Here is a 56,484-nt window from a genome sequence, read left to right as displayed (position 1 = left end):
CTGTCCGCTGCTGATGTCGCGCACTTCTCCTTGCGAAAAGCCGTCCAGTCCATGCCGTTCAGAGTGCCGCCCTCCTTGGCTGTTCGATAGGTCTCGCCGCATTCCTTCATCGTCAGTGCGCTTGCGGGGGCGACGCTCCAAGCGACAAACGCGGTCGCAGCCAATACCGCCAATTTCAAACTGTGCATAAGACCCTCCTGGTTGATAATAAGTTTGACGTCTTTTTGTATATGGTTTGTTCTTTATATGTTCAACAGAATCTTTATGGACTACCGATGAGGTTGGCGGTGGGCAGTGTAGGCGAATTGATGATGCCGGCAGCCCGGCGACATGCAGATGCGAGCAAGGCAGTGTACGTCTTCGCGCAACAAAAAAGGCCCGCGCATCTTGCGATGCGCGGGCCTTTGTTCGGAGACTATGGCTAAGCGATCAGCTCTTCAGCTTGGCGTTGCACAGGCTGTAGAAGCCGCCGCCCTTCTGGATCCACTTCAGGCCGCCAAGCGCATTGGCGTCCTTGAGGGCATAGTACTGGTCGAGGCAAGTGTGCATGCGGCCTTTTCCGGGGGTCTCGCTGGCATATTTCGCCGAGATCGCGGACGGGAAAGTGACGCCCTTGGGTGCGGCCGTGGTCGGCTTTGCCGGCTCCTTGGTGTAGCTCGCCTCGTCGGCGGCCGGCACCGTGTCGTCATCCGAGGCGCCGGTACCGCATTCGGCCTTGCGGAAGTCGTTCCACTTCATGCCTTTCAGCGTGTTGGCCGTCTTGGCAGCCTGATACTTGGTGCTGCATTCGGCCATGCTCAGGCCCTTGCCGTCGGCGGGAGCCGCGGCTGCCTTGGTGGCTGCCGGCTTGGCGGCGGCAGCGGCGGATGCACCGGCGGCGCATTCGGACTTGCGGAAGTCGTTCCACTTCATGCCGTTCAGCGTGCCGGCAGCTTTCGCCGCCTGGTATTTGGTGCTGCATTCCTTCGCCGTCAGGCCCTTGGCTGTGCTGTCGTCCGTCGCGGCGGCAGCCTTGGCAGCCTTGGCCGGCTTCGTTTCCGCGGCCTTCTTGGTGTCGGCTGGCTTGGCGTCGGTGGTTGCCGCGGCATCGGTGCCGCATTGAGCCTTGCGGAACTGATTCCAGGTCGCTCCGGCAAGTGTCCCCGCATCCTTGGCGGCGTTATACTTCGTGCTGCACTCGGCCATCGTCAGTGCGTTGGCTGGCGCGGCCAGGAACAAGGTCGCGACGGCGAGGCCGGTCAAAGTGGCAAGTCGGTGGATGAGCATAGCGTTTCTCCGTTGCAGCAGCCCATGATACGTCCCTGCAAATCAATAACGCTCAACGGCCGGTTGCGCCAGATGCTAAGTGGCGTATATATCGCCGAAAACCGGCTTCTCCCGATAAGGTGATGAAATCGTTGTCCGTTGCCTGGTTGAGAGCAAGATTTTCCTGATGCATCCGCGCTGAAAGGCTCGAATGACTTGTATATTGCAGCATGGCAGTCTGGGCATGTCAGGTTGCGGCCACGTGTGTGCAGTGCACAACAATGGTTTTCTAAGGATTGGTAACGTATAATCACACAATGTGATCATAGCGCCCTGGCCAATTGTGGCATGACGTGCCGGGGAAAAAACGTCGAGGAAGCTGACTGGCATGGCAGGGAATTATTTCGGCACGGACGGCATTCGCGGGCGCGCCAACAAGTTTCCGATGACCGCGGAAATCGCGATGCGGGTCGGCATGGCCGCCGGCCTTTCCTTCCAGCGCGGCAGCCATCGTCATCGTGTCGTGCTCGGCAAGGACACCAGGCTTTCCGGCTATATGATCGAGAATGCCATGGTCGCCGGTCTTTGTGCCGCCGGCATGGACGTGTTCCTGCTCGGCCCGATCCCGACTCCGGCTGTCGCCATGCTGGTGCGTTCGCTGCGCGCCGATATCGGCGTCATGATCTCGGCCTCGCACAACCCCTATTACGACAACGGCATCAAGCTGTTCGGACCCGACGGCTACAAGCTCTCCGACGAAATCGAGGAGCGCATCGAGAGCATGCTCGACAAGGATATCGAACTGGCGCTCGCCGATTCCGACGGGCTTGGCCGCGCCAAGCGCGTCGACGGCGTGCATGACCGCTACATCGAATTCGCCAAGCGCACCTTGCCGCGCTCGATGTCGCTCGCGGGCTTGAGGATCGTCGTCGATTGCGCCAATGGCGCGGCCTACAAGGTGGCGCCCGAGGCGCTTTGGGAACTGGGCGCCGAAGTCGTCGCCATCAATGTCGAGCCCAACGGCTTCAACATCAACAAGGAATGCGGCTCGACCCATCCGGCCGGCCTGCAAAAGAAGGTGCACGAAGTGCGCGCCGACATCGGCATCGCGCTCGACGGCGACGCCGATCGCGTCGTCATCGTCGATGAAAACGGCGCGATCGTCGATGGCGACCAGATCATGGCGCTGATCGCCGAATCCTGGCACCAGAGCGGGCGGCTTGCGGGCGGCGGCGTCGTTTCGACGGTAATGTCCAATCTCGGCCTCGAGCGCTTCCTCGGCGGCATGAAGCTGCAATTGCACCGCACCAAGGTTGGCGACCGTTATGTCGTCGAGCATATGCGCGCGCATGGCTTGAATGTCGGCGGCGAACAGTCGGGCCATATCGTGCTGTCGGATTTCTCGACCACCGGCGACGGCCTGGTTTCGGCGCTGCAGGTGCTGGCCTGCATCAAGCGGCAGGGGCGGCCGGTCAGCGAACTGTCGAAGAAATTCGAACCCGTGCCGCAACTCCTGAAGAACGTCCACATTTCCGGCGGCAAGCCGCTTGAGGAGGCGCCGGTCAAGGCCGCCATCGAAGACGCCCGTAACCGCCTCGGCAAGACCGGACGGCTGGTTATCCGGCCATCAGGGACAGAACCGCTGATCCGCGTGATGGCCGAAGGCGACGACCCGCAACTTGTCGAATCCGTGGTCAATGGCATCGTGGAAGTCATCTCGGAAACGCGCAGCGCCGCCTGACCCCAGCGCCCGGCACGCACACCTTCGCCAGTTCAGAGCCCGCCTTTCCGGCGGGCTTTTTCGTTGGCCGGGCGGTCGATTCCGACCTCCGGAAATCGCGCCCGGTTCCTCGAAGTTTCGAGATTCGTGGTTAAGCAACAGGGTTAAACGCCTTTTAACCTTTGCAATTCATTATCCACGACTGAAAGCCAATCGCATTTCGGGCGGGTTCGCCGTTCCGAGCTTCTCAGGGGTGACAAGCATGTTCAAGACAGCAAGAAAGGTCCTGCTCGCCTTATTGTTCGCAGGGCTGGCAGGACCGTTGTTCGCAGCCGACCTGGTGGAACCGATGGTCGAAGAGGCTCCGCCTCAGGCTGTCTACGAGCAGCCGGTCGAGGTCGGCGGCTGGTACATCCGCGGCGACATCGACTATCACAAGTCGACCGTGCGCGGCATCGACTATATGACCTACACCGTCGATCCCTGTAACTGTACGGTTACGCCCGGCACCAGAAGTTTCGATTTCGGCAAGCTCAAGGGCGGTTTCTCGCTCGGTGCCGGCGTTGGTTACAAGATCAACGACCACTTCCGGACCGACCTGACCGCCGACTACTGGTTCAAGTCGAACTTCAACGGCGGCACCTCGGATATCAACGGAACATCGACCGAAGTGTCGAAGATGAGCGCCCTGTTGCTGCTTGCCAACGCCTATGTCGATCTCGGCACCTACCATGGCATCACGCCTTACGTTGGCGCCGGCATCGGCGGCGCCCGCGTCAAGTGGGATGATGTCTACGACCCGAACACCACCGAGTTCAATCCCGGCAGATCAAGCTGGCGTTTCGCCTACGGTCTGATGGCCGGCGCTTCGTACTGCCTGACCGACAAGATCATTCTCGATGCCGGCTACCGCTTCTCCCATATTCAGGGCGGCCGCATGTTCGACTGGAACATCACCAGCTCCGGTCCCGGCTTCGACCGTGGCATCAACACACACGAAGTGCGCGGTGGCCTGCGTTACCAGTTCGGTGGCAACAATGGTTGCGCCGCTCCGGTCGTTGCCTACCAGCCCGAACCCGAGCCGATCTACACCAAGTAACACCAGCATTACTTGAAATTTCGCGAACCGCCCGGCATCGACCGGGCGGTTTTCGTTTGAGCTGCCCGGAATGAAAATTCTGCCGGAATGAATTCGCTAACGTTCTGTTAGCCTTAACCGGCACTTAACCACTATGGTTAACAATGCTCCTTGAAACGATGGCTGCCGTTGCGATTGCTGGCGGCGCCAAATTCGGGAGTTGGGGACCATGACACTCACATCGCGTATGGCGCTGGCGCTTGGCGCATTAGCCCTCTTGCCGCTGACGCCCGTGCACGCGGCCGACTACGATCCGCCGATCTATGTCGACCAGGCGCCCGACTATGTGCCGGTTGAGGTCGGTTCCGGCTGGTATCTGCGCGGCGACCTCGGCTATGCCTTCAACAAGCCCTATGAGTTTTCGGAAACTCCGGCTGGTTTGGTAACGGACACCAGCCCGCTGTCTGGGTCGATAGGTATGGGCTATCATTTCAACGATTATTTCCGCGGTGAATTAAACTTCGGTCTGCTGCCGACAAGCAAATTCGCCAGCAAATTCGACAGTACTTGCGATGGAACGCAGACGGTGAGTGTCACCAGCGGCGGTAGTACAAGCGTATTCGCCGGCCCAAGCACCCGCGGGTGCGAAGGCTCCAACGACGGCAACAACAAGGCCTACGATGTAATGGCCAGCGCGTTTGTCGATCTGGGCACTTATGTCGGCTTCACGCCCTATGTCGGAGGCGGTGTCGGCATAGCGTACAGCACCTACAAGTACGCTGAAGGCGCTCGCAACTGTCAGAATTCATCGACAACATCAGGCACAACCACGACCATCTTTGAATGCGACGATCCAAACGGCTATGACGGGACGACGCAGTCGGAGAAGCAGTTCAGCTTCGCCTACACGCTCGGCGCTGGCTTTGCTTATCAGGTCAGCAAGAATGTTGCAGTCGATGTCGGCTATCAATACACGGCTCTGCCTTCCGCGAAATACGTGACAGCAGACGATGTCGGCAATCCTGTATTCAAAAACGGCATCGATTATCATCAGGTCAAGGTCGGGCTGCGCTACGATCTCTGGTAGCAGGTTTGGGCTGACCGAAAACACAGACGGCGGATCTTCGGGGTCCGCCGTTTGCGTTTGAAGTCACGACATCCTGATCAAAGATCGCCGGTATCCCGCCAGCGACAAAAACTTTCCTCTTGACGCCCGAAGCCTGAACGCATATCGCCGTCCGTGGGCCACCCCTCCCCAACGAGGGGCCACTATCTGGAAGGATAGACCACGATGACGACGCATACGAAGCCCGGACTCCGTCCGGCAAACCCCAATTTTTCCTCAGGTCCCTGCGCAAAACGCCCCGGCTGGTCGGTCGAGGCGCTAAGTAATGCTGCGCTCGGCCGTTCCCACCGCGCCAAGATCGGCAAGGCCAAGCTCGAACAAGCGATCGAGCTGACGCGGGAAATTCTCCAGGTTCCGGCGGACTACCGCATCGGCATCGTGCCGGCGTCGGACACCGGCGCCGTCGAGATGGCGCTGTGGTCGCTGCTCGGCGAGCGCGGCGTCGACATGGTCGCCTGGGAGAGCTTTGGCTCCGGCTGGGTCACCGACGTGATCAAGCAGTTGAAGCTCGCCGATGTGCGCAAGATCGAAGCCGGCTACGGCGAACTGCCTGATCTTACCAGGATCGATTTCGACCGCGATGTGGTCTTCACCTGGAACGGCACCACGTCGGGCGTGCGCGTGCGGAACGGCGATTTCATTCCCGCGGACCGCAAGGGCCTGACCGTCTGCGATGCGACTTCCGCCGCATTCGCGCAGAGGCTCGACTTCGAAAAGCTCGATGTCGTCACGTTCTCCTGGCAGAAGGTGCTGGGCGGCGAGGGCGCTCACGGCATGCTGATCCTGTCGCCTCGCGCCGTCGAGCGGCTGGAGACCTACAAGCCTTCATGGCCGCTGCCGAAAATCTTCCGCCTGACCTCGGGCGGCAAGCTGATCGAAGGCATCTTCAAGGGCGAGACCATCAACACCCCCTCGATGCTGTGCGTCGAGGATTACCTCGATGCGCTCAACTGGGCGAAGTCGACCGGCGGCCTCGACGCGCTGATCGCCAGGGCGGATGCCAATGCGGCGGTCCTCGATCGCTTTGTCGGCAAATCCTCCTGGCTCGGCCATCTCGCCGTCCAGCCGGCGACACGGTCGAACACGTCCGTCTGCCTGTCCTTCACCGACCCGGACGTGTCCGCGCTCGACGCCGACGGGCAGGCGGCTTTCGCCAAGGGGCTGGTGTCGGTGCTCGACAAGGAAGGCGTCGCCTACGATATCGGCGCCTATCGCGACGCACCGCCCGGCCTGCGCATCTGGTGCGGCGCGACGGTCGAGACGTCGGATCTGGAAGCGCTGCTGCCCTGGCTCGACTGGGCCTTCGCCGCGCAGAAGGCGTCGCTCAAAGCGGCGGCCTGAGATCATTCGCGGCGGCCTTCGGGCCGCCCATTCCCATCAGGATCAAATCCATTTCAAGGAGGCCGCCATGGCGCCCCGCGTTCTCGTCTCAGACAAACTCTCCCCCACCGCCGTGCAGATATTCAAGGATCGTGGCATCGAGGTCGACTATCTGCCCGATCTCGGCAAGGACAAGGAAAAGCTCGCCGAAGTGATCGGCCAGTATGATGGCCTCGCCATCCGCTCGGCGACCAAGGTCACCGAAAAGCTGATCAACGCCGCTACCAATCTCAAAGTCATCGGCCGCGCCGGCATCGGCGTCGACAATGTCGATATCCCGGCGGCAAGCCGCAAGGGCATTATCGTGATGAACACGCCGTTCGGCAATTCGATCACGACAGCCGAACATGCGGTGGCGATGATCTTTGCGCTTGCCCGCCAGATACCGGAAGCCAACGCTTCGACCCATGCCGGCAAATGGGAAAAGAACCGATTCATGGGCGTCGAGATCACCGGCAAGACGCTGGGCGTCATCGGCTGCGGCAACATCGGTTCGATCGTCGCGACGCGCGGCGTTGGCCTCAAGATGCACGTCATCGCCTTTGATCCGTTCCTGTCGGACAGCCGTGCCGAGGAGCTTGGCGTCGACAAGGTCGAGCTCGACGAACTGTTCGCCCGCGCCGATTTCATCACCCTGCACACGCCGCTGACCGACAAGACGCGCAACATCATCGATGCCGCGGCGATCGCCAAGATGAAGAAGGGCGTGCGCATCATCAATTGCGCACGCGGCGGTCTGATCGTCGAGGCCGACCTGATCGCGGCGCTGAAGAGCGGCAAGGTGGCCGGCGCCGGCGTCGACGTCTTCGAGGTCGAACCCGCCGAGAACAACGAACTGTTCGGCATGGAGAATGTGGTGGCGACGCCACATCTCGGCGCCTCGACGACGGAGGCTCAGGAGAATGTCGCGCTGCAGGTTGCCGAGCAGATGGCCGACTATCTGATCAAGGGCGCCGTCTCCAACGCCATCAACATGCCGTCGATCACCGCCGAGGAGGCGCCGCGGCTGAAGCCCTTCGTCAAGCTCGCCGAGGTGCTCGGCGCCTTCGTCGGCCAGGTCACCGAGGATCCGATCAAGGAGGTCGAGATCCTGTTCGACGGCTCGACCGCGACGATGAACACGCGCGCGCTGATCAGCGCCGCACTCGCCGGGCTGATCCGGCCTCAGGTCTCGGACGTCAACATGGTGTCGGCGCCGATCATGGTGAAGGAGCGCGGCATCATTGTCGCCGAGGTCAAGCGCGACAAGTCGGGCGTCTTCGACGGCTATATCAAGCTGACCGTGAAGACCGAGCACATGACGCGCTCGATCGCCGGCACATGCTTCTCGGATGGCAAGCCACGCTTCATCCAGATCAAGGGCATCAATCTCGATGCCGAGGTCGGCCAGCACATGCTCTACACCACCAATGCCGACGCGCCGGGCATTATCGGGCTGCTCGGCACTGTCTGCGGCGAGAATGGCGTCAACATCGCCAACTTCCAGCTCGGCCGCAACCGGCCGGGCGGCGATGCCATAGCGCTGCTCTATCTCGACGCGCCGTTCCCGGAAGCCGTGCTGGAAAAGGTCAAGGCGCATAAGTCCATCGACTCGGCCAAGCGGCTGCAGTTCGACGTCAACGCGATGTGATCGAGGACAGGCGGTCGCCCTCGTTGATGCCGGCCGCCGCGGCGGCCGGTTCAGGTCAACTCGTCCGAGCCATCGGAGACAGCCACGCGATGTCGGTAGACCAGTTCCCAGCCCTTCCAGCCCGTAAACAGCAGGATGAGAACCACGATCAGCGATAGGACGAAGCCGGTTGGCATCACGGCCGCCGCTCCGCCCGCATACCGCGAGTACCAGTTGTAAAGCTCGATCAACACGACGAGTACATTGCCGCCGGCATGGAGCCATGCCGTCGTGAGATTGCGGATCTGAACATCGCCGAGAACATCCGTCAGGCCAGCAAGCGCAGCCAGGGCTGCCATGATCAGGCCTGCGCCGAGAAGCCAGAGCGATCCGGTGACCCATCCGGGATCGGCTGTTCGCCAGAAGATAAGATCGCAAACGAAGGTGCCGACGAAAAAAGCAATCGGAAACGGAATCAGCATAGGATGGATAGGGTGACCAGCGATGCTTGCCGTGCTGCGAGGGTTGTGGCTCATCATGTCGCCTCCCTGCCGTTCAAACTCCGCTGGAGGTGAAATGTTCCAAGTTGGGACGCGGCAGGGTTTATGCCGCCGTTCCGCGGCCATTGGCAAAGTCCAGGCCGTTCGCGTGAATTGCCGCGACGGCGGAGGGCGTCAGCCGCCACATGTCATCCGCGTTGGTCCGCCAACGCCATCTTGCGCCCGCTGTATTCGGCAAGCCCGATGCCGCCCAGCACGAGCACCAAAGCCAATGCCTGATAGAGGTGGAACGTCTCGCCGACGATCAGCACCGACAGCAGCGTGCCGAAGATCGGCACCAGATTGATGAACAGGCCGGCGCGGTTGGCGCCGATCAGTTCGTTGCCTCTGATGTAGAAGATCTGCGAAACGACGGAGGCGCCGATCGCCGTATAGACGATGACGGTCCAGCCGCGCGCGTCGGGCATGATGACGTTCCCGGCGACGACCTCCCACAGGAAGAACGGCAACGAGGTGACGAGTGCGGCAACCGACAGGGCCAGCATCAGGCTTTGCCAATGCATCACCGGTTTCAACCGCAGTCCGACCGAATAGCCGCTGTAGAGAAACACGGCGACCAGCATGATGGCGTCGCCGAAATTGAGTTCCAGCGTCAACAGCCGGCGCGGGTCGCCATGGCAGGCGGTGAGGATCACGCCGGCGATGGTCAGCACGACGCCGACAATCTGAGCCCAGTTCACGCGCAGGCGGAAGAAGACGAAATTGGCAGTCATGATCAGGATCGGCATCGCCGCCTGTTCGATCGAGACATTGATCGCTGTCGTGTAGTTGAGCGCCGTGTAGAAGATGGTGTTGAACAGGGTGAAGCCGCTGGCGCCGAGGGCGACCAGCACGAACCAGTGCTTGCGGACGACCGGCCAGTCCTTCTGGATGGTCTTCCAGCCGATGGGCAGCATGATCGCCACGGCCAGAACCCAGCGCAGGAAGACCAGCGTCATCGGCGAGACGTGATCGACCGCCAGCTTGCCGGCCACCGAATTTCCGCCCCAGAGCAAGGTGGTGAGCAGCAGGAATATGTAGGCGCTTCGATGCATCGCGGGATTCCAGTCGCCGGAGCTGCGGTGTTTGCCGGCCTATTGCCCTCGCTCGCCCAAGTAAATGATGTCAAAGCCGAAAATTGTTGTGCCTCAGGGCATTTTCGACGGCAAAGAAAGGTCGCGCTCGCGAGGTCTTGACGTTATAGAGGCCTGTCGTTTCGAACCATATTCAAGCCGCTTGGCGGCGTCTCAAGGGAAAAGAAACATGGCCAATGTGGTGGTCGTCGGCTCGCAGTGGGGTGACGAAGGCAAGGGCAAGATCGTCGACTGGCTGTCGGAGCGGGCCGATGTCGTGGTGCGTTTCCAGGGCGGCCACAATGCCGGCCATACGCTGGTCGTCGACGGCAAGGTCTACAAGCTGTCGTTGCTTCCGTCGGGCGTCGTGCGCCAGGGCAAGCTGTCTATCATCGGCAATGGCGTCGTGTTCGACCCGCACGCTTTCGTCGCCGAGGTGGCGAAGCTCAAGGCGCAAGGTGTCGAAGTGGCACCGGATCGCCTGAAAATAGCCGAAAACACAGCGCTTATCCTGTCCCTGCATCGGGAGCTGGACGGATTCCGTGAGGACGCCGCATCCAATTCCGGGACGAAGATTGGCACGACCCGTCGTGGCATCGGCCCCGCCTACGAGGACAAGGTGGGCCGGCGCGCGGTCAGGGTGATGGACTTGGCGGATTTGGAAACACTGCCCGTGAAGGTTGACAGGCTGCTGACGCACCACAATGCGCTGCGTCGGGGGCTTGGCCATGCGGAAGTCACGCATGACGCGATCATGCAGGAACTGACCTCGGTCGCCGACGACATCCTGCCCTATATGGACCGGGTCTGGAAAATCCTCGACGACAAGCGCCGGGCCGGCGAACGTATCCTGTTCGAGGGCGCGCAGGGCACGCTGCTTGACATAGACCACGGCACCTATCCATTCGTGACCTCGTCGAACACGGTTGCCGGACAGGCTGCCGCCGGCTCCGGCGTCGGCCCAGGCGCTATCGGCTATGTGCTCGGCATCACCAAAGCCTATACGACACGCGTCGGCGAGGGTCCGTTCCCGACCGAGCAGAAGAACGAGGTCGGCGAATTCCTCGGCACGCGCGGCCATGAATTCGGCGTCGTCACCGGCCGCAAGCGCCGCTGCGGCTGGTTCGACGCGGTGCTGGTACGCCAGGCCGTCGCTGTCAACGGCATCAAGGGCATCGCGCTGACCAAGCTCGACGTGCTCGACGGGCTGGACGAGATCAAGGTCTGCACAGGTTATCGTCTCGACGGCGAGATGATCGATTATCTGCCGGCCAGCCAGGGCGCGCAGGCACGTGTCGAGCCGGTCTACGAGACGCTCGAGGGCTGGAAAGGCACCACTGCCGGCGCGCGCAGCTGGAACGATCTGCCGGCCCAGGCCGTCAAATACGTCCGCTACATCGAAGAGCTGATCGGCGCCCCGGTCGCACTCCTTTCCACCAGCCCCGAACGGGACGACACGATACTTGTGACCGATCCGTTTCAAGACTAGTTTCTGAAGCCTTTCCGGGCATCGCGGCCGATTTGCGGGGGCCGGCGCGGAAACAAAATACAGGTCGACTGAAGCATGGCAGATTACGTTGCTATTCTGAAAAAGGCGCTCGGCAAGCATGGTGACGAGACGCCGGAAAAGCGTACGCGCATCTATGCCAGCGTTCGCACCATGCTGGCGAAGAAGCTTGAGGAATATTCGCCGCCGCCGGCCGCCGAAGCCATAGCCACACAGATGCGTTCGCTGGAAGACGCGATCGCGAGTGTCGAGCGGGACTATGTCAAGAGCCTGCCGGAGACCGATCCGCTGGCGGAGCTGGAACACATCTTTTCGTCGATCGATCGCAACAAGAATCAGCCGAGCCATACACGGCAGCCGGCCAAGGCCGAATCAGCCTGGCCGGCACCGCCCGCTGCAAAGCCTGAATCTTATCAGCCCGCGCCACCACCTGCCGCCAAGGTCGAGCCGAGCTGGCAAAGGGCGACGCCGGCGCCTTCCCAGCTGGTTCGCGCCGACACGCCTCTTCCAGGTATGGATGCCGACGAGGAGGAGGACGAGGCCGATGTCTTTTCCAGCGACGAAGAGCCGGTGTCGGACACCTTTCAGCGCCTGCGTCCCGCCGAGCGCAAGCGCAGCTATGGTGGGCTGATCGCGGCCCTCGTCGCTCTTCTGGTCGTAGCCGGCGGCGGCTACGGAATCTGGCTGAACAAGGATGCCTTCGGCAAAATGCTTGGGCTTGGCGGCAATCAGGTCGCCAAGACCGAGCCGGTGAAACCAGCGCCTGCCAAGCCGGCAACCGATGCCGCGGCAACGCCTCCGGCGCCCGCGGCTGGCGGCACGGAAGCCGAAAGCACGAAATTCACGCAGCGGCTGACGCCGCAGGGCAGTGAAGTCGACCCGGGTCCGGCCGGTGGCCAAAGCGGCATCGGCGAAGGCGAATCGGTCGCCGCGCTGACCACGCCGCCCTCGGCGACGAACGCACCGGCGATTTCCGCTCCGGCCGCAGGCACACCTGCCGCGGCAGCGCCCCCCGCTACAGGTGCCGCCCCCGCAACACCGCCTGCCAACGGAGCTGCCCCGGCAGCGCCAGCCGATGCTGCCGGCACGCCGACCGCACCGGCCGGCGCCGCGCCGCCCGCCACGGCAGCTGCGCCTGCGGAAGCCGCTCTGCCTGTCGGCCAGAAGGCGATCTTCTATGAGGAGCGCACCAGCACCGCCCAGGGTTCCGCCGAGCCCGGCAACATCGTCTGGTCGCTGGTGCAGGAATCGCCCGGTGGCGACCTGCCGCCGGAGCCGGCGATCCGCGCCGAGGCCACCATTCCCGGCAAGGACATCCAGTTGCGCATGACCATTCGCCGCAACACCGACCAGACATTGCCGGCCAGCCATATCATCGAGATGATCTTCCTGACGCCCGACGGTTTCGAGGGCGGCGGTGTCGACAACATCCTGCGCGTCGCCATGAAGGGTTCGGAGCAGGATGCCGGCAGCCCGTTGATCGGCATTCCGGCCAAGATCGCCGACGGCTTCTTCCTCGTCGCGCTAAACGATACCAAGGCCGACGAAGACGCCAACATGACCCTGCTTCGCGGCCAGGACTGGATCGACGTACCGGTCGTCTACAAGACCGGACGGCGGGCACTGCTGACCATGGAAAAGGGCATTCCCGGCGAGAAGGTGTTCGACGAGGCAATCAAGGCCTGGCAGGCGAAGACGGCGGGCTGAGAAGGAAGCCGGCCCGACGCCTCGTTGACTCAGAAGCCCTGGAACAACATATCGAGCGCGGCGACGATGTCGTCGTGGTGCCGGGAGAGATTTCCCTCGGCATCCGGCAATTCAGAGGCCATCAAGGCTGACATGAACTGCGTGACCATTACATGATCTTTGCCATCGATAGCGAAGGTTGGATTTAGTCGGCGGCCCGGAACCGGGGCTATGTTGGGCGGCATCAACGGAATGACGACTCTTGTGCTCAGTCCTTCAAGAAGGTCGGACTGAACATCGAGAAAATAGCCGCCGCCTTCAGCATTCCGATAAAGATCGTAACGTGCCATCAAAACAGCCGGTATTTGGCCAATGGCAGTCCGTTGCGCCTGACATATTCATTGGAGCTTTCAATGGCTTCTTTGTTTTCCTCTTGCCATCGACGCGTCTTTTCCGCCGTAATCGCTTTCGCGATCCCCGCCTCGGCGGCGCGGGAAATGTTGATGCCCAACGCTTTGGCGTCATTGACCAATTGAGAATCAATGGACGTGTTGACGGATTGCCGTTGAGGTTTTGGTGTCGATTGAAGCATGGAAATCGCTCTCTTTTATGCGCATACTATAGGCGCATAAAAGTTCACACACAATCCCTTACCCTTCCATCTCCTCGCGCAGCATCTCCAGTTCCAGCCACTCTTCCTCCAGCGCCGCCAGCGTGGCGCGCTCCTTGTCGAGGGCGGCGATGGTTTTCTGGAAGGAGGCCGGGTCGCGCTCGTAATAGGCCGGATCGGCGATGTTGTTCTCCAGCCTTGAGATCGAAGCCGTCACAGCCTCGATTTTCTTGGGCAGCGATTCCAGCGCGAATTTCTGTTTGAACGACAGTTTCTTCGCCGGCCCCTTTGGCGCGGCCGCTTCACTTCTGGTCGTCACTGGCGCCTCGCCGTTTTCGGCCTTCGCGCGCGCCTTGCGGTCGTCCAGCCTGGTGCCGCCGCGCTGCGCCAGCATGTCGGAGTAGCCGCCGGCATATTCGATCCAGCGGCCTTCACCATCCGGCGCGATCAGGCTGGTCACGGTGCGGTCGAGGAAATCGCGGTCGTGGCTGACCAGGATGACGGTGCCGGCAAAGCCGGCGACCAGTTCCTGCAGCAGTTCCAGCGTCTCCATATCGAGATCGTTGGTCGGCTCGTCGAGCACCAGAAGGTTTGCCGGCCGCGCCAGCACCCGCGCCAGCAAGAGCCGTGCCCGTTCTCCGCCGGACAACTCGCGCACCGGGGTGCGTGCCTGCTCCGGCTTGAACAGGAAATCCTTCATGTAGGAGACGACGTGGCGCTGCTCGCCATTGATGACGAGGTTCTCGCCGCGCCCGTCGGTGAGATATTGCGCCAGCGTCTCCTGCGGGTCGACCGCCTCGCGCTTCTGGTCGAGCGTGGCGATCTCCAGATTGGTGCCGAGCCGCACCGAACCGGCGTCGGGCTTCATCTCGCCGGTCAGCATCTTCAAGAGCGTCGTCTTGCCGGCGCCGTTCGGCCCGACCAGGCCAACCCGATCGCCGCGCTGGATGCGGGTCGAAAACCCCTTGACCACGGTGAGATCGCCAAAGCTCTTTTCGATGTTTTTCGCCTCGATCACCAGCTTGCCGGACTCGGCGGCGTCGCTCGCCACCATGGTCGCCGACCCTTCGGCACCGCGATGGCCGCGAAAACGCTGGCGCATGGTCTGCAACTCGCCGAGCCGGCGCATGTTTCGCTTGCGCCGCGCCGTCACGCCGTAGCGCAGCCAATGCTCTTCGCGAACGATCTGGCGGCCGAGTTTATGCTGCTCGCGCTCTTCTTCCTCCAGGACCAGGTCGCGCCATTCCTCGAAATGGCCAAAGCCCTTGTCCAGCCTGCGGGTCTGGCCGCGATCGAGCCAGATGGTGGCGCGCGACACGCGTTCGAGGAAGCGGCGGTCGTGCGAGATGACGATCAGTGCCGAGGAGGTGCGGATGAGTTCCTCTTCCAGCCATTCGATGACCGAGAGGTCGAGATGGTTGGTCGGCTCATCGAGCAGCAGGATATCGGGCTCGGGCGCCATGACGCGGGCAAGGGCGGCGCGCCTCGCCTCGCCGCCCGACAGGTCGTTCGGACGTTCCTCACCCGACAGTCCGAGATGCTCCATCAGATAGCTGGCGCGGTAGGGATCGTCGGCAGGGCCAAGCCCGGCCTCGACATAGGCGCGGACAGTCGCAAAGCCCTCCATGTCGGGCATCTGCGGCAAATAGCGGATAGTTGCCGAAGGCTGGCGGAACACCTCGCCGTCCTGCGGCTCGATCAGGCCAGCGGCGATCTTCAGCAGGGTCGACTTGCCCGACCCGTTGCGGCCGACCAGTGCAATCTTGTCGCCGGCCGAAGCCGTCAAGGCGGCGCCGTCGAGCAGCGGCGTGCCGCCGAAGGTCAGTTTTATCCCGTCGAGGTTGAGAAGAGGCGGGGCCATGTCAGCTTTCAGGTAAGGGATAGGGATGAGCGAGCAGCATCGCGCGGCCATGGTCCAGTGCGATTTCGAGGCGGCCCTTGACCTCGTTGGAGATGGTCAGCGACGAACCGAACGCCACCTTGACGTGGTTCAGCGGCCATTTGGCGCCGGTGACGGTCAGGCCGGCGAGCTCGGAAAAGCCGAGCACCGAAAACAGCGTGCCATCGGCATAGTCGAAGCCGGCCGTTCCGCGCAGCAGCGGGATGCCTTCCTGAGCGCCGCTGGTCAGGAGCACATCAGTCCCGGCCTCGGCCAGCCGCAGGGCAAGCGCTAGATGCAGAAAAGCGTGGTCGGCGCGCCTGCCGCCAAAGGCGCCGGCGAGCACCAGGCGAGTCGCGCCGCGCTCGAGTGCGGCGGCGATGGCCAGTTCGCCATCGGTCTTGTCCTTCTCCGCAGGGAAGGTCCGGCGCGGCACGGCAGCGAGATCGTCAGGCAGGTTGGCCGGCACCGAATCGAAATCGCCCACCCACAGTTCCGGCACGAGATCCAGCAGCCGCGCATGGCCGATGCCGGCGTCGGCGGCGATGACGCGGGAGCCTTCGACCTGACGGTCGAGCCGTGGCGTGCGGATGAGATCGCCGCCAAGCAGGATGGTGAATGTGCTCATATCGTGTGGCCCTTACCAGCCCGGCACGGGAAACGGAAGGCGGCAAACTCCCACTTGCATGGGGGATCGGCCCGGCCTATGTGTCGAAACGCTCTAACGGGGTGCCGGACGCGATCTTCGCGGACCGGCTGAGAGGCAGTCTCGCCAACCCGCTGAACCTGATCCGGTTTGTACCGGCGGAGGGATTAGACGTTTCGGACAGTCCGACGCCTCAATTCCTTTTAATTCGAACGAAGGAGGCGCCGATGCGCACGCTTTTATACGCTCTTGTCTCAGCCGTGACCGTGGTCCTGTCCGGGCCGGCCTTGGCCAAGGACAAGCTCACCGTCTACACCTATGAAAGCTTCACCGCCGACTGGGGTCCGGGTCCCGTGGTGAAGAAGGAATTCGAGGCCGAATGCGGCTGCGATGTCGAGTTCGTCTCGGTTGCCGATGGCGTCGCGCTGCTCAACCGCGTCAGACTGGAGGGCGCATCGACCAAGGCCGATATCGTGCTCGGTCTCGACACCAATCTGACCGCCGATGCCAAGGCCACAGGCCTGTTCGCGCCGCATAGCGCGGTGGCGGATGTCACTGTGCCGGGTGGCTGGAGCGACGACACTTTCGTGCCGTTCGACTACGGTTATTTCGCTGTCGTCTACGACACCGAGAAGCTGAAGAGCCCGCCGAAGAGCCTGAAAGAACTGGTCGAAGGCAGCGCCGACGACAAGATCGTCATCCAGGATCCGCGCACCTCGACGCCGGGCCTCGGCCTGCTTTTGTGGGTCAAGTCGGTCTATGGCGACAAGGCGCCGGAGGCCTGGGCCAAGCTCAAGGCGAAGGTGTTGACCGTGACGCCGGGCTGGAGCGAGGCCTACGGCCTGTTCACCAAGGGCGAGGCGCCGATGGTGCTGTCCTACACGACCTCGCCAGCCTACCATATGGTCGCCGAGAACACCGAGCGTTACCAGGCGGCCTCGTTCGAAGAGGGCGAGTATCTGCAGATCGAGGTGGCAGGCATCACCACGACGGGGGCCAAGAATCCGCTGGCGGCGAAGTTCATGGCCTTCATGACTGGACCGAAGTTCCAGGATGCCATCCCCGAAACCAACTGGATGTTCCCGGCCGGCAAGACCGACAAACCGCTCAACCCGGCTTTCGACAAACTGGTCAAGCCGACCAAGACCTTGCTGTTCAGCCCGCAAGAGGTCGCCGCCAACCGCAAGGCCTGGGTCGATGAGTGGCTGGCGGTGATGAGCAAGTAGGCTTGCGAGTTCTTTTGATGTTCGCGCCACTCCACCCCCCTCTGGCCTGCCGGCCATCTCCCCCTCAAGGGGGGAGATTGGCAGCGTCGTTGCTGGTTATAGTCCGGCAACGTTGGAGACTAGCAGAAGCATGGGTGGCGGCCGATCTCCCCCTTGGAGGGGGAGATGTCCGGCAGGACAGAGGGGGCCGCCAAGGAACGCAATCCTTTGTAATTGCCGCGATGGAAAGAATGGTGGTCCAGCGTGCAACGCGCGTCTGACCCCCGCATCACCGCTGGCACCCTCGCGCTCGCTGCAATCGCGCTACTGATCGGCGGCGCTTTTGCCGGTCTGCTTTTCGAAGGCGCCCATGATTTCTCGGGCGCCTGGTCGACCTTCGATCCCTATCTCCTGCGCGTCGTGCGCTTCACGCTCTGGCAAGCAGCGCTGTCGACGCTGCTTTCGGTCGTACCGGCACTGTTCGTGGCGCGCGCGCTGTCGCGGCATCCACGCTTCTTTGGCCGCGCCTTCATCCTGCAGCTCTTCGCCGTCCCGCTGGCGCTGCCGGCCATCGTTGCGGCACTCGGCATACTGGCGCTTTATGGCCGCGCCGGCTATTTCGCCGGCGTGTTTGCCATGATCGGCGGGGGAAGCTGGCCGGGCATCTATGGCCTGTCCGGCATCCTCGTCGCCCATGTCTTCTTCAACCTGCCGCTGGCGACGCGGCTGTTCCTCGAGGCGCTGCAGACCATACCGGCCGACCAATGGCGGTTGGCGAGCCAGCTCGGCATGGCGGCGCGGCCGGCGTTCCGGCTGATCGAATGGCCAACGCTGCGCGCCGCACTACCCGGCGTCGCCGGGCTGGTGTTCATGCTCTGCATCACATCCTTCACCATCGTGCTGACGCTCGGCGGCGGGCCGGCCGCGACGACGCTTGAGGTCGGCATCTACCAGGCGCTGCGCTTCGATTTCGATCCCGCGCGGGCCGTTACACTGACGCTGTTGCAGATCGCCTTGACCTTTATCGTTGTGCTGACCCTGACGCGCCTGGGCGCCAATGTGGTCGGCGACACCAATTTGCCGGTCGCGCAACGCCGCTATCTCTCGGTCAATCGGAGCGAGACCTGGTTGAACGCGCTAGTCATCATCCTGGCGCTGCTGTTCGTCGTAGGGCCGATGGCGGCAACCGTGGTGGCCGGGTTGGGTGCGGACCTCGGCCGTTTGGCCAGCGAGGCCACTGTCCGGCAGGCAACGCTGACCAGCGCGGCGCTCGCCTTCCTGTCGGCGCTGCTTTCGGTGATGCTGTCGCTGGCGCTGACCATGGCGCGGCGGGCACTGGCGCTGAACCGCCGTGCCGGCGCAAAGACACTGCTCGAACGCGCCACCGATACAGGCGCCGGTTTTGTCCTTGTCGTGCCGCCGATCGTCGTTGGCGCCGGCTGGTTCCTCTTGCTGCGCCATGCCGGCGATGTCTTCGCCATCGCCCCGGTCATGGTCGTCACCGTCAATGCGGTGATGGCGATGCCGTTCGCCCTGCGCGCCGTGCGTCCCGCCTATGATGCGGCGAGCGAGCGTCACGAACGGCTCTGCGCACTGCTCGGCATTGCGGGCTGGAACCGGCTGATGCTGGTCGACTGGCCATCGCTGCGGCGACCGCTCGCCACGGCCTTTGCTTTCGCCATGGCGCTGTCGCTCGGCGATCTCGGTGTCATTGCCCTGTTCGGCAGTGATTCCGTGCAGACATTGCCCTACCTTCTTCTGGCACGGATGGGCAGCTACCGCACCGAGGATGCCGCCGGCCTGGCACTGCTGCTCGGCTTCGTCTGTCTCGCGTTGATCGTGGCGGCGCACTGGCTGGGAAGGGAGAAGGTCCGCGATGCGTGAGAGGGCGGCCAACAGGCTCGAAAAGGGCGCGCCGGTGCGGCTGGACAATGTGTCGTTCAGTTATGGCAGCTATGGCGATGCGCCACTTGTCTTCGACGTCGAGTTCGCCACGGCGAAGATCACCGCCATCATGGGTCCGAGCGGTTCGGGCAAGTCGACACTGCTCAATCTGGTCGCCGGCTTCGAGACCCCACAATCGGGCCGCGTGCTGATCGGCGGGGCCGATGTCAGCACCGAGCCGGCCTCGGCGCGGCCGGTGTCGATGGTGTTCCAGGAGAACAATCTCTTCGCGCATCTTTCCGTCGAGCAGAATGTCGGGCTCGGCCGCTCGCCCTCCCTGGGACTGACCGAGGCGGACCGCGCCGCGGTCGCCGAGGCGCTTGCGCGCACCGGTCTCGCGGGCAAGGAGAAACGCCTGCCGCGCGAGCTCTCCGGGGGCGAACGCCAGCGCGTCGCACTGGCCCGCGTGCTGGTGCGCGACCGACCGGTGTTGCTGCTCGACGAGCCCTTCGCTTCGCTCGGACCCGCTTTGCGCGACGAGATGCTGGATCTGGTTGCTGCCGTTCATGCCGAACGCGCCATGACGGTGCTATTTGTCACCCACCAGCCCGAGGATGCACGCCGCATCGGCGAGCACATGGTGTTTGTCGACAATGGGTTGGTGGCCGCAACCGGCAAGGCTGATGATTTCTTTACCGGGGCTGGTCCGGAGGCGTTCCGGCGCTATATCGGCGCGGGTGCTGGATATTCCACATCACGCGATGTTGCCCGGAAGCGGACATAATTTACGGTCAAACCGGCTCCAGGCGATGTGGCGTTTGCTTGCCATGACCGGGGGAGTGTGGCTAGGTCCGCCCTACCGCAGCAGTTTGAGATATGGCGCGTGAACATTCCGAAGATCGCCCCCGATTTTCATTGTCATGTGCCGGAACCCGAAAGGAAGCCGTTCTGGAGATCGGCACTAACACATTGGGAATGAAACCGCTGGCGCGCTTTCTCGCGCTGGCTGGCTTTGCCGTGGCGCTGGCAAGCTGCCAGATGTTCACGCCGCCGGAAGTTCAGGAATCCGGCTTCCAGCCTTCCGACAGGCCGATCACGGTGGACAATGTCGGCGCCAACAACAAGCTCGCCGAATTGGCCAAGGCGCAGCACCCGCGCATCCTGGCGACTTATGGCGGTGAATATTCCGACCCCAAGCTCGAGCGCATGGTCGCCAAGGTGGTCGGTAGTTTGACGGTGGTGTCCGCCAACCCGACACAGACCTATCGCATCACCATTTTAAATTCGCCCAACGTCAACGCATTCGCGCTGCCGGGCGGCTATCTCTACATCACCCGCGGCCTCCTGGCGCTGGCCAATGATTCGGCCGAGCTTGCCGCCGTCATCGCGCATGAGATGGGCCACGTCACCGCCAATCACGGCCTGCAGCGCCAGCAACTGGAGGCCGAGGAAGGCTTGGCGACCAAGGTGGTTTCGGACGTGCTCGGCGACAGCCCGACCGCCAAGGCGGCGTTGATCCGCGGCAAGCTGAGGCTGGCGCAATTTTCGCGCAACCAGGAGCTGGAAGCCGACGCCATCGGCATCAAATCGATCGGCGAGGCCGGCTACGATCCTTTCGCCGCAGGCCGCTTCCTTCAATCGATGTCGGCCTATACCGATTTCCGCTCGATCAGCGGCGCCACCGATGCCAGCCTGGACTTCCTGGCCACGCACCCCAACACGCCGCAGCGCATCGATCTGGCGCAGCGCCATGCCCGCCAGTTCGGCGCGCCGGGCGTCGGCACGCGAGACCGCGATTCCTTCCTCGCCGGCATAGACGGCCTGCTCTATGGCGACACACCCGAGGAAGGCTATGTGCGCGGCGAAACCTTCCTGCACCCGGGCCTTGGCGTGTCGTTCACGGTGCCGGACGGCTTCATCATCGACAATTCGGCGGCAGCGGTGACGGCCACCGGCCCTGGCGACATAGCAATCCGTTTCGATGGCGTCTCGATCGACAAGAACCGGGCGCTGACGGACTATATCCGCAGCGGCTGGGTGGCTGGTCTCGTCGACAGCAGCGTCAAGCAGGAAACCATCAACGGCAATGAGGCGGCGACCGCGCATGCCGGCGCCGAAGGCTGGCAGTTCGACATTGCGGTGATCCGCGCCGGCGGCCAGGTCTACCGGCTGCTGACCGCGGCCCCTTCCGCCAGCACGTCGCTGGACACGATCGCCCGCTCGGTCAGCGGCTCGTTCCGGATTTTGAGCGCTGCCGAAAAGGCGGCGCTGAAGCCGCTGCACATCCGCGTCGTCACCGTCCAGCCTGGGCAGACGATGGGTTCGCTTTCGGCGCAGATGGTCGGCGTCGACCGCAAGCTCGACCTGTTCCGCGTCCTCAATGCGCTGTCGCCCGGTGCCGCGGTTTCGGCCGGCGACAAGGTCAAGATCGTCACCGACAAGTAGGCGCCGCTGGACGCCTGCCGCCGTTCAGGCGGCAGTCGCCATGAACTCCGGATTCTGCTTTACCAATGCGACCTTGAGCTTTTCCATGGCGCGGGCCTCGATCTGGCGGACGCGTTCCTTGGAGATGCCGAGCGTTTCGCCGAGCGCTTCGAGTGTGGCGCCCTCGTCGTTCAGCCGCCGTTCCTCGATGATCCTCAGCTCCCGTGCGTTGAGCGCGCGAAGCGCCTCCCTCAGCCAGAGCGAGCGGCGCGCGACATCGATCTTGTCGCCGACGATCTCGTCGGGCAGCGGATCGTCCGAAATCAGGAAATCCATGCGCTCGGTCGAACCCGCATCGTCGGCAATAGGCATGTTGAGCGAGGAGTCGGGCGCCGAGAGCCGCGAATCCATCATCGCTACATCGGCTTCGGAGACGCCAAGCGCCTCCGACACCTCGCGATAGAGCGTGGCGTTGGAGAGCGGCTCCGTGCCATTCGCCAACCGCGCGCGCAGGCGTCGCAGATTGAAGAACAGCGCCTTCTGGGCCGAGCTGGTGCCACCACGCACGATAGACCAGTTGCGCAGGATATAGTCCTGCATCGAGGCGCGAATCCACCATGTCGCATAGGTCGAGAACCGCACCTCGCGCTCCGGCTCGAAGCGGGCGGCGGCCTCGAGCAATCCGACATGACCCTCCTGGACCAGATCGCCGAGCGGCAGGCCGTAATGGCGGAATTTGGAGGCCATGGAAATGACCAGCCGCATATGGGCGACGGTGATGCTGTGCAGCGCGTTCTGGTCGTTGTCCTCTTTCCAGAGCAATGCAAGCCGATGCTCTTCGTCACGCTCGAGGTAGGGAGCCTTCATTGCCGCGCGGACCATGATCCGTCCTGCCGTGTCTTCCATCATGAGGCGCTCCCTGGGTGGTGCGGATTACTTTGCAAACTTGGCTGGCGCCCGGGTTGAAATGGCGGCGTCGTGCCCTAGAACAGCCAGAACTGCCATGCGCGGGAAAGGTTCCGCGACCGTGGCGGCGGGATTGTGTTGCCTGAAGGATTCCCAGGACGGTTCGTGATGGCTGCGATGACGAGCAGAAAGTGCCATTTAGAGTATCTGGTTTCATAAACCGGTTGGTTTTGAAATTCTGTTCCTTATTTTTTCGACTTGCATCTGTCAGTTTCCAGCGCTCACAATATGCCGGTCAGCCGGCCAAGGACGGGATCACAGAAAAATGAAATGGCTCAAATCGCTCATCATCGCCGGAACGCTGCAGGCCGTAGCTGTCACTGCAGGCCATGCCGGCGCCAATCTCGACCAGATCAAGCAGGCTGGGGTCATCAAGGTCGGCACGGAAGGCACTTATGCGCCATTCACCTATCATGACACCTCGGGCGCACTGGTCGGCTTCGACGTCGAAATCGCCAAGGCGGTCGCCGACAAGCTCGGCGTCAAGGCCGAATTCCTCGAAGGCAAGTGGGATGGACTGATCGCCGGCCTCGACGCCAATCGCTACGATGCCGTCATCAATCAGGTCGGCATCACCGACGCCCGCAAGGCAAAGTACGACTTCTCCGATCCCTACATCGCCTCCAAGGCGGTGCTGATCGTGCGCGGCGACAACACCGACATCAAGAGCTTCGCCGATCTCAAGGGCAAGAAGTCGGCGCAGTCGCTGACCTCGAATTTCGGCAAGCTGGCCGAAACGAACGGCGCCGAACTGGTCGGCACCGACGGCTTCGACCAGTCGATCCAACTGCTTCTGACCGGCCGTGCCGACGCCACCATCAATGACAGCCTGTCGTTCCTCGACTTCAAGAAGCACAAGCCCGACGCCAATGTGAAGATCGCCGCGCAAGAGGAAAACGCCGACTATTCCGGCGTCATCGTGCGCAAAGGCGATCCGGAGCTGGTCGCGGCGATCAACAAGGCGCTGGCCGATATCAAGGCCGACGGCACCTACAAGAAGATCTCCGACACCTATTTCGGCCAGGACGTTTCGAACTAATCTATGAGGCGGGCCGGTCCGCGGCCCATGAGACACATCGAGCGGCGAGCCGTCTTTGACGGCCCGCCGCTTTTGTCGTGATATGGCCGACGCATTCTCGCTTTGACCAAGCTGCTTCGACCAATCTGGAGGGTCTTACGTGCCGCACTGGCTGCAACTGATGCTGGAGTCGCTGCCTTCGCTCCTGTGGGCGGCGCTGATCTTCACCGTGCCGCTGACGCTGTTGTCCTTTGCTCTCGGCTTGACGGTCGGCCTGGGTGCTGCACTCGCCCGGCTGTTCGGCCCCAAGCCGCTGGTCGCGCTGGTGCGCTTCTATGTCTGGATCTTCCGCGGTACGCCGCTCCTGGTGCAGCTGTTCCTCATCTTCTACGGCCTGCCGTCGGTCGGGATCCTGCTCGACGCCTTCACGGCGGCGCTGATCGGCTTTACCTTGAACATCGGCGCCTACACGTCGGAAATCATTCGCGCCGCCATAGGCTCGGTGCCGAAAGGCCAGTGGGAAGCCGCCTATTCGATCGGCATGACCTGGGGCCAGGCGATGCGGCGCACCATTCTGCCGCAAGCCGGCCGGGTCGCGGTGCCGCCGCTCTCCAACACCTTCATCTCGCTGGTCAAGGACACGTCGCTGGCCGCCGCCATCACCGTGCCGGAGATGTTCCAGGCGGCGCAGCGCATCGTCGCCACCACCTATGAGCCGCTGATCCTCTATGTCGAGGCGGCGATCCTTTATCTGGCGCTGAGTTCGGTGCTGTCGGCCTTGCAGACGCGGCTGGAGATCCGACTCAACCGCTATGGCGGCTTCCTGGAGGCACGCTCATGATCGGCCTCAGCAACATCGAAAAGCGCTTCGGCGACAATCTCGTGTTGAAGGGCGTGACGGTCACCATTGCCGAAGGCAGCGTCACGGCGCTGGTCGGACCTTCGGGCGGGGGGAAGAGCACCCTGCTGCGCTGCATCAACCTCCTGGAGGTTCCGACTTCGGGCACGGTTCGGATCGGCGACGAGACGCTCGAATTCCACCCCGGCGGCAGGGTTCCGGCCAGGGATATCCAGCGCCTGCGGCTGCAGACCGGCATGGTGTTTCAGAATTTTCAACTGTTTCCGCATCGCACCGCGATCGAGAATGTGATGGAAGGGCTGGTGACGGTGCTGAGATGGTCGCCTGAGAGGGCACGCGAGCGGGCGCTGGCTTTGCTGGAGAAGGTGGGGATGGTGCACAAGGCCGACGCTTGGCCAGCGACCTTGTCGGGTGGCCAGCAGCAGCGCGTGGCGATCGCCCGCGCGTTGGCACCGTCACCGAAAGTGCTGCTCTGCGACGAGCCGACTTCGGCGCTCGACCCGGAACTGGCGCAAGAGGTGGTCGACGTGCTTGGCAAGCTCGCCAGCGAAGGCACGACCATGGTGATGGCGACGCATGATCTGCGCCTCGCCTCCAAGATCGCCCGGGAAGTGGTGTTCCTCGATGCCGGCGGCGTCGTCGAGAAAGGGCCGGCCGCGGTGCTGTTCAACAATCCGGAGCAGCAACGGACGAAGCGGTTTATTGCAACGCTGAAGCAGGAGGCTGAGAAGGAAGGCGGCGGCGCGTAAGCGCGCGGCCCAGAGTGTGTTGAATTCGGGTGATGGCCCCTGAAGGGCGCCGGTTTCCGGGATATGTTGCCGGATGCGCGAGCAGGCCGTCAGCCGCCCTCCGGCATACTGCCCTTGCTGTCGGCAGCCGCTAAAATTTCACAGTCGGCTCTCCCCTGAAGCCGCGGCTTTTCATTTGCAGGTTCAGATATGATGGCTGACGAGCGCCACGCCAAGTCCGACGAGGATCGAACCGCATGTCTTGGGGATCACCCATCCGGCGCCGCCGCCAGTGAACCGGCCAACGGCGAGCGAGGCGATGCCGACCGCCGCCAGGTCGGCCATCGAGAAGATAAGATTGACGACGATGCCGAGGATGAGGAATTGCAACCCTACGGCAAGGGCGGCTGACGGATCCACGAACTGCGGCAGGAAGTCAGGAAGAACAGTGCCGTCTTGGGATTGAGGATCTCGACGACCATGCTGTCGCGAAATGTGTTCGGCGCCGGCCTGGCACCGTCCTCGCCCATCCGGTTCCAGCCCAGGAACATGGCAAGGCCCAACGAAATTGCGCGAAACCATTGCTGCGGTCTGCTTTGCTGGCAAGGCGACAAGTGGGGACAAACGTTAACCGAAAATGCGCGCTGGACGGCCCGGAGCGCGCCAGCAAGCCGCGATGCAGCACGCCGGTGCGCAGTACATCATCAACATCGAAGCCGCCGCCCGAAAGCAAAAGAGGCCCCGGTCAAACCGGAGCCTCCAATCGTTTCAGGCAGGATCTCTCGAATCAAAGGCGAGAAGGATCAGGCAGCTTCTTCCTGCTCGGCCTCTTCATTGTCGGCCTTGGCGCCACGCTTAGGGCCCTTGTTGAGGTTGACCTCGATCAAGCGCACGGCTTCGGTTTCCGACATGCGGTTGACGGCCGCGATCTCGCGGGCCATGCGGTCGAGCGCCGCCTCATAGAGCTGGCGCTCGGAATAGGACTGCTCCGGTTGGTTGTCGGCGCGGTAGAGGTCGCGCACGACTTCCGAGATCGAGATCAGGTCGCCCGAATTGATCTTCGCATCATATTCCTGGGCACGGCGCGACCACATGGTGCGCTTGACGCGGGCGCGGCCCTGCACGACCTTCAGCGCGCGCTCGACATAATCCTCTTCCGACAGCTTGCGCATGCCGATGGAGGTCGCCTTGGCGACCGGCACCTTCAGGCGCATCTTGTCCTTCGAAAAGTCGATGACGAACAGTTCCAGCTTGTGTCCAGCAACTTCCTGCTCGTCGATCGAGACGATCTGGCCGACGCCGTGCGCCGGGTAGACGATGTATTCGCCGGTCTTGAAACCGTGACGCGCAGCGGTGGACTTCTTCTGCGGGGTGATCGTTGCCATTACGCCCTGAACTCCTTGTTGTGGCACCGGCGTCCTGCCGGTCCGAACTCGCGCGATCGGGGAAGCCGATCGTTAGCCGCACAACAGATGAACCCATCGGAAAAGCCGGACCGGCAAACGCGACATTGCGACCGCCTGGCCCAGATCGCTCTGGTCCGAATGGGATTTTCACCTTTCAGTGATTTGGGGCGTCTGCGCCATAAATCGACGTTGTGTCACCGGCATGTTTCGCTGATGTAACACAAAAAGTCGGAAGAATCAAGGTTTTGCTGCACAAGCGAAGGCCACAGGCCAGCGCCGCCTGTCAAGCCGGTTAATGCGACGTGCCTCTTACCCAGCGTAATACCGGCCTTTGCGGCCGTGTTGTCAATCGCCTTCGCCGGGCTCTGGCGAGAAGTATTTCTCGAACTTGCCGGCCTCGCCGTCGAAGGATTTGGCGTCGGCCGGCGGTTCCTTCTTGGCGGTGATGTTGGGCCATTTGTCGGCGTATTCGGTGTTGACCTGCAGCCATTTGTCGAGGCCGGGTTCGGTGTCAGGCTTGATCGCGTCGGCCGGGCATTCCGGCTCGCAAACACCGCAGTCGATGCACTCGTCGGGATGGATGACGAGCATGTTCTCGCCTTCGTAGAAACAGTCGACCGGACAGACTTCGATGCAGTCCATGTATTTGCATTTGATGCAATTGTCGGTCACGACATAGGTCATCGGTCGGCTCCGGGACGTCCCATTTTGTTGGGCTTTTTCCGTCAGGTAACGCCTTTGTCGACCGCTTGCAAGGGTAGCCATTGCGGACGGTGCCGGTGTTTCCGGAATGGAATTCCAGACTGCAGGCCCGGCGGAAGTCAGCCATGTCCCGCAGAGCGTCTGTTTGCCGGGCTCAGTTCTCGCCTCAGGCGTGCCGTTGTCCCAGAACCACTGCGTGTTTTTGGACGCCAGGCCATCAGTCTTCGCCGAGCAATCGGTCGGTCTGGCGACGTTCCTTCTTGGTCGGGCGGCCGCTGCCGGCCTCGCGCAGCCCCGGAATCGCATCGGGAGGGGCTTCGCCCTTCGGTGCGGGCGGTGGCGACATGTCCTCGTAAAGCGTACGGGCCTCCTCGGCCGGGCCGCGCCGCGTACCGGCGCCGAGCACCTTCCAGATGAAGATGCGGCGCTCGAGCGTGATGGTCAGGACGTCGCCTGGCTTGACCTGATCGGAGGCCTGCGCTGCTTTGTCGCGATTGATGCGAACGCGGCCGGCGACGACCAGTTTTGCCGCCAGCGAGCGCGATTTCACGGCGCGTGAGAAGAACAGCCATTTGTCGATGCGCTGGCGGCCTTCGGCAACCATCGAAGCGAGCCGGGTTCTATTTCTTCAACTGGTCGCGCAATGCGGCGAGCTTGGCGAAGGGCGAATCCGGATCGAAACGCACCGGGCGTTCCTCGCGCGGCTTCGGCTGAAAGGCCGGCTTGCCGCCTTGCGGACCACCTTTGGCATCCGGCCTGCCACCCTTCCAGTCGGGACGGCCCTCACGGCGGTCGGGACGCTCGCCTTGCGGCCTGCCGTCACGCCGCTGTTCGCCTTCGGCCTGCGGCTTGGGTTTGAATTTCGAGCGGTCGAAGCGCGGCTTGCCGGCTCCATCGCGCCGGCCTTCATGGGCAGGCCGTTCACTTGGCGTAGCTGCGGCCGGTGCGCCGGCGGCATCCGCAGGCGCATCGCTTCGACCGCGCGCTTGTCCGTTGCGTGGGCGATTGTTCCTTCGGTTGTCGTCGCGGTTGCGCGGACGCTGTTCGAACCGGCCCTGACGCCACAACAGGATGGGTTTTGGCGCTTCGGCTTCCGGAGCGGGTTCGCCGGCGGCTGCTTCAGTCACCGCCACAGGTTCGTCCGGCGCGGCGTCCGTTGCCGGCGCGGCATTTGACACCAACTCGGCCGTTGCGGCTTCTTCTGCCGCTGCAACTTCGATCTCGGCAGTCTCAGTCTCTGCCTGCGGTTCAACCGGCGCCGGTTCGGCGACGTCGGGCGCAGCCTTGGCTACAGGCGCTTCGTCTTGCACGGTTTCGACCGGAGCGTCCGCCTGTTCTTCCACGGCAGGCGCAGCAGGTTCAGCCGCGGCGTCGGAGGTGATTTCGGCGGGAATTTCGGCCGCGGTTTCCGAAACGGCCACTGCGTCCGATGCCGGCTCCGACCCTTCGACGGCTGCCTCTGCTGCGGCATCCGTTGCCGCGGCTTCCGCCGCTTCGGCCTGCTCGACTCGTGCAGCTTCTTCCGTCGCAAGCTTCGCCACCGCCGCTTCGCGCGCGGCATTGTCCTGTGCTTCGAGCCGCGCCTTGACCTCGACGGCCGGCTTCGGCTCGGCACGATAGCCGAGACCCTTGAGGATTTCTTCCATGTCGTCGGCGGTGGCGCCGAGGATCGACATCATCGGCGGCGTCACCATGAAGGACTGGCCGTCATAGGCGCCGTCCGGGCGCTGACCGAGGCCGGGCTTCCAGTTGGTCGCCGGACGGATCAGATCCGCCAGCCGTTCCAGTATGTCGATGCGCACGGCGCGACGGCCGAGATTGCGGTAGCCGGCAAGCTTGTAGAACGTCTTGTCGAAAGCAGGGTCGATCACCACCGAGGTGCGACCCGAGGCGAGCGCATGGACCACGTCGCCAAAGCCCGGCTTGTCCTTGCCGTCGTTCTTCAGCGCCCACAGCAATGTCACCAGCCCGGCAGGCGCCGGCTTGATCAGCGCCGGCACGAAGACATGGTAGGCGCCGAAGCGCACGCCAAGCCGGCGAAGGGCGGCGCGGCCTTCCTGGTCGAGCGACTTCATCTCCTCGGCGATGTCGCGGCGGTTGATGAGGCCGAAATTCTCGACCAGCTGGAAGGCGATGCCGCGGCCGATGCCAGAAATCTGGTCGGCGTTCCTGAGATCGACCAGCGGCTTCAGCAGCGACTCGATCTGGAAATTGACGAATCGCTCTGCACGCGCGGCGACCTTGTCGCGCGCCGGGCCGGTCAGCTGTTCGTCGGCCAGCAGCACCAGCCGCGGCTTCAGCGCGTCTTCGCCTGATACCAGCGTGCCGATCGGCGCGCCGATCCAGCGCAGCGTGCCGTCCGAGCCAAGCGCAATGTCGCCATTGGCCGAGGCGCCAAAGCGTTCGGCGCGAGCCTCGAACTCGGCGGCCAGCGCCTTCTGGGCGGCGGTGCGCACCGCCTTGGCGTCTTCACCGCCGGCGGTCTGGTCCGCGGTAAAGCGGAACCCTTGCAGCTCGCCGACATGATGGCCTTCGACAAGGACGGTTCCGGTAGGACTAATTTCGGCTTCAGGCATGGTATTTTCTCTAAGGCGCCGCATGAGGACGGAAGTCCTGCGGTCTACGAAGCGTTTCGTCAACCGCTCATGCAGCGCATCCGACAATCTGTCTTCGATTTCGCGCGTCTTTTCCTGCCAGTGTGCCTGATCGGCCAGCCAGCCGGGCCGGTTCGACACGAATGTCCAGGTGCGGATCTGGGCAATGCGATGCGACAGCGTGTCGATATCGCCCTCGGTGGTATCGGCGCGGCGCACCTGCTCGGCCATGTAATTCTCGTCGACATGGCCGTGGCGTGCCAGGTCCGTGTAAATGGAAGCGATGAGGTCGGCATGCTGCGCCGGCGCGATCCTGCGGTAGTCGGGCAGCGCGCAGGCTTCCCACAGCAGCGCCACGCGCTTGGCATTGGTGGTGAGTGCGCGAATGTCCTCGTCGCGCGACAGATGCTCGAGCGCCTGTGCATCGACGGCAGGCAATGCCCGCGTCAGTCCCTCGACGGGGGCGTTGGTCTCGATCGAGCGCTTCAGCGCGTCGAGGCTGGCAAAGTCGAAATGCGCGGTGCGCCACTGCAGCACCTTCACCGGATCGAAATCATGGCCTTCGATCTTCTTGATCAGCTCTTCGTCCAGCGGGTCGACCTGGCCAGTGACGCCGAAGGTGCCGTCGCGCAGATGCCGGCCGGCGCGGCCGGCGATCTGGCCGAGCTCGGCCGCGGTCAGGTTGCGATACTGGAAGCCGTCGAACTTGCGGTTCTGGGCGAAGGCGACGTGGTCGAGATCGAGGTTGAGACCCATGCCGATGGCATCGGTGGCGATGAGGTAGTCGACATCGCCGGACTGGAACAGCGCCACCTGGGCGTTGCGGGTGCGCGGCGAGAGCGCGCCGAGCACGACAGCGGCACCGCCCTGCTGGCGGCGGATCAGCTCGGCGATGGCGTAGACCTCGTCGGCCGAGAAGGCGACGATCGCCGTGCGCCGCGGCAGGCGGGTCAGCTTCTTGGAGCCGGCATAGGCAAGATGCGACAGCCTCGGCCGCGTCACCACCGAGACACCCCTCAGCAGGCGCTGCAGAATGCCATGCATGGTGGCTGCACCGAGCAGCAGCGTTTCCTGGCGGCCGCGCAGATGCAGGATGCGGTCGGTGAAGATGTGGCCACGCTCGAGGTCGCCGGCGAGCTGCACTTCGTCGATGGCGACGAAGGCGGCGTCGGTCTCGCGCGGCATGGCCTCGACAGTGCAGACCGAATATCTGGCGCCCGGCGGCTGGATCTTTTCCTCGCCGGTGATCAGCGCCACTTTGTGGGCGCCGACCTTTTCGCAGACACGGGCGTAGACCTCGCGCGCCAGCAGCCTGAGCGGCAGGCCGATGATACCACTCTCATGCGCCACCATGCGCTCGATTGCGAGATGGGTCTTGCCGGTGTTGGTCGGCCCGAGCACGGCGGTCACGTCGCGGCCCGACAGGATCAGCGGCTCGGTGTGTTTGGGCTGGATGTTCATCAACCTAGAATAAGGCTTCTGGGACCTGGAAATAAGGCTTCTTGGCCTCTGGTTGTCGGGAGCGTGCCTCAAATGGCGCGTATGACAGGCGACACATAGGGATTTCGGGCGCGAAGCGAAAGCGGAATGTTCCGCCGGCGGCGAGAAGGGTGGTTTTGTCAAGCTTTCAACCGGCTGCGGATTAACGGATAGAACGAGTCTGGAACGAATCGGCGACGAATCAGTGACTCCTGCGGGTTCAGCTTTTGTTCACGGCTACATGTGGATTTCGCGACCGCGAGTCGCACCACATGCTGAATCGCTGAACTGGCCCGTTTCATGCTAAGAGGGCGTTGCCGTTAACCTTTGCCTGGAAACAATCACGGTGGCTTGGCGCGCCTCGACCAACATTATGAAATTGTTGATCTTTCTTAACCTGCGTTAAGCAGTTGGGCAGGCGATTCCGGCTGTCGTCGTTAACGCTCAGCTCATAACCGGAACGAATCGGCGACGAATCAGCGATGGCGTAATTTTCCCGATTTGTTCACCCCAATATCTTGTGTTGTGAACAGTTTATCCACCGAGAATCCACAGGTTGCCAGGGAGCTTTTGCACAGGGCGGCTGCCGGCTGTTAACCTTCGCGTGCCGAATTGGGTCAGCTACGGTCGCGAGCACGTCAAAGGGACCGTGCCGGAAACGGGCCGGTGTGCCGGCCCGTCGATCTCCTACATCGCCACGTCGTCAGGCGAAGTATTGGCCACCGTTGGCTGTGATGGTCGAGCCGGTGATGAAGCCGGCATCTTCGGATGCGAGGAAGACGACGCAGCGCGCGATCTCTTCCGGTTCGCCGAGGCGGCCGACGGGGATTTGCGGGATGATGCGGTCGTTGAGCACCCTCTCGTCGATCGCCTTGACCATCTCGGTGGCGATGTAGCCAGGGCAGATGACGTTGACGGTGATCCCTGCGCGGGCTCCCTCTTGAGCGAGGGCTTTGCTGAAACCGATGTCGCCAGCCTTCGCGGCGGAATAGTTGACCTGGCCGGCCTGGCCTTTCTGGCCGTTGATCGACGAGATGGTGATGACGCGGCCGAACTTGCGGTCGCGCATGCCGCTCCACAGCGGATGCGTCATGTTGAAGACGCCGGACAGGTTGGTGTCGATGACCTCTTTCCACTGCTCGCGCGTGATCTTGTGGAACATGGCGTCGCGGGTGATGCCGGCATTGTTGACCAGCACCGAGACCGGGCCGAGATCGGCCTCGACTTGGCGGATGCCGGCGGCGCAGGAATCATAGTCGGCGACCGACCATTTGTAGACCGGAATGCCGGTCTCGGCCTTGAATTTCGCCGCTGCGGCGTCATTGCCGGCGTAGTTCGCGGCAACCGAATAGCCGACGGTCTTCAATGCGATCGAGATCGCCGCGCCGATGCCGCGCGATCCGCCTGTGACGATTGCTACCTTGGTCATGCATTTCCCCTTTTTTTGATACCGCCCTGTTGTCGGGCTTGGCAGGCACTGGATACAGAACGGGCGGCTCGCGCCGCCCGGTTGGTGAGTTCTTCAGAGTGCTTCGACACACATGGCGACGCCCATGCCACCGCCGATGCACAGGGTAGCGAGACCCTTCTTGGCGCCGCGCCGGCGCATCTCGAAGACCAGCGTGTTGAAGACACGGGCGCCGGAAGCACCGATCGGGTGGCCGATGGCGATGGCGCCGCCATTGACGTTGACGATCGAGCGGTCCCAGCCCATGTCCTTATTGACGGCGCAGGCCTGCGCGGCAAAGGCCTCGTTGGCCTCGACCAGGTCGAGATCGCCGACCGACCAGCCGGCCTTTTCCAAGGCCTTGCGCGATGCTGGGATCGGGCCGGTGCCCATGATCTGCGGATCGACGCCGGCGGTTGCCCAGGACACGATGCGTGCCAGCGGGGTGATGCCGCGCCTCACCGCTTCCGCCTCGCTCATCAGCAGCGCGCCGGCGGCGCCGTCATTGATGCCGGAGGCGTTGGCGGCGGTCACCGTGCCGTCCTTGTCAAAGGCCGGCTTCAGCTTGGTCATGGCGTCGAGCGTGGCGCCATGGCGGATGTATTCGTCCTGGTCGACAATGGTGTCGCCCTTCTTGCCCTTGAGTGTGACGGCGACGATCTCGTCCTTGAACTTGCCGGCCTTCTGCGCGGCCTCGGCCTTGTTCTGCGAGGCCAGCGCAAACTGGTCCTGGTCGTCGCGGGTGATCTGGAACTGACGCGCGACGTTTTCGGCGGTGTTGCCCATGTGATAGCCGTTGAAGGCATCCCACAGCCCATCCTTGATCATGGTGTCTATCAGCTTGAAGTCGCCCATCTTGACGCCGGCGCGCAGGTGCTGGGCATGCGTCGAAAGCGACATCGATTCCTGGCCGCCGGCGATTATCACCTTGGCATCGCCGGTGGCGATCTGCTGCATGCCGAGCGCAATGGCGCGCAGACCCGAGCCGCAAACCTGATTGAGGCCCCAGGCTGTGGTTTCCTTGGGCAGGCCGGCATTGATCGATGCCTGGCGGGCCGGGTTCTGACCCTGAGCGGCGGTCAGCACCTGGCCGAGGATGACCTCGTCGACCTCGCCTGGTTCGACACCGGCACGTGACAGCAATTCCCTGATGACAACGGCACCGAGCTCATGCGCCGGGGTGGCGGCAAAGGCGCCGTTGAAGGAGCCGACCGGCGTGCGCGCCGCGCTGGCAATGACGATGGAAACGGACATTTTCTTCTCCAGACTTCAAGGGTGTCGTTCTGTCGTTAGGGACTTTTCTTGCCCTTTCCCAACCCCAAGTCAAACCGGAAATAGGCAGGGCGCCCATGCGCCGCAAGCAGGTCGTGCCTTGCCATGGCGGCCATTCGTCCATTGCTGCGCAGCATATTTTGCCTGCTATGCAGCATTTAGTGATCCCGCACTGCACAAACTGCTTGGAATTGTGAAGCTTTTGCGCATATCCTCAAAAAAAAGGCACAATCGTTATCGGCGGCTTGCTCAGAGGCGCGCCGGTGTCCCGGGAGGATGTAGATGGCCGCTAAAGACGATCCGATCATCATCAAGAAATACGCCAATCGCCGCCTCTACAACACCGGCACCAGCACCTATGTGACGCTCGAGGACCTCGCCGAGATGGTCAAGAAGGGCGAGGAGTTCACCGTCCAGGACGCCAAGACCGGCGACGACATCACGCATCCGGTGCTGACCCAGATCATCTTCGAACTGGAGAACAAGGACGGGCAAAACATGCTGCCGATCCCGTTCCTGCGCCAGCTCATCGCTTATTACGGCGACCAGATGCAGATGATCGTCCCGAGCTTCCTCGAACAGTCGATGCTCGCCTTTTCCAAGGAGCAGGAGCGCTTTCGCGAGCAGATGAAGGGGGCGATCGGCAAGTCGCCGCTCGACATGATGAAGATCACCACGCCGATCAAGGCGCTGGAGGAACAGACACGCCGCAACATGGAAATGTTCCAGAATGCGATGCGGCTGTTCACGCCGTTCCCGCCCGCCGGCACCGCGCCGGCCGCTGCGCCGTCGCCCGAGCCGGCCAGGAAGGAAACACCTGACAAGCCCGACGATCTTCAGGAACTGAAGGACCAGATCGCGGCCATGCAGCGCAAGCTCGACACGATGTCCTGAGCTTAGCGCTCTTGCGATCTTACGGCAGCAGGCCCTCATAGCGGCCGCGCGGCCTGATGACACTTCGGCTTGTTATCTGTTCGACCGTGTGCGTTGCCCAACCGACGCTGCGTGCGAGCGCAAACAGGCGGAACGGCGTATCGCGCGGCAAGCCAAGACTGCGCGTCAGCGCGGCCAGCCCAAAGTCGATGTTGGGAAGCGCGCCGGTCGCCGCAAAGGCAGCGTCGCGCAGCGACGATAGTGTGCCGTCAACCTCGATCACCGACAGAAGCGCTGCCCCTCGGGGGTCGCCGTCGGGATAGAGCTGATGACCGAACCCCGGCAGCGGCCGGTCATGGCTGAGCCAGCGCCGAATCGCCGCATCGGCGCCATGCCGCGCCGCATCCTCGGCCAGTTGCATCACCGCCTCGCCGGCGCCGCCATGGCGAGGGCCTGACAGCGTCGCGAGCCCTGCCAGCAGGCAAGCGGCCAGCGGCGCGCCGGTGGAGGCTGCGACGCGCGCGGCGAAGGTCGATGCATTCAGCTCATGATCGGCAAGCAGGACAAGCGCGCGGCGGATCGCATCGGCGCCGCCGGCATCTACCGACCAGGCCTGTGCCAGCCGCTGATGGACGGGATCCGGTCCTGCCGGTGCGCCCAGCGCGCCGGCCAGCACGCCGACCGCGTGCGCGGCATCGGCATGCAGCGAGGCGGCGCTGCGCCCAAGTGACGGACGCCCTTGGCCGGCAAGCACGGCAAGTTGCGCAAAAGCCGAGGCCCGGCCGGCTTGATGGGGCGCATCCGGCGATGGTGCTTGGAAAGCCACCGGTTCCGGCAGAGCCCAGAGCACTGCGGCGGCTTCTTCCAGTGTGGCGTGCCCGGAGAGCACCGCGGCGTCCTGCCCGCGATAGATGAGCCGACCGTGCGAGACGGTCGAGATCGCCGTTGCGATCGAGGGCTCGCCCCAGGCAATGGCGCTTTCAGCGATGGCTGATGGGCTCCGTCCGCGCGCCCTCCGCGTTGCCAGCGCTTCTATATCGTCGGCACGATACTGGCTGCGGCGCGGATCGGCGCGGTCGGGCCGCATGCCGATGCGCCCACGGCTGACATAGGCGTACAGCGTCTGCGCCCGCACCTTGAGCCTCTCCAGCGCTTCTTCCCTGGACAACCACTCGGACATATCGAACCCTGATATTGATTCTATTGATCAAGATTGATGGAAATGTTGCCCATCTCTATCTCCGATCCGGAAATGCTTCAAGGAGACAGGCTATGGCGAATGGGCTCGATGACGTGGTGGCGGCGGAAACCGTGCTTTCCGATGTGGATGGTCTTGGCGGCCGTCTGACGATCCGGGGTCATTCGCTGCCGGAACTGGCCGGCCGCTGGCCTTATGCCCGGGTGGTCCGGCTGCTGCTGGATGGCTTTTTCGACGACCTTCCCGGCGATGCGGAACTGGTGCTGGCGCTGGGCCAGGCACGTGCGGACGTGTTCGAGCGACTATTGCCCTCGTTGCCCCGGCTGGCGTCGCTCGATGTCTACAGCGCCATGCGCGCCGGCATGGCGCTGCTGCCGGACGGCAACACGCTGACGGACGCATTGCGGCTGATCGCGGCACCCGCCGTGCTGACGCCGGCCCTGCTGCGCCTGCAGCGCGGCGAGCAGCCGATCGCGCCGGACAGCCGCGCCGATCATGCCGCCGACATGTTGAGGATGCTGAGCGGCAACGCCGCCTCCCCAGCACTGGCGAAAGCACTCGACACCTATCTGGTGACCGTCTGCGACCATGGTCTCAATGCATCGACCTTTGCGACGCGCGTGGTGGCCTCGACGCAGGCCGGCCTGACATCGTCAGTGCTGGCCGGACTTGGCGCGCTCAAGGGGCCGCTGCATGGCGGTGCGCCAGGCCCGGTGATCGAGATGCTGGATGCGATCGAGGCGCATGGCGATGCCGCCGGCTGGCTGCGCGACGAGATCGCGCATGGCGAGCGCATCATGGGTTTCGGTCATCGCATCTACCGCGTGCGCGATCCGCGCGCCGATGTGCTGAAGTCCGTCGTGCGGCAACTCGGCGGCGAGGGCGAAACCGGCCGCCGGCTGGCATTCGCGGAGACAGTGGAACAGGTAGCGCTCGACGTGCTGCGGATCGCCAAGCCGTCGCGCTCGCTGCAGACCAATGTCGAGTTCTACACCGCGCTGCTGCTGGAGGCGGCGGGCTTTCCGCCACAAGCCTTCAGCAATGTCTTTGCCGCCGGGCGCGTCGCCGGTTGGATCGCGCATGTGCGCGAACAGCAGATGACCGGAAGGCTGATCCGCCCGCAGTCGCGCTATGTCGGGCCGGTGCCGGAGCTGGCTGCCTGAGGCTTATCGGCGCCTAGCGAGCGACGGGCGATCCAAACGATATCCTCCTGGTGAGCGGCCGTGTGGCCGCTCATGACGAAAATTTCATCTCCCCGAAAATTCTGGCCGCTGTTATTGCGTCGCATTGAGCATATATGCTGCAGTGCAACATAAGCTCGCTCTTGCCGCAACCAGAGGATTCCGCCCTTGGCCGCCAGAAAAACCGCAGTCATCACCGGCTCCACATCGGGCATTGGCCTGGCCATCGCCCAGGCGCTGGCGGCCGAAGGCCGCAATGTCGTCGTCAACTCTTTCTCCGACACGACCGCCGACCACGCCATCGCCGACGCGATTGCCAAACAGTATGGAGTGAAGACCGCCTACATCAAGGCCGATATGTCGAAACCGGCGGAATGCCGGGCGCTTGTCGCCAAGGCGGCCGAAACATTCGGTTCGGTCGATATCCTGGTCAACAATGCCGGCATCCAGCATGTCGCGCCGGTGGAAGAGTTCCCGATCGAGAAATGGGACGCCATCATCGCCATCAACCTGTCGTCGGCATTCCACACCATTGCAGCCGCCATTCCGCTGATGAAAAATGCCGGCGGCGGGCGGATCGTCAACATCGCCTCGGCACACGGCCTGGTCGCGTCGCCGTTCAAGTCGGCCTATGTCTCGGCCAAGCACGGCATCATGGGATTGACCAAGACCGTCGCGCTCGAACTGGCGCGCGAAAAAATCACCTGCAACGCCATCTGCCCGGGCTATGTGCTGACGCCGCTGGTCGAGGCGCAGATCCCCGATCAGATGAAGGCCCATCAGATGGACCGCGAGACCGTCATCCGTGAGGTCATGCTGGACAAGCAGCCGACCAAGGAATTCGTCACGGTGGAGCAGATCGCGGCAGCGGCGGTGTTCCTGTGCTCGGACGCGGCAGCGCAGATCAACGGCACCCATCTCTCGGTAGATGGCGGCTGGACCGCCGCGTGAGGCGCAAAATCTTCTCATCTACCCAAAACGAACCAAGGACGACGCCATGACCAAAAACGGCAAGGCGGAGGAGACGAAGAAGAAGATCAACATCGCGCTTCAGGGCGGCGGCTCGCACGGGGCCTTTTCCTGGGGTGTGCTCGACCGCCTGCTGGAGGACGGACGGCTGGAGATATCAGCAGTGTCCGGCACCAGCGCCGGCGCCATGAACGCGGTGGCGCTGGCCGACGGATATGTGCGCGGCGGTGTCGAGGGAGCGCGGCAAAAATTTGAGGATTTCTGGCGCGCGGTGGCGGCCAAGGGCCGGTTCAGCCCAGTGCAGCGCATGCCGTGGGATGTCGCCTGGGGAAACTGGTCGATCGAGAATACGCCTGGCTATGTCTTCTTCGACACCATGTCGCGCGTGTTCTCGCCCTACGTCGCCAATCCGCTCGGCCTTAACCCGTTGCGCGACGTGGTGGAGCAGGAGATCGATTTCGACAATGTCCGCGCCTGCAAGTCGATGGAACTGTTCATCTCGGCGACCAATGTCGAAACCGGACAGTTGCGCGTCTTTTCCGACGGCGAGATCGACCTCGACGTGGTGATGGCTTCGGCCTGTCTGCCGCAATTGTTCCGCGCCGTCGAGATCAAGGGCGTGCCCTACTGGGACGGCGGCTATGGCGGCAACCCGGCGCTCTATCCGTTTTTCAAGACCGCGGCGACCGAGGATGTGCTTCTGGTGCAGATCAATCCGGTGGTGCGGGAGGGAACGCCAAGGAGCGCCAACGAGATTCAGAACCGCATCGACGAGATCACCTTCAACGCCGGGCTGCTGCGCGAATTCCGCTCGATCGCCTTCGTCAAGGAACTGATCGCCGCCGGCCGTCTGCCGCATGGCGAATATCGCGACATCCGCATGCACCGCATCGATGCCGACGAGGCGTTCAAGGACCTGTCGGCGTCGTCGAAGGTCAATGCCGAATGGGCGTTCCTGACCTATCTCAGAGATCTCGGCCGCACAGCCGCCAGCGACTGGCTGGAAGAGAATTACGACGCCGTCGGCAAGCGACCGACGCTCGATCTCTCCGGCGAACTCGATGACGGCTTCAAGCCGGTGCGCGGTCCGGCACCCGGCCGGCGGGTCAAGGAATTCCTCGCTGTGCGCAAAAATCCGGAGGTGGTTCGCCGTCGGGCCTGAACTGAAACCTGATACAGCTGGTTTCATCGAGCTTTCAAGGTCAGGTCGATCACCCTGATCAGGGCAGCGGCCGCCTGCCGCTGTCCCTCCGGATCTCTGATCCGCGCCTTCATGCCTTCCAGCCCGTCGAGCAGCATGTCGGCGAGCAGTTGTGTCGACAGGCCCCTGGCCGCCAGGTCGACGCCGTTCCTGGCTGCCTCGCCCTGGATCGCGGCGGCAATATGTTCGCCAAGCCCGCCGCGCCAGCAGCCGACCAGATCGCCAAGGCTCGATTTCATGTCCAGCAGTTCGGCGCCGTGCGGCGAGGCAACAACGGCGCTCATCATCGAGATGAATGCCTCATCGATGGCCCGCATCATGCGCTCGGTGAAAGGGCCATCGCCGGATAGGGCAATCTTTGCCGCCTCGACCGAGCGCGAAAGGATCATCATGGCGATGGCGCGGAAAATGTCGGTCTTGTTCTTGAACAAGAGATAGAGCGCCGGGCGCGACATGTCTGCGGCGCGGGCGATGTCGTCCATGGTGGTGCGGGTGAAGCCATAGGCCAAAAACACCTTCATCGCGCCATCCAGGATACGGACGCGTTTGGGATCTGTGGCGGCGATGTCTTCGATCTGGTTCATGGAGCAATTCTATCCTGCAAAATCCTATTTGACAAAATGACGAAATTTGTCAATCTGTATTGGGCGAAACGGTCGAGAGGACGCTTCGCCCTTGGCAGTGGACGACAACAAAGGGTATCCCCATGCGCCTTACCGTCGACGGTCAGTCTTTCGATATCGATGCCGATCCTGACATGCCGCTGCTGTGGGCGCTGCGCGATCTCATTGGCAAGACCGGGCCGAAATTCGGCTGCGGCATCGCCGCCTGCGGCGCCTGCACGGTGCATGTGGATGGTCAGCCGGTGCGTTCCTGCTCACTCCCGGTTGGGCAGGTCAGTGGCGCTGTCACGACCATCGAAGGCATCGGCACAGCAGGCAGACTGCATCCGGTGCAGCAGGCATGGCTGGAGGAACAGGTCGCGCAATGCGGCTACTGCCAGGCCGGCCAGATCATGAGCGCGGTGGCGCTGCTCGATGAAGTCGCCGACCCAAGCGATGCCGACATCGACAATGCCATGGGCGGCAATCTCTGCCGCTGCGGCACCTATCCCAAAATCCGCTCGGCCATCAAGAAGGCCGCGGCGCTCAAGACGGCGGGGCTCTGACGATGGCCAGTGTCGGAAAGATCGCCCGCCGCACGTTCCTGATTGGCGCTGCCGCTGTCGCGGGCGGCGTTGCCGTCGGCTATTACTACTATCGCAAGCCCTTTCCGAACCCGCTCGAGGCCGAACTCGGCAAGGGCGAGGCGACATTCAACCCCTATGTGAAGATCGGCGCCGACAACACCATCACCATCGTCGCGCCGCGCGCCGAGATGGGGCAAGGCATTTCGACGACGCTCGCCGTCATGGTCGCCGAAGAACTCGATGTGAGCCTCGACCGGGTCAAGGTCGAGCACGGCCCCGCCTCCCATGCCTATTACAACGCAGCGATCCTGGAAGAGGGCGGTCCGTTCGCCTTCTTCGACGAGAGCATGACGGCGCAGGCGGTGCGCTCCGGTCTCGGCGTGGTCGGCAAGTTCCTTGCCCTGCAGGGCACCGGTGGTTCGGCTTCGACACGCGATGGTTTTGACAAGATGCGGCAAGCGGGTGCTGCCGCCCGGCAGATGCTGATCGCGGCTGCGGCGCAAAAACTGGGTGTCGCGGCGGCCGATCTGGAAACGGCCGACGGTTCGATCCTGCACAAGGCGTCGGGCAAGTCGCTGACCTATGGCGCGATTGCCGCCGTTGCTGCCGCGATGGCGCCGCCGGCCGAAGTCAGGCTCAAGGACCGGGCCGACTGGAAACTGCTGGGAAAGCCGCAGAAGCGCATCGACATGCTGGCCAAGGTGACCGGGGCGCCGATCTTCGGCATCGATGTCAGGCTGCCGGACATGGTCTACGGCACGGTCAAGATGAGCCCGCGCTTCTGGGCCAAGCCGGTCAAGGCGGACCTTTCCAGGGCCGAAAAAATGCCCGGCGTGATCAAGATCGTGCCGCTCGAGACGAATTACGGCCATGGCTTCGGTATCATCGCCGACAACACATGGGCGGCGTTCAAGGCGGCCGAGGCGATCGACGCCCAGTGGGCCGATCCCGAATATCCACTCAGCAGCGCCGCCATTTCAGATGTGCTGAAGCAGGCGCTCGGCACCAAGGGGTCGGTGATGCGCGACAATGGCGATGTCGATGCCGCTTTTGCGGACGCGCCACGCGAAAGGATCGTCGAGGCCGACTATGCCATGCCCTATCTGGCGCATGCGACGATGGAGCCGATGAACGCAACGGCACAATTGAGAGACGGCGCGCTCGACATCTGGTGCGGCAACCAGTCGCCGACCCTGGTGCGGCAGCTTTGCGCCAACGCGGTCGGCATCGAGCAGGACAAGATCGCCGTGCACACCACCTTCATGGGCGGCGGTTTCGGCCGGCGCGTCGAGGTTGATTACGCGCTGTGCGCCGCGCTGATGGCGAAGGAGACGGGCGGGCGCCCGATCAAGGTGACCTGGACGCGTGAAGAAGACATGCGCCACGACGCCTACCGGCCGGCCGCTATCGGCAAGTTCCAGGCGCGGCTCGGCGACGATGGCATGCCGGTCGCCGTCGACATGAGGATGGCCTCGCCATCGGTGATTGCCGGCATGCTGCGCCGGCTGTTTCCTTCGATATCGCCGCTCGGTTCCGACAAGAGCATCGTCGACGGTGCCTATGACCAGCCCTACACCATCCCGAACTACCGGGTCAGCGGTATCGCGGGGCCGGTCTCCATCCCTGTCGGCTCCTGGCGCTCGGTCGGCAGTTCGGTCAACGGCTTCTTCCATGAAGGCTTCATGGACGAGATCGCCGTTGCCGGAAAAATCGATCCGATCGAGATGCGCAAGAGACTGATGGCCGCCTATCCCTCGGCGGTGAAGGTGGTGGAGAAAGTCGCCGCGATGGCGAAATGGGGCGAGGCGCTGCCCGCCGGCAAGGCCAGGGGCATGGCCTTCACGCTGTCCTTCGGCAGTTGGGTCGGCGAGATCGTCCAGGTGGCGGACACGCCGGCCGGCATCCGCATCGAGAAGGTGTGGATCGCCGCCGATGTCGGCACCGCGCTCGATCCCGGCATCATCGAGGCGCAGCTGATTTCGGCCGCCATCTACGGACTCTCCGCAGCTATGGGTCAGGAAATCACCTTCGCCGACGGCATGGTCGAACAGTCGAACTTCCACGATTTCGACGCCATGCGGATCTTCCAGTGCCCGGTCTTCGAAGTCGCCATCCTGGAAAACTTCCACAAGATGGGCGGCGTCGGCGAGATCGGCACGCCGCCGGCGGCTCCGGCGCTCGCCAACGCCATCTTCGCGCTCACCGGAAAGCGCATCCGCACGCTGCCGCTGTCGAAAACGGTGGCCTTCGCATGAAGAAGCTCCTCATCATGCTGACGCCTGCTGCCATGCTTATGCTCGCAGCGCCGTTCGCGAGCGCGCAAGAGAGCCAGACGCCGGCGCCGGCGACCGTCGACGCGGCGAAAGGCCTGTCCGAATGGGACAAGGTCTATGCGGTGTTCTCGCATCCGCGCTGCGCCGACTGTCATGTCGCGGACGAGCGGCCGCGCTGGTCGGGTGCGCATTACGGCGGCACGCGCGTGCACGCCTTCAATGTCCAGCGCGGTGCTGACGGGTCGGGTTTCGGCAATCCGGGCCTGCGTTGCATGACTTGCCATTTCTCCAGCAATTCCAGTGCATTGCACGGTCCGCCCGGGGCCGAGAACTGGCATCTGGCGCCAGCCGAGATGGCTTGGTTCGGCAAATCCTCGGCCGAAATCTGCGCCCAGATCAAGGATCCCCTGCGCAATGGCAACCGTAGCTTGAAGGATATCGCGCTGCATGTTCGCGACGACAGACTGGTTGCCTGGGGCTGGGCGCCGGGATCGGGTCGTGAACCAGCCCCGGGCTCCGCCGAAGCAACCTATCAAGCGATCGAAAACTGGGCTGCGGCGGGCGCATCTTGCCCGGTGGCGCAATGATCTTGCAACTTTCGGACTATATTGCGGTGCGGCTTTGATGTAGAAGCGCGCTTCGCCGATCACGGCAAATTGAACACGGCTCGGCGCGCACCCATATCGGCGACGCGCCCGCGTTATGAGGACGCTGGCCGAACCCGCAGTGGAAAAAACGACGATGAGAATCAGGTTTCACAAGCTTGCAGCCGTTGTTGTGCTCATTGGTTTCGCGGCGTGGATGGCGACAGGCGAGTTTTCGTCGGTCGGCAGCGTAGCCGCCAACAAAGCCAAGGCAGCCGAAGCCGAACAGGCCAAGGCGCCGGACGCAAGCAAGCCGAAGACGGCGGAAGCCGAGCCTAAGGCACCGCTGCGCACCGTCGCGGTGGTGACGCCGCCACGCAAGACCTATGCACGCGCCATCCGCATTTCCGGGCTGACCGAAGCCGACAAGCGGGCGGTGCTGGCGACGCGCGTCGCCGGTGTCATCGACAAGCTGCCTGTCAAGCAAGGCGATCACGTCAAGACGGGGGATCTGGTGCTGATGCTTGCGGCGGAAGAAAAGATCTCGATGGTCGACAACGCCAAGCAGTTGGTGGTGCAGCGCCAGGCCGAGCTGGACGCAGCCTTGCGGCTGATGAAGACCGGCAATCTGCCGAAGCTGCAGCTCGACACCGCGCGCTCGAACCTGACCTCGGCGCAGTCGCTGCTGGAAACGGCACAGGCCGAACTCGACCGCAACGAGGTGAAGGCGCCTTTCGACGGCGTTATCGACCGGGTGCCGGTGGAACTTGGCAGCTCCATCATGCAGGGCGGCGAGGTGGCGACCATCCTCAAGCTCGATCCGGTGATTGCCCGCGGCGAAGTCAGCGAGCGCGATCTCGGCTATCTCAGGCTCGGCGACAAGGCCGCCATTCGGCTGGTCAGCGGCCAGACGGTTGAAGGCACCGTGCGCTACATCAGCCGCGACGCCTCGTCCGCGACCCGCACCTTCCGCGTCGAGGTTGCCGTCCCCAATGCCGACGGCTCGGTGCCGGCCGGCATGACGGCGGAAATCTCGCTCAACGCACAGCCCACCGACGCGGTGCTGCTGCCGCGCTCGGTTGTGACGCTCGGCGACAAGGGCGACCTCGGCATCCGTGCCGTGGGCAAGGACAACAAGGTAGCGTTCTTCCCCATCGACCTCGTCGACGACACGCCGACCGGCCTCGTCCTCGGCGGCATCCCGGCCGACGCCCGCATTATCGTCGCCGGCCAGGAACTGGTGAGGGAAGGCGATCTGGTCAACCCGGTCGAGGCCGACCAGGCGACCATCAAGAAGCTGATCGGCGAGGCGACGACCGGCACCCAGTAGCGTAGCACAAGTCGCGACGGACTAGCCCTGGGCGGGGACAATCGGCTGCGACGCAGCTCGTGGAAATTCAAGAACAGGCGTTAGCCATGGATATCGTCAGACTCGCAATCAACAATGCCCGCCTGACCATTTCGGTCCTCGTCTTCCTTCTGCTGGCGGGCTGGGTCGCCTATCAGGCGACGCCAAAGGAAGCGGAGCCCGACGTTCCGATTCCGATGATGTATGTCAGCCTGATCTATCAGGGCATTTCGCCCGAGGATTCGGAGCGGCTTCTGCTGCGGCCGATGGAAAGCAAGCTGAAAAGCCTGAAGGGCCTCAAGGAGATGCGTTCGGCCGCCTTCCAGGGCGGCGGCTACGTGCTGGTCGAGTTCCAGCCGCAGACCAATCTGGCCACCGCGCTGCAGGACACGCGCAGCAAAGTGCAGGACGCCAAGGCCGACCTGCCGCAGGCGGCGGAAGAACCCGTCGTCACCGAAGTCAACATTTCCGAATTTCCCGTGCTCGTCGTCACGCTCTCGGGAAATCTGCCCGAACGCGTGCTGACCGCCGCCGCGCGCGAACTACGCGACCGTATCGAGGAGGTTCCCGGTGTTCTCGAAGGCTCGCTGCAGGGTGCGCGCGACGATCTCGTCGAGGTCGTCATCGATCCGATGAAGCTGTCTTCCTATGGGCTGCAACTCGATCAGCTGATCGGTGCGGTCGGCAACTCCAACAGCCTGGTCGCCGCCGGCAATATCGAAGGCTCGGAGGGCAAATACGCCGTCAAGGTGCCGTCGCTGATCGAAACGCCGGAGGACGTCGCCGCACTGCCGGTGGTCGCCGGCCCCAATGCCGTGGTGCAGGCCAAGGACATCGCGACGATCCGTTCGACCTTCAAGGATGCCGAGACGGTGACCCGTCTCAACGGCAAGCCGGCCATCGCCATCGAAGTCAAGAAGCGCATCGGCTCAAACCTGATCGACACCATCGCCAAGGTGCGGACGGTGTCCGACGAGTTCGTCAAGTCGATGCCCGAGGGCATGAACGTCACCTACACGCAGGACAAGTCGGTCTTCGTCAACCAGCTGCTCGGCGACCTGCAGAACCATGTGATGATCGCCGTCATCCTGGTGTTCATCGTCATCCTCTACGCGCTGTCCGGCCGCGCCTCGCTGCTCATCGGGCTTGCGATTCCGTCGTCCTTCCTGATCGGCATCCTGCTGCTGGCGATGATGGGCTACACGATCAACATGATCGTGCTGTTCAGCCTGATCCTGGCCGTCGGCATGCTGGTCGACGACGCCATCATCGTCACCGAGTTCGCCGAACGGCGGATGAGCGAAGGCATGCCGAAGGAGGAAGCCTTCGCGCTCGCAGCCAAGCGCATGGCCGGTCCGGTCATCGCCGCGACGATGACGCGCATCGCCGCCTTCTCGCCGCTACTGTTCTGGCCGGGCATCATCGGCGACTTCATGAAGTACATGCCGATCACGCTGATCGTCACGCTATCGGCCTCGATGCTCTATGCGCTTGTCTTCGCGCCGACGCTGGGGGCGATCTTCGCCAAGGCGCCGCCGCATCATGAGGATGACAATCGCGACGGCTGGTACATGGCGATCGTCAAGCAGGCGGTGCGCTTCCCCATCACCGTGCTGGTGCTGACCGTCGCGCTCTTGTTCGGCGTCGGCTTTGCCTATTCGAAATACGGCGCCGGCGTCGAGTTCTTCCCGAATGTCGAGCCGGATTACGGCCTGCTCTACGTGCATGCGCGCGGCAATCTTTCGCTGGCCGAAATGGATACCGCGACCAAGATCGCGGAAGACAGGCTGCTCGGCTGGCCAGGCGTGAAGTCGGTCTACACCCGCGTCGGCAAGACGCAAGGCGGCGGCCAGGACGTTCCCGAAGACGTCGTCGGCGTCATCCAGTACGAATTCATCGACTGGCGCGAGCGCAAGTCGGCGAACCACATCCTGGATGATCTGCGCGGCGTCATGGCCGGCATTCCCGGCGTCGATGTCGAGGTGCGCGTGCCGGAAGCCGGTCCGCCGACCGGCAAGCCGATCCAGATCAGGCTTTCGGCCGTCGACCCCAAGGGGCTCGACGACAAGGCCCGTGAGGTCGCGGCGCGCATCGGCAAGGTGCCCGGAGTCATCGATATTTCCGACGGCCTGCCGCCGCCCGGTGTCGACTGGGCGCTCGAGGTCGACCGTGCCAAGGCGGCGCAGTACGGCATCAGCCCAACCTCGGTCGGCACGGTGGTGCAACTGGTAACCAACGGGCTGAAGCTCTCGGAATACCGGCCTGCCGGAGCCGACGACGCGGTCGACATAAGGCTGCGGCTGCCCGAAGACCGGCGCACGCTGTCGACGCTCGACGAACTCAGGGTGCAGACCTCACAAGGCTCGGTGCCGATCTCGAACTTCGTCGTGCGCAAGCCCGAGCCGACGGTCGGCATCCTCAACCGCATCGACGGCGCGCGTACGGTGGTCGTCCAGGCCAACGTCGCCGCCGGCGCTCAGGTCGCGGCTGTGCAGGAGCAGGTCACCAAGGCCGTCGCCGATATGGATCTCGGCAGCGGCATCCGCTGGAAGCTGGCCGGCTCGAACGAGGACAGCGCCGAAGCCAGCGCCTTCCTCAGCAAGGCCTTTGGGGCGGCGATCTTCCTGATCTTCCTGGTGCTCTTGGCGCAGTTCAACAAGTTCACCAGCGTCTGGCTGGTGCTGTCCTGCGTGGTCATGGCGACGATCGGCGTGTTTCTCGGGCTGCTGATAACAGGCGAGACGTTCGGTATCGTCATGTCGGGCATCGGCGTCATCGCTCTGGCCGGCGTGGTGGTGAACAACAACATCGTGCTGATCGACACCTATGACCGGCTGCGTGAAGAAGGCTGGGACAAGGTCGAGGCGGTGCTGCAGACCTGCCGCGAACGTGCCCGCCCGGTCGTGCTCACCGCAGTGTCGGCCATTCTCGGCGTGCTGCCGATCGCCTTCGGCCTCGGCCTGGAAATCTTCCATCACGAGACGACGATCAACGCGCCGTCGACGCAATGGTGGATTTCGCTGTCGTCGGCGATCGTCTTCGGCCTGTCCTTCGCCACGGTGCTGACACTGGTGGTGACGCCGTCGATGCTGATGGTGTTCACCCGCGCCAAGGTCAAGCCGGGCGCGCGGCGCGGCTTGATCAGCCGGCTGTTCCGGCGCGGCAAGGGCGAGATTTCCTCGACCGATGCGCAGGGGCAGGATGTCGGAGCCGAGCCGGATATCGCCTTTCCGAAAGCCGCCGAATAGACCAATGCCGATTTGACCGCAAAAGGCCGCCCGGAACAACCGGGGGGCCTTTTGCATTGTTCTTGGGCGAAACGTCGAACTGCGGGGTTCTCATGCCGATCACCACCATCGCCATCATCGTCCTGGTCCTTATCCTCATCGGCGCGGTGCCGGCCTGGCCGCATTCACGCTCCTGGGGCTATGGGCCGTCGGGTATTGTCGGCGTGGTGCTGGTGGTGCTTATGGTGCTGCTGTTGATGGGACGGCTCTGAGGCGCCCTCTCAATTCGCGGAGATTGTCAATGTGCGGAGGAGCATCGCCCGCCATCGCGGACGTCAGGCAGCTTTCGCAACGCCGGTCACGGTGGCAATGCCGATATCCCCGAGAGCTTCAGTGACGGCCTGATCCAGCGGCGTGTGGGGGATCGCGCCGATGATGCCTTCCAGCCTTGCCGACGCCAGTTGGTGCGGTTCGAAGCGCAGATAGGACATCGACACGATCTCACGCCACATCGCCACGAACGGGCTACCGGCGCGCAGCACCCACCAGGCCATCGAGGTCATCTTGAGCGGACGCCCAAGCGCCTTCTCTGCGGCTGCCTTGATCTCCAGGTCGGTGACGGGATGGCCGGGGAAGTTGAAGGCTTCATAGGCGCCGAGCTTGTCCAGCTTCTGCGCCAGTCCGACGAAGGCCCTGGCCAGATCCGGTAGGTAGGCCCATTCATGCACGAGGTCGACCGGGCCGGGCGCCGTATAGATACCCTTGTTGATCTTGGCAGCGACGACCAGGTCGAACCACGAGCCGCTGCCGGTGCCGCCGAAGAAGTCGCCGGCCCGCAAAATGATGGTGCGGACGCGGTGTGCTTCGGCCTCGCGGTGAAACAGGTCCTCCATGGCGACGCGGATGCGCCCCTTCTCGGTCGTCGGGCGGAACGGCGTGTCTTCCGTGATCACCTCCGGCATCGGCGACCCGTAATTGTATACGGTCCCGGGAAAGAGATGCAGTGCGTTGTTGGCATGGCAAGCGGCCATGACATTCTCGGCGATCGGCAGGCACTTGACCCATTCGGTGTAGATCGGGTTGAGGCCGTTGAAGATGATGTCGACACCTTCCGTGGCGCGGATCAGCGCTTCCCGGTCGAGCGCGTCACCGGCAACGGCCGTAGCGCCTTCAAGTTCAGTTGGCAGTTTGCCGTTGCGGGTCACGGCGCGGACCTCGTAGCCTGCGTCGATGAAGGCCTTGGCGACCACGCGGCCGAGCCGGCCATTGGCGCCTAGAATCGCGATCTTGGTCATTGGAAGCACTCCTGGGTTGGGTTTGCGTGGTCGGTCGGGAGGCGCGATCAGCGGCTGCCGAAGAGGTCGCGGTTGCTGCCTTGCATGACCGGCTGCCGGACGGCCGCATACGGGCTGTGGATCGAAGCGGTGGTCGTGTTGTCGGTGCTGGTGACAGCCGGCTGGCTGGCGTCGTCCGAGCCAAACTTGTCGCTGCCGGCAAAGGCGGCGCTGACGGAAATGAGGATGGCGGCGGTGGTGAGAGCGATCTTGGTCATCTGAGTTCTCCTGGTTGGTGGTTGCAATCCGTGTTGGTGTCTGCAGCCGGAATATGATCGCTCCGAACGCGAATGGAAATTGACTACAGATGGCGTTTTGGTATTCATAAATGAATGACAGAAATTGACTGGAACCTGATCAAGAGCTTTGTCGCCGTGGCGGAATCCGGCAGCCTGTCGGCCGCCGCGCGAAAGCTTTCGGCCAGCCAGCCGACGCTTGGCCGTCACATCGGCGAGTTGGAACGGGCGCTCGGCGTCACACTGTTCCGTCGAGGACGGCACGGCTACGAACTGACGGAGGCCGGCAGCACGCTGTTCGAACGCGGCAAGGCGGTCAGCGAGCAGGCAAGCGCCTTCTCACTCCTGGCGCTGGGTTCGGTAGAGGCCATCGAAGGCACGGTGCGCATCGCCGCCAGCGAGGTGGTGGCGGCCTATGTCCTGCCTGAGATGACGATGCGGCTGGGGATCGAGGAGCCCGGCATCGAGGTCGAGATCGTTGCTTCCAACCAGGTCGAGAACCTGCTGCGTCGAGATGCCGACATCGCCATCCGCATGGTCAAGCCGGCGCAGAACGAGCTGATGGCACGCAAGGTCTGCGACATCGAGCTCTGCGCCTGCGCGGCCAAATCCTATCTCGACAGGCGCGGCCGTCCGCTGAAGCCTGCCGATCTTGTCGACCACGACCTGGTTGGCTTCGACCGCGGCGACGAGATCATCAGGGGCTTTACCCAGCATGGCATCCCCGTCACCCGGAGCAGCTTCCGCTTTAGGGCCGACAACCAGATCGTTTTGTGGGAAGCGGTGCGGGCGGGAAACGGCATCGGCCTCGGTCAGGAGCCGCTGGCCGACAGGGATCCTTTGATAGAGAAGGTTCTGCCAGATCTGCCGCTGCCAGTTCTGCCGGTGTGGCTGGCGATGCATCGCGACGTGCGTACCAGCGTGCGCATCCGCCGGGTGGTGGATTTTCTCCACGAGGAGCTGAAACGCTATTCGGCGGGTGCTGGCGCGAATTCGGCGCGGTGAGCGAGCCCGGCCATCAGCAACACGATGATCAGCAGTCCCGACATGGTGATGAAGATCGGGCCGAAGCTGGAATGCTCGGCAACGAAGCCGATCGCCGACGGCGCCACCAGTATGCCGCAGTATCCGATAGTGGTGACCACGCTCATGCCGGTGCCGGAAGACATGCCTTCCTGGTTGCCGCCGGCCGAAAAGATGATTGGCACCATATTGGCGATGCCGAAGCCGCAAAAGGCAAAGGCTGCAATGGCGAGCCAAGGCGAGGGCGCCAGGCCAGCCACCAGCATGCCGACCGCGGCTACGAGGGCCGACACGCGCAGCGTCGTCACCGCGCCGAAGCGATTGCGTATGCCGTCGCCGAAGAACCGCGTAATCGCCATGACGCCCGAAAATCCGGCGTAGGCGAGGCCGGCAACGGCAAGATCGGCGCCGAGTTCCTGGCGCAGATACAGGGCTGCCCAGTCGAGTACCGCGCCTTCGGAGATCATCGCCAGCAGCGCCATCAGTCCGATCAGATAAACCAGCGGGTTTGCCGGCAGTGCGAATTTATGATGCTCGGCCGCCTGCGGTCTGTCTTCGGTGAGGAGATGGCGAACGGCCACCGCGATCGCCGCGAAGGCAAACACCGTTACCGCCACCGCGTGGGCGAGGTGGCCGTAGTGCTGGATGGCAAAGCCGCCGAGGCCGCCGCCGGCGAAGCCGCCGAGACTCCAGAAGCCGTGCGAGGACGACATGACGGCGCGGGAGAGCCGCCGTTCGACCACCACGGCATTGGCATTCATGGCAACGTCCATGCCACCGATCGAGCCGCCGAAGATGATCATGGCCGCGGCCGCCAGCGGTACGTTGGGCGCCAGCGCCACGACCATCAGACCGAGGCTGCCGCACAGGGCGAACCAGCGCAGTACGGTGCGCGAACCATGTCTGGAGATCAAATGGCCGCACCAGGTCATCGCGACGACGGCACCGACGCCGAATAAGAGTATCAGCAGACCGAGCGTGAACTTCGAAATCTCCAGCCTGGTCAGGAACACAGGAATCTGCGGCGCCCAACTGCCCGTCAGGAAGCCGTTGGCGAGAAAAATGGCCGCGAGCGCCCATCGTCCGCGAATGGCAGTCAGCTTGGCAGTTGACGCGTTCATGAGGCGAATCCCGCTGAATGGCTTCGCGCGGCAAATTAGATCGATTCAATTTTCAGTCAAGGCTCTTTCGGGAAGCATTTTTGAGCCATGGCCTCGAGCGATCGCTGGGGCGGCCTTAATGGTCCTTGGGGCGCCTTGCCTCGAATTCGGCCTTCTTGGCGTCGGAGGCCTCGGTCTGGTTCAGCGTCTGCCATTCCCCATAAGGCATGCCGTAGACGATCTCGCGCGACTGATCCTTGGTGAGATCGACGCCCTCGGCATTGGCTGCCTCCCGATACCAGTTCGACAAACAGTTGCGGCAGAAGCCGGCGAGATTCATCAGGTCGATGTTCTGCACATCGTTGCGTTCGCGCAGATGCTCGACCAGCCGGCGGAAGGCGGCCGCTTCGAAATCGCGTTGCTGCTCGTCGCTGAGTTCGGTCATCGAAACCTCCGTCATAGCGGCCCGGTGCGCGAGCCGAACATCTTCACCACATGTATATCGGGACGGCGGTCGATCGCGTCAACGATCGGCGCCAACCGTTCGGCCCAGGCGAGCGCGCCCTTCTGGTCCGATATCAGATCCTGTCGGATCTCGATCAGCGCATGGGCGAAGCCGTTGACGATGGCGTGCCTGTACATGGTGTCGCCGCGCAGCGCGCCGTCATAGGGTTCGTTGTCGCCGACGACGAGGTTCTTGTCCTGCGCCAGCATTTCTATCAACGGCCGCGCCACGCGGTCGTCGAGGTCCCACAGGATGCCGACATGCCAAGGACGCTGGATTCCTTGCATGGCAGGGGTGAAGGAATGCACCGAGAAGATGAAGGGCGCTTGAGCAGAGGCCTGTGCGACCGAGGCGATCATGGCGCCGACGGCGTCGTGATAGGGCCGGTAGAAGCGGTCGAGCCGCCTCTCGCGCTCATCGGCAGCGATGGGGTAATTCCCAGGCACGACAGTGCCGTCATAAAGCTGGCGAATGAGCGTCGGGTCGTCTTCGCCGCGATTGGGATCGATCAGCAGCCGCGAAAAATTGGCAAGCACCGCCGGCACGCTGAGCAGGGCCGCCAGTTCGCGCGTCACCGCCTCGACGCCGATGTCATAGGCGATGTGGCGGTCGAACTCGGCTGAGGGCAGGCCGAGGCTGCCGTAGTCGTCGGGCAGGTCGCGACGGGAATGATCGCCCAACAGCACGATGCCTCGCCTGCGATCGCCCTCGATGATGTCGAAAGGCGCGAAAACTGTGGATCGGGTCATTGGCGGGAAATGGTCTGTTCGCTGGCTTCCGGGGAGGGTGCTATCGTCATTCCATGAAGACGACGCTTGCGCAATGCCGTTGTTTGGCCAAGGTTTCCCCGGAAATCTGGCACAAGTCGGCGAATTGTTCGCCGGAGCCTTTCTAAATCGATTGGAATTGGACAAAACGGTGCGTTGACATGCGCCCGGACTTTTCCGAAAAGGGGCGCAGAGAGATGCTGATGTGGTTTTTGAGGGGTTTTCGGATGAGTTCCGCCGGCGGGCAGCGCATGCGCTCTGCCTTTGCCATGCCGCTCCTCACTCTTGCCATCGGCCTGTCGGCGATGGTCGTGACTTCGCCGGCGCGTGCTGATTTCCGCGTCTGCAACGCCACGCAGAACCTGGTCGGTGTCGGCATCGGCTATCGCGCCAAGGCCGGCTGGATCACCGAAGGCTGGTGGCACATCGAGGGATCGAGTTGCAAGACGCTGATCGAAGGGCCGCTGTCATCAAGGTTTTACTATCTTTATGCAGAAGACGCCGAACGCGGTGGACGCTGGGACGGCCCGATCAACATGTGCGTGGCTGAAAAAGAGTTCAAGATCGCCGGCGTGACCGACTGCGTCGCCAGGGGCTTCCAGCGCGCCGGATTCCAGGAATATGACACGGGCGAACAGGCAAGCTGGATGGTCCAGCTGACCGATGAGTCCACAACGGGAGGCGCTCCAGCCGCCCCGGGAACAAACAGTCAATGAGACGTAGCCGCAAGGTCAAGATCCTAGCCACCATCGGTCCGGCCTCCTCGTCGGAGGAGATGCTGAAGAAACTGTTCGAAGCGGGCGCCGATGTGTTCCGCATCAATATGAGTCATACCGACCATGAACTGATGCGCACGCTGGTCGGACGCATCCGCGCTGTCGAGGAAGCGGTTGGCCGGCCGATCGGCATCCTGGCCGATCTGCAAGGGCCGAAGTTGCGCGTCGGCAAGTTCGCCAACGGCAAGGAAGTGCTGACGCAAGGCCAGACCTTCACCCTCGACGACAATCCAGAGCCTGGCACCTCGACCAGGGTCTATCTGCCGCATCCGGAAATCCTGAGCTCGGTCGAAGCCGGCCATCGCCTGCTGATCGACGATGGCAAGCTCGAGTTGAAGGCGGTGAAGAGCGACGGCAAGTCGATCGTCTGCACCGTCGTCGCCGGCACCACCATTTCCGACAAGAAAGGCGTCAGCCTGCCCGACACCGACCTGCCGGTCGGCGCGCTGACCGAGAAGGACCGCAAGGACCTCGATGCCGTGCTGGCCACAGGCGTCGACTGGGTGGCGCTGTCCTTCGTGCAGCGGCCGGAGGATCTGGCCGAAGCGCGCAAGATCGCACGCGGCCGGGCGTTGATCATGGCCAAGATCGAAAAGCCGCAGGCGGTCGCCCGGCTGGCCGAGATCATCGAATTGTCCGACGCGCTGATGGTCGCCCGCGGCGATCTCGGCGTCGAGATGCCGCTCGAGGCGGTGCCCGGCATCCAGAAGCAGATCACGCGCGCCGCACGCCGCGCCGGCAAGCCGGTGGTGGTTGCAACGCAGATGCTGGAATCGATGATCACGGCACCGGTGCCGACCCGCGCCGAGGTGTCCGATGTTTCGATCGCCGTCTTCGAAGGCGCCGATGCCATCATGCTGTCGGCAGAATCGGCGGCGGGTGCCTATCCGGTCGAGGCCGTGGCAATGATGAACCGTATCGCCACCAAGGTCGAAACCGATCCGACCTATGCCGGCATCATCAACGCCCAGCGCTCCGAGCCGGAGGCGACCGGCGCCGATGCCATTTCGCTGGCCGCGCGCGAGATCGCCGAAACGCTGAAGCTGGCGGCGATCATCACCTACACCGCATCAGGCACCACAGGCCTGCGCGCCGCCCGCGAGCGGCCGCAAGTGCCTGTTATCGCGCTGTCACCGATCCTCAACACGGCGCGGCGGCTGTCGCTTTTGTGGGGCACGCATTGCGTCGTCTCACCCGACGCCGTCGACCTCGACGACATGGTCAATCGCGCCTGCCGCATCGCCTTCGACGAAGGCTTCGGCAAGCCGGGCGACCGCGTCATCATCACCGCGGGCGTACCGTTGCGGACACCGGGTTCGACCAACATGCTGCGCATCGCCTATATCGGGTCGGACACACAGGCGAGCCGGTAGATCGACCGGCTACCGCAGGGCGCGATCAGGTCGGCGCGAGTTCGGCCTGCGGTACCTTGATGTCGGCGCATCTGCCGGCGCCATAAGCGTCGGCGGCAATCCGGGCTTCCACTGTCTTCGCCATCGCCTGCAGGTCGATATCCTTGCCAGCGACCTTCTCGATGGCGCCGACGGTCAGGTCGGGCGCGATCCAGTCTGGCTTGTGACCGAGATTGTGCACCCAGACGAGTTCGGCACCGGCAATGTCGCGCGCCAGGCCGACCGAATGGACATGTGCATAGACCACCTTGTCGCGATCGCCTGAAATGACCACGGTTGGCGCCTTGATCTCGTTGTAGCGCGGTGCGGCGCCGAGGGCATAGCGATAGAGCCCGGCGACATCGGTGGCGTTGGCACGAAAGGCTGTTGGTCGCAGCACCAGCGGGATAGAGGCCATTCTGAGATAATTGTCGGGCACCTTGTTGGGCGAGAAAACGCAGGTGGTGGCGTCGGCCATCTGCAGTGTACCGGCAGGATAGGTCAGCGTCTCGGAAAACAGCCAGCCGAGCACCGGCATGGTGGTCAGATCGTAGTACCAGGCGGTTGCGCCGCCCGGCCATGGGTGGGTCGCCGGTGCGAGGAAGACCAGCCCGAGCGTCTTGTCGGGATGCTCCCGGCCAAAGGCCGATGTCACCACGCCGCCGAAGGAATGGCCGACGATGACAGCCTTCTTGATGCCGAGATGGCCCATCAGTGCGGCAATGGTGTCGGCCTGCGCCGACGGGTTCTCGTTGTTGGTGCCGCGACCCGACCAGCCGTGGCCTGGCCGGTCGAAGAACAGCATTTCGGCGCGGCCTTCGAGCAAGGGACGCAGCGGCAGCATCTGGTCCCTGAGATTGGCGCTGGCGCCGTGGATGAAGACGATCGGCGGCAGCTCGGCATTGGCGGGTGCCGGAACATGGACATAGTGGATGCGGGCGCCGTCGATGTCGGCGAACTCGCCGATCGGCGGATTGCGGCGCTCGATCAGCCATGAGCCGACGCGGGTGACGCCGACAAAGCCGAAGACAAGCGCCATCAGGAAGGCAAGGGCGGCGTAGATCAGGTTCATGGGGGAGATACGGAGGTGGAGGGGGATAAGTTGTAGGGGAGTAGGGGAGTAGGGGAGTAGGGGAGTAGGGTGTTTGGACCGGAGACATCGCGAACAGGTGTGCGAGGACATCGCGAACAGTTTTGTCACTTATCGTCTGCAGAGGTTGAGGTCGA

At 63.4% G+C, this 56,484-nt stretch carries 52 protein-coding genes and 1 riboswitch (1 of these 53 only partly in view); of the genes, 27 read left to right on the top strand and 25 right to left on the bottom strand.

Annotated features, from left to right (window positions below; all coding sequences use genetic code 11):
* Positions 1-188, bottom strand: the beginning of a protein-coding gene (locus NKH52_RS14935; protein ID WP_127297436.1) for a hypothetical protein. The gene continues 265 nt to the left of window position 1, outside the view; the window shows 188 of its 453 coding nt (coding positions 1-188); the start codon lies at positions 186-188; its stop codon lies beyond the left edge, outside the window.
* A 241-nt stretch (positions 189-429) separates the two neighbouring features.
* Positions 430-1,266 carry a hypothetical protein gene (locus tag NKH52_RS14930; protein ID WP_352554245.1) on the bottom strand — a complete coding sequence of 279 codons (837 nt, stop codon included), beginning with the start codon at positions 1,264-1,266 and terminating at the stop codon, positions 430-432.
* Between the two features lie 367 nt (positions 1,267-1,633).
* Between NKH52_RS14930 and glmM the strand changes: the two genes are divergently transcribed.
* The 5 genes from glmM (at position 1,634) to serA (ending at position 8,179) form a co-directional block, all read left to right on the top strand.
* Positions 1,634-2,986: a phosphoglucosamine mutase gene (gene glmM, locus NKH52_RS14925; RefSeq protein WP_023811863.1), complete on the top strand. Its 1,353-nt coding sequence runs from the start codon at positions 1,634-1,636 to the stop codon at positions 2,984-2,986.
* Between the two features lie 241 nt (positions 2,987-3,227).
* Positions 3,228-4,064: an outer membrane protein gene (locus NKH52_RS14920; protein ID WP_352731060.1), complete on the top strand. Its 837-nt coding sequence runs from the start codon at positions 3,228-3,230 to the stop codon at positions 4,062-4,064.
* A 208-nt stretch (positions 4,065-4,272) separates the two neighbouring features.
* Positions 4,273-5,130, top strand: coding sequence for an outer membrane protein (locus tag NKH52_RS14915; protein WP_352731064.1), 858 nt, complete (start codon positions 4,273-4,275; stop codon positions 5,128-5,130).
* 204 nt (positions 5,131-5,334) lie between these two features.
* Entirely contained in the window at positions 5,335-6,510 is a 1,176-nt protein-coding gene (locus tag NKH52_RS14910) for a phosphoserine transaminase (RefSeq protein WP_352731066.1), read from the top strand.
* 67 nt (positions 6,511-6,577) lie between these two features.
* On the top strand, positions 6,578-8,179 hold the full coding sequence (serA, locus tag NKH52_RS14905; protein WP_352731069.1) for a phosphoglycerate dehydrogenase: 1,602 nt from the start codon (positions 6,578-6,580) through the stop codon (positions 8,177-8,179).
* A gap of 50 nt (positions 8,180-8,229) precedes the next feature.
* Here the strand turns inward: serA and NKH52_RS14900 are convergent, their stop codons facing one another.
* A complete protein-coding gene (locus NKH52_RS14900; RefSeq protein WP_352731141.1) occupies positions 8,230-8,694 on the bottom strand; it encodes a DUF2231 domain-containing protein in 465 nt (154 codons plus the stop codon).
* Between the two features lie 152 nt (positions 8,695-8,846).
* Positions 8,847-9,752 (bottom strand): DMT family transporter, encoded by a 906-nt coding sequence (locus NKH52_RS14895; RefSeq protein WP_352731070.1) that lies wholly within the window; start codon positions 9,750-9,752, stop codon positions 8,847-8,849.
* A 208-nt stretch (positions 9,753-9,960) separates the two neighbouring features.
* Here NKH52_RS14895 and NKH52_RS14890 point away from each other — a divergent pair, with 208 nt between their 5' ends.
* Positions 9,961-11,259: an adenylosuccinate synthase gene (locus NKH52_RS14890; protein ID WP_127267133.1), complete on the top strand. Its 1,299-nt coding sequence runs from the start codon at positions 9,961-9,963 to the stop codon at positions 11,257-11,259.
* Between the two features lie 75 nt (positions 11,260-11,334).
* Positions 11,335-12,984, top strand: a complete 1,650-nt coding sequence (locus NKH52_RS14885; protein WP_352731072.1) for a hypothetical protein — start codon at positions 11,335-11,337, stop codon at positions 12,982-12,984.
* 29 nt (positions 12,985-13,013) lie between these two features.
* Here NKH52_RS14885 and NKH52_RS14880 read toward each other — a convergent pair whose 3' ends face one another.
* The 4 genes from NKH52_RS14880 to NKH52_RS14865 are packed head-to-tail and all read right to left on the bottom strand — an operon-like array spanning position 13,014 to position 16,080.
* Entirely contained in the window at positions 13,014-13,313 is a 300-nt protein-coding gene (locus NKH52_RS14880) for a CcdB family protein (protein WP_127297430.1), read from the bottom strand.
* Positions 13,313-13,555, bottom strand: coding sequence for a type II toxin-antitoxin system CcdA family antitoxin (locus tag NKH52_RS14875; protein ID WP_352731075.1), 243 nt, complete (start codon positions 13,553-13,555; stop codon positions 13,313-13,315). Before NKH52_RS14875 ends, NKH52_RS14880 begins: the two co-directional genes overlap by 1 nt.
* A gap of 58 nt (positions 13,556-13,613) precedes the next feature.
* Complete coding sequence (locus tag NKH52_RS14870; RefSeq protein ID WP_023814295.1) at positions 13,614-15,434, bottom strand: ABC-F family ATP-binding cassette domain-containing protein; 1,821 nt, start codon at positions 15,432-15,434, stop codon at positions 13,614-13,616.
* A gap of 1 nt (position 15,435) precedes the next feature.
* On the bottom strand, positions 15,436-16,080 hold the full coding sequence (locus NKH52_RS14865) for a thiamine diphosphokinase (RefSeq protein ID WP_352731077.1): 645 nt from the start codon (positions 16,078-16,080) through the stop codon (positions 15,436-15,438).
* A gap of 87 nt (positions 16,081-16,167) precedes the next feature.
* Positions 16,168-16,282: riboswitch (TPP riboswitch) on the top strand.
* A gap of 43 nt (positions 16,283-16,325) precedes the next feature.
* Between NKH52_RS14865 and thiB the strand changes: the two genes are divergently transcribed.
* The 4 genes from thiB to NKH52_RS14845 all read left to right on the top strand — a co-directional run bounded on the left by thiB (position 16,326) and on the right by NKH52_RS14845 (position 21,632).
* Positions 16,326-17,324 carry a thiamine ABC transporter substrate binding subunit gene (gene thiB, locus NKH52_RS14860; RefSeq protein WP_352731080.1) on the top strand — a complete coding sequence of 333 codons (999 nt, stop codon included), beginning with the start codon at positions 16,326-16,328 and terminating at the stop codon, positions 17,322-17,324.
* Positions 17,325-17,567: 243 nt separating this feature from the next.
* Positions 17,568-19,187 carry a thiamine/thiamine pyrophosphate ABC transporter permease gene (gene thiP, locus NKH52_RS14855; protein WP_352731082.1) on the top strand — a complete coding sequence of 540 codons (1,620 nt, stop codon included), beginning with the start codon at positions 17,568-17,570 and terminating at the stop codon, positions 19,185-19,187.
* Complete coding sequence (gene thiQ / locus NKH52_RS14850; RefSeq protein WP_128305515.1) at positions 19,180-19,971, top strand: thiamine ABC transporter ATP-binding protein; 792 nt, start codon at positions 19,180-19,182, stop codon at positions 19,969-19,971. The genes thiP and thiQ overlap by 8 nt, the downstream gene beginning before the upstream one ends.
* Before the next feature lie 191 nt (positions 19,972-20,162).
* Positions 20,163-21,632 carry a M48 family metalloprotease gene (locus NKH52_RS14845; protein WP_352731085.1) on the top strand — a complete coding sequence of 490 codons (1,470 nt, stop codon included), beginning with the start codon at positions 20,163-20,165 and terminating at the stop codon, positions 21,630-21,632.
* A 24-nt stretch (positions 21,633-21,656) separates the two neighbouring features.
* Here NKH52_RS14845 and NKH52_RS14840 read toward each other — a convergent pair whose 3' ends face one another.
* Positions 21,657-22,520, bottom strand: coding sequence for an RNA polymerase factor sigma-32 (locus NKH52_RS14840; protein ID WP_023814301.1), 864 nt, complete (start codon positions 22,518-22,520; stop codon positions 21,657-21,659).
* A 322-nt stretch (positions 22,521-22,842) separates the two neighbouring features.
* Here NKH52_RS14840 and NKH52_RS14835 point away from each other — a divergent pair, with 322 nt between their 5' ends.
* The 3 genes from NKH52_RS14835 (at position 22,843) to NKH52_RS14825 (ending at position 25,203) form a co-directional block, all read left to right on the top strand.
* The gene (locus NKH52_RS14835; RefSeq protein ID WP_352731088.1) at positions 22,843-23,616 is read left to right on the top strand and encodes an amino acid ABC transporter substrate-binding protein; all 774 of its coding nucleotides are present in this window, start codon (positions 22,843-22,845) and stop codon (positions 23,614-23,616) included.
* Between the two features lie 139 nt (positions 23,617-23,755).
* Entirely contained in the window at positions 23,756-24,436 is a 681-nt protein-coding gene (locus NKH52_RS14830; RefSeq protein ID WP_031213968.1) for an amino acid ABC transporter permease, read from the top strand.
* Positions 24,433-25,203 carry an amino acid ABC transporter ATP-binding protein gene (locus NKH52_RS14825; protein ID WP_352731090.1) on the top strand — a complete coding sequence of 257 codons (771 nt, stop codon included), beginning with the start codon at positions 24,433-24,435 and terminating at the stop codon, positions 25,201-25,203. Before NKH52_RS14830 ends, NKH52_RS14825 begins: the two co-directional genes overlap by 4 nt.
* Before the next feature lie 183 nt (positions 25,204-25,386).
* Here NKH52_RS14825 and NKH52_RS14820 read toward each other — a convergent pair whose 3' ends face one another.
* The 8 genes from NKH52_RS14820 to NKH52_RS14785 form a co-directional block, all read right to left on the bottom strand.
* A complete protein-coding gene (locus NKH52_RS14820; RefSeq protein ID WP_352731092.1) occupies positions 25,387-25,602 on the bottom strand; it encodes a hypothetical protein in 216 nt (71 codons plus the stop codon).
* Positions 25,575-25,733 carry a hypothetical protein gene (locus tag NKH52_RS14815; RefSeq protein WP_352731094.1) on the bottom strand — a complete coding sequence of 53 codons (159 nt, stop codon included), beginning with the start codon at positions 25,731-25,733 and terminating at the stop codon, positions 25,575-25,577. Before NKH52_RS14815 ends, NKH52_RS14820 begins: the two co-directional genes overlap by 28 nt.
* Positions 25,734-25,985: 252 nt before the next feature.
* Entirely contained in the window at positions 25,986-26,567 is a 582-nt protein-coding gene (locus tag NKH52_RS14810; RefSeq protein ID WP_013529179.1) for a CarD family transcriptional regulator, read from the bottom strand.
* A gap of 366 nt (positions 26,568-26,933) precedes the next feature.
* Positions 26,934-27,272: a ferredoxin FdxA gene (gene fdxA, locus NKH52_RS14805; RefSeq protein ID WP_352731096.1), complete on the bottom strand. Its 339-nt coding sequence runs from the start codon at positions 27,270-27,272 to the stop codon at positions 26,934-26,936.
* Positions 27,273-27,507: 235 nt separating this feature from the next.
* Positions 27,508-27,894 carry an RNA-binding S4 domain-containing protein gene (locus tag NKH52_RS14800; RefSeq protein WP_127297242.1) on the bottom strand — a complete coding sequence of 129 codons (387 nt, stop codon included), beginning with the start codon at positions 27,892-27,894 and terminating at the stop codon, positions 27,508-27,510.
* A 16-nt stretch (positions 27,895-27,910) separates the two neighbouring features.
* Positions 27,911-31,345, bottom strand: coding sequence for a helicase-related protein (locus tag NKH52_RS14795; protein WP_352731098.1), 3,435 nt, complete (start codon positions 31,343-31,345; stop codon positions 27,911-27,913).
* Between the two features lie 721 nt (positions 31,346-32,066).
* Positions 32,067-32,792, bottom strand: coding sequence for an acetoacetyl-CoA reductase (gene phbB / locus NKH52_RS14790; RefSeq protein ID WP_127399245.1), 726 nt, complete (start codon positions 32,790-32,792; stop codon positions 32,067-32,069).
* A 93-nt stretch (positions 32,793-32,885) separates the two neighbouring features.
* Positions 32,886-34,064, bottom strand: a complete 1,179-nt coding sequence (locus NKH52_RS14785; protein WP_352731100.1) for an acetyl-CoA C-acetyltransferase — start codon at positions 34,062-34,064, stop codon at positions 32,886-32,888.
* Between the two features lie 300 nt (positions 34,065-34,364).
* Here NKH52_RS14785 and phaR point away from each other — a divergent pair, with 300 nt between their 5' ends.
* The gene (phaR, locus tag NKH52_RS14780) at positions 34,365-34,976 is read left to right on the top strand and encodes a polyhydroxyalkanoate synthesis repressor PhaR (RefSeq protein WP_023814312.1); all 612 of its coding nucleotides are present in this window, start codon (positions 34,365-34,367) and stop codon (positions 34,974-34,976) included.
* Positions 34,977-34,995: 19 nt separating this feature from the next.
* On the opposite strand, the gene NKH52_RS14775 is transcribed toward phaR, so the two are convergent.
* Positions 34,996-36,135, bottom strand: coding sequence for a citrate/2-methylcitrate synthase (locus tag NKH52_RS14775; RefSeq protein ID WP_352731102.1), 1,140 nt, complete (start codon positions 36,133-36,135; stop codon positions 34,996-34,998).
* A 92-nt stretch (positions 36,136-36,227) separates the two neighbouring features.
* On the opposite strand from NKH52_RS14775, the gene NKH52_RS14770 reads away from it, so the two are divergent.
* The 3 genes from NKH52_RS14770 to NKH52_RS14760 all read left to right on the top strand — a co-directional run bounded on the left by NKH52_RS14770 (position 36,228) and on the right by NKH52_RS14760 (position 39,465).
* Positions 36,228-37,316: a citrate synthase/methylcitrate synthase gene (locus NKH52_RS14770; RefSeq protein WP_352731104.1), complete on the top strand. Its 1,089-nt coding sequence runs from the start codon at positions 36,228-36,230 to the stop codon at positions 37,314-37,316.
* Between the two features lie 186 nt (positions 37,317-37,502).
* Positions 37,503-38,285 (top strand): 3-hydroxybutyrate dehydrogenase, encoded by a 783-nt coding sequence (locus NKH52_RS14765; protein WP_502908027.1) that lies wholly within the window; start codon positions 37,503-37,505, stop codon positions 38,283-38,285.
* 46 nt (positions 38,286-38,331) lie between these two features.
* Positions 38,332-39,465 carry a patatin-like phospholipase family protein gene (locus NKH52_RS14760; protein WP_352731106.1) on the top strand — a complete coding sequence of 378 codons (1,134 nt, stop codon included), beginning with the start codon at positions 38,332-38,334 and terminating at the stop codon, positions 39,463-39,465.
* A 23-nt stretch (positions 39,466-39,488) separates the two neighbouring features.
* Here the strand turns inward: NKH52_RS14760 and NKH52_RS14755 are convergent, their stop codons facing one another.
* Complete coding sequence (locus NKH52_RS14755; RefSeq protein ID WP_352731107.1) at positions 39,489-40,088, bottom strand: TetR/AcrR family transcriptional regulator; 600 nt, start codon at positions 40,086-40,088, stop codon at positions 39,489-39,491.
* 122 nt (positions 40,089-40,210) lie between these two features.
* On the opposite strand from NKH52_RS14755, the gene NKH52_RS14750 reads away from it, so the two are divergent.
* From NKH52_RS14750 to NKH52_RS14725, 6 genes are all read left to right on the top strand, one after another.
* Positions 40,211-40,672 (top strand): (2Fe-2S)-binding protein, encoded by a 462-nt coding sequence (locus tag NKH52_RS14750; protein WP_352731109.1) that lies wholly within the window; start codon positions 40,211-40,213, stop codon positions 40,670-40,672.
* 2 nt (positions 40,673-40,674) lie between these two features.
* Positions 40,675-42,948, top strand: coding sequence for a xanthine dehydrogenase family protein molybdopterin-binding subunit (locus tag NKH52_RS14745; RefSeq protein ID WP_352731111.1), 2,274 nt, complete (start codon positions 40,675-40,677; stop codon positions 42,946-42,948).
* Positions 42,945-43,553, top strand: coding sequence for a hypothetical protein (locus NKH52_RS14740; protein WP_352731113.1), 609 nt, complete (start codon positions 42,945-42,947; stop codon positions 43,551-43,553). The genes NKH52_RS14745 and NKH52_RS14740 overlap by 4 nt, the downstream gene beginning before the upstream one ends.
* Positions 43,554-43,707: 154 nt before the next feature.
* On the top strand, positions 43,708-44,880 hold the full coding sequence (locus tag NKH52_RS14735; RefSeq protein ID WP_352731115.1) for an efflux RND transporter periplasmic adaptor subunit: 1,173 nt from the start codon (positions 43,708-43,710) through the stop codon (positions 44,878-44,880).
* Positions 44,881-44,966: 86 nt separating this feature from the next.
* Positions 44,967-48,146: an efflux RND transporter permease subunit gene (locus tag NKH52_RS14730; RefSeq protein ID WP_352731117.1), complete on the top strand. Its 3,180-nt coding sequence runs from the start codon at positions 44,967-44,969 to the stop codon at positions 48,144-48,146.
* 92 nt (positions 48,147-48,238) lie between these two features.
* Positions 48,239-48,397 (top strand): DUF3309 family protein, encoded by a 159-nt coding sequence (locus tag NKH52_RS14725; RefSeq protein WP_352731119.1) that lies wholly within the window; start codon positions 48,239-48,241, stop codon positions 48,395-48,397.
* A gap of 63 nt (positions 48,398-48,460) precedes the next feature.
* Here NKH52_RS14725 and NKH52_RS14720 read toward each other — a convergent pair whose 3' ends face one another.
* Together NKH52_RS14720 and NKH52_RS14715 are read right to left on the bottom strand one after the other, a co-directional pair.
* Positions 48,461-49,420: an SDR family oxidoreductase gene (locus NKH52_RS14720; protein ID WP_352731120.1), complete on the bottom strand. Its 960-nt coding sequence runs from the start codon at positions 49,418-49,420 to the stop codon at positions 48,461-48,463.
* 47 nt (positions 49,421-49,467) lie between these two features.
* Complete coding sequence (locus tag NKH52_RS14715) at positions 49,468-49,677, bottom strand: DUF680 domain-containing protein (RefSeq protein ID WP_352731122.1); 210 nt, start codon at positions 49,675-49,677, stop codon at positions 49,468-49,470.
* Positions 49,678-49,791: 114 nt separating this feature from the next.
* On the opposite strand from NKH52_RS14715, the gene NKH52_RS14710 reads away from it, so the two are divergent.
* Positions 49,792-50,700: a LysR family transcriptional regulator gene (locus NKH52_RS14710; RefSeq protein ID WP_352731124.1), complete on the top strand. Its 909-nt coding sequence runs from the start codon at positions 49,792-49,794 to the stop codon at positions 50,698-50,700.
* Here NKH52_RS14710 and NKH52_RS14705 read toward each other — a convergent pair.
* The 3 genes from NKH52_RS14705 to NKH52_RS14695 all read right to left on the bottom strand — a co-directional run bounded on the left by NKH52_RS14705 (position 50,664) and on the right by NKH52_RS14695 (position 53,072).
* The gene (locus NKH52_RS14705; protein ID WP_352731126.1) at positions 50,664-51,839 is read right to left on the bottom strand and encodes an MFS transporter; all 1,176 of its coding nucleotides are present in this window, start codon (positions 51,837-51,839) and stop codon (positions 50,664-50,666) included. The two genes, NKH52_RS14710 and NKH52_RS14705, sit on opposite strands and share 37 nt — an antisense overlap.
* Positions 51,840-51,954: 115 nt before the next feature.
* Positions 51,955-52,263 carry a DUF1244 domain-containing protein gene (locus tag NKH52_RS14700; protein WP_127297224.1) on the bottom strand — a complete coding sequence of 103 codons (309 nt, stop codon included), beginning with the start codon at positions 52,261-52,263 and terminating at the stop codon, positions 51,955-51,957.
* Between the two features lie 11 nt (positions 52,264-52,274).
* Positions 52,275-53,072, bottom strand: a complete 798-nt coding sequence (locus tag NKH52_RS14695; protein WP_352731128.1) for an N-formylglutamate amidohydrolase — start codon at positions 53,070-53,072, stop codon at positions 52,275-52,277.
* A 245-nt stretch (positions 53,073-53,317) separates the two neighbouring features.
* Here NKH52_RS14695 and NKH52_RS14690 point away from each other — a divergent pair, with 245 nt between their 5' ends.
* The gene (locus NKH52_RS14690) at positions 53,318-53,806 is read left to right on the top strand and encodes a DUF1036 domain-containing protein (RefSeq protein WP_502908030.1); all 489 of its coding nucleotides are present in this window, start codon (positions 53,318-53,320) and stop codon (positions 53,804-53,806) included.
* A complete protein-coding gene (pyk, locus tag NKH52_RS14685) occupies positions 53,803-55,239 on the top strand; it encodes a pyruvate kinase (protein WP_352731130.1) in 1,437 nt (478 codons plus the stop codon). Before NKH52_RS14690 ends, pyk begins: the two co-directional genes overlap by 4 nt.
* Before the next feature lie 25 nt (positions 55,240-55,264).
* On the opposite strand, the gene NKH52_RS14680 is transcribed toward pyk, so the two are convergent.
* Entirely contained in the window at positions 55,265-56,329 is a 1,065-nt protein-coding gene (locus NKH52_RS14680) for an alpha/beta fold hydrolase (RefSeq protein ID WP_352731132.1), read from the bottom strand.
* Positions 56,330-56,484: the final 155 nt, after the last annotated feature.

The sequence above is a fragment of the Mesorhizobium sp. M1066 genome, assembly GCF_040318635.1.
GTDB lineage: Bacteria > Pseudomonadota > Alphaproteobacteria > Rhizobiales > Rhizobiaceae > Mesorhizobium.
This window is presented reverse-complemented; position numbering and strand designations above follow the sequence as displayed.

Excerpts from the sequence above, each read along its gene's own strand:
- NKH52_RS14735 (WP_352731115.1), top strand. The coding sequence starts at position 43,708 with ATGAGAATCAGGTTTCACAAGCTTGCAGCCGTTGTTGTGCTCATTGGT.
- NKH52_RS14770 (WP_352731104.1), top strand. The coding sequence starts at position 36,228 with ATGGCGAATGGGCTCGATGACGTGGTGGCGGCGGAAACCGTGCTTTCC.
- NKH52_RS14920 (WP_352731060.1), top strand. The coding sequence starts at position 3,228 with ATGTTCAAGACAGCAAGAAAGGTCCTGCTCGCCTTATTGTTCGCAGGG.
- NKH52_RS14895 (WP_352731070.1), bottom strand. The coding sequence starts at position 9,752 with ATGCATCGAAGCGCCTACATATTCCTGCTGCTCACCACCTTGCTCTGG.
- NKH52_RS14785 (WP_352731100.1), bottom strand. The coding sequence starts at position 34,064 with ATGTCCGTTTCCATCGTCATTGCCAGCGCGGCGCGCACGCCGGTCGGC.
- phaR (WP_023814312.1), top strand. The coding sequence starts at position 34,365 with ATGGCCGCTAAAGACGATCCGATCATCATCAAGAAATACGCCAATCGC.
- NKH52_RS14795 (WP_352731098.1), bottom strand. The coding sequence starts at position 31,345 with ATGAACATCCAGCCCAAACACACCGAGCCGCTGATCCTGTCGGGCCGC.
- serA (WP_352731069.1), top strand. The coding sequence starts at position 6,578 with ATGGCGCCCCGCGTTCTCGTCTCAGACAAACTCTCCCCCACCGCCGTG.
- NKH52_RS14835 (WP_352731088.1), top strand. The coding sequence starts at position 22,843 with ATGAAATGGCTCAAATCGCTCATCATCGCCGGAACGCTGCAGGCCGTA.
- NKH52_RS14845 (WP_352731085.1), top strand. The coding sequence starts at position 20,163 with ATGAAACCGCTGGCGCGCTTTCTCGCGCTGGCTGGCTTTGCCGTGGCG.
- NKH52_RS14690 (WP_502908030.1), top strand. The coding sequence starts at position 53,318 with ATGAGTTCCGCCGGCGGGCAGCGCATGCGCTCTGCCTTTGCCATGCCG.
- NKH52_RS14740 (WP_352731113.1), top strand. The coding sequence starts at position 42,945 with ATGAAGAAGCTCCTCATCATGCTGACGCCTGCTGCCATGCTTATGCTC.
- NKH52_RS14745 (WP_352731111.1), top strand. The coding sequence starts at position 40,675 with ATGGCCAGTGTCGGAAAGATCGCCCGCCGCACGTTCCTGATTGGCGCT.
- NKH52_RS14885 (WP_352731072.1), top strand. The coding sequence starts at position 11,335 with ATGGCAGATTACGTTGCTATTCTGAAAAAGGCGCTCGGCAAGCATGGT.
- NKH52_RS14730 (WP_352731117.1), top strand. The coding sequence starts at position 44,967 with ATGGATATCGTCAGACTCGCAATCAACAATGCCCGCCTGACCATTTCG.
- fdxA (WP_352731096.1), bottom strand. The coding sequence starts at position 27,272 with ATGACCTATGTCGTGACCGACAATTGCATCAAATGCAAATACATGGAC.
- NKH52_RS14915 (WP_352731064.1), top strand. The coding sequence starts at position 4,273 with ATGACACTCACATCGCGTATGGCGCTGGCGCTTGGCGCATTAGCCCTC.
- NKH52_RS14750 (WP_352731109.1), top strand. The coding sequence starts at position 40,211 with ATGCGCCTTACCGTCGACGGTCAGTCTTTCGATATCGATGCCGATCCT.
- NKH52_RS14825 (WP_352731090.1), top strand. The coding sequence starts at position 24,433 with ATGATCGGCCTCAGCAACATCGAAAAGCGCTTCGGCGACAATCTCGTG.
- NKH52_RS14725 (WP_352731119.1), top strand. The coding sequence starts at position 48,239 with ATGCCGATCACCACCATCGCCATCATCGTCCTGGTCCTTATCCTCATC.
- NKH52_RS14755 (WP_352731107.1), bottom strand. The coding sequence starts at position 40,088 with ATGAACCAGATCGAAGACATCGCCGCCACAGATCCCAAACGCGTCCGT.
- pyk (WP_352731130.1), top strand. The coding sequence starts at position 53,803 with ATGAGACGTAGCCGCAAGGTCAAGATCCTAGCCACCATCGGTCCGGCC.
- NKH52_RS14760 (WP_352731106.1), top strand. The coding sequence starts at position 38,332 with ATGACCAAAAACGGCAAGGCGGAGGAGACGAAGAAGAAGATCAACATC.
- NKH52_RS14865 (WP_352731077.1), bottom strand. The coding sequence starts at position 16,080 with ATGAGCACATTCACCATCCTGCTTGGCGGCGATCTCATCCGCACGCCA.
- NKH52_RS14910 (WP_352731066.1), top strand. The coding sequence starts at position 5,335 with ATGACGACGCATACGAAGCCCGGACTCCGTCCGGCAAACCCCAATTTT.
- glmM (WP_023811863.1), top strand. The coding sequence starts at position 1,634 with ATGGCAGGGAATTATTTCGGCACGGACGGCATTCGCGGGCGCGCCAAC.
- NKH52_RS14705 (WP_352731126.1), bottom strand. The coding sequence starts at position 51,839 with ATGAACGCGTCAACTGCCAAGCTGACTGCCATTCGCGGACGATGGGCG.
- NKH52_RS14775 (WP_352731102.1), bottom strand. The coding sequence starts at position 36,135 with ATGTCCGAGTGGTTGTCCAGGGAAGAAGCGCTGGAGAGGCTCAAGGTG.
- NKH52_RS14840 (WP_023814301.1), bottom strand. The coding sequence starts at position 22,520 with ATGATGGAAGACACGGCAGGACGGATCATGGTCCGCGCGGCAATGAAG.
- NKH52_RS14710 (WP_352731124.1), top strand. The coding sequence starts at position 49,792 with ATGACAGAAATTGACTGGAACCTGATCAAGAGCTTTGTCGCCGTGGCG.
- NKH52_RS14870 (WP_023814295.1), bottom strand. The coding sequence starts at position 15,434 with ATGGCCCCGCCTCTTCTCAACCTCGACGGGATAAAACTGACCTTCGGC.
- NKH52_RS14715 (WP_352731122.1), bottom strand. The coding sequence starts at position 49,677 with ATGACCAAGATCGCTCTCACCACCGCCGCCATCCTCATTTCCGTCAGC.
- NKH52_RS14875 (WP_352731075.1), bottom strand. The coding sequence starts at position 13,555 with ATGCTTCAATCGACACCAAAACCTCAACGGCAATCCGTCAACACGTCC.
- NKH52_RS14800 (WP_127297242.1), bottom strand. The coding sequence starts at position 27,894 with ATGGTTGCCGAAGGCCGCCAGCGCATCGACAAATGGCTGTTCTTCTCA.
- NKH52_RS14810 (WP_013529179.1), bottom strand. The coding sequence starts at position 26,567 with ATGGCAACGATCACCCCGCAGAAGAAGTCCACCGCTGCGCGTCACGGT.
- NKH52_RS14890 (WP_127267133.1), top strand. The coding sequence starts at position 9,961 with ATGGCCAATGTGGTGGTCGTCGGCTCGCAGTGGGGTGACGAAGGCAAG.
- NKH52_RS14695 (WP_352731128.1), bottom strand. The coding sequence starts at position 53,072 with ATGACCCGATCCACAGTTTTCGCGCCTTTCGACATCATCGAGGGCGAT.
- thiQ (WP_128305515.1), top strand. The coding sequence starts at position 19,180 with ATGCGTGAGAGGGCGGCCAACAGGCTCGAAAAGGGCGCGCCGGTGCGG.
- thiB (WP_352731080.1), top strand. The coding sequence starts at position 16,326 with ATGCGCACGCTTTTATACGCTCTTGTCTCAGCCGTGACCGTGGTCCTG.
- NKH52_RS14900 (WP_352731141.1), bottom strand. The coding sequence starts at position 8,694 with ATGAGCCACAACCCTCGCAGCACGGCAAGCATCGCTGGTCACCCTATC.
- NKH52_RS14720 (WP_352731120.1), bottom strand. The coding sequence starts at position 49,420 with ATGACCAAGATCGCGATTCTAGGCGCCAATGGCCGGCTCGGCCGCGTG.
- phbB (WP_127399245.1), bottom strand. The coding sequence starts at position 32,792 with ATGACCAAGGTAGCAATCGTCACAGGCGGATCGCGCGGCATCGGCGCG.
- NKH52_RS14880 (WP_127297430.1), bottom strand. The coding sequence starts at position 13,313 with ATGGCACGTTACGATCTTTATCGGAATGCTGAAGGCGGCGGCTATTTT.
- NKH52_RS14930 (WP_352554245.1), bottom strand. The coding sequence starts at position 1,266 with ATGCTCATCCACCGACTTGCCACTTTGACCGGCCTCGCCGTCGCGACC.
- NKH52_RS14680 (WP_352731132.1), bottom strand. The coding sequence starts at position 56,329 with ATGAACCTGATCTACGCCGCCCTTGCCTTCCTGATGGCGCTTGTCTTC.
- NKH52_RS14815 (WP_352731094.1), bottom strand. The coding sequence starts at position 25,733 with ATGTTCCTGGGCTGGAACCGGATGGGCGAGGACGGTGCCAGGCCGGCG.
- NKH52_RS14700 (WP_127297224.1), bottom strand. The coding sequence starts at position 52,263 with ATGACCGAACTCAGCGACGAGCAGCAACGCGATTTCGAAGCGGCCGCC.